50 protein-coding genes, 1 other RNA gene and 1 pseudogene are annotated in these 56907 nt (G+C 65.7%); 24 read left to right on the forward strand and 28 right to left on the reverse strand.

All coding sequences use genetic code 11. The annotated features are described in order from the left end of the window. Window positions 1–584: 584 nt before the first annotated feature. The gene (locus IEX78_RS18515; RefSeq protein ID WP_188830299.1) at window positions 585–4031 is read left to right on the forward strand and encodes a DEAD/DEAH box helicase; all 3447 of its coding nucleotides are present in this window, start codon (window positions 585–587) and stop codon (window positions 4029–4031) included. 3 nt (window positions 4032–4034) lie between these two features. Here the strand turns inward: IEX78_RS18515 and IEX78_RS18520 are convergent, their stop codons facing one another. Further along, window positions 4035–4490 carry a PTS sugar transporter subunit IIA gene (locus IEX78_RS18520; protein ID WP_188830300.1) on the reverse strand — a complete coding sequence of 152 codons (456 nt, stop codon included), beginning with the start codon at window positions 4488–4490 and terminating at the stop codon, window positions 4035–4037. Beyond that, window positions 4487–4717, reverse strand: a complete 231-nt coding sequence (locus IEX78_RS18525) for a PTS sugar transporter subunit IIB (protein ID WP_188830301.1) — start codon at window positions 4715–4717, stop codon at window positions 4487–4489. Before IEX78_RS18525 ends, IEX78_RS18520 begins: the two co-directional genes overlap by 4 nt. 224 nt (window positions 4718–4941) lie before the next feature. Here IEX78_RS18525 and IEX78_RS18530 point away from each other — a divergent pair, with 224 nt between their 5' ends. Genes IEX78_RS18530 through nagB form a run of 4 tightly spaced genes read left to right on the forward strand, consistent with a single transcriptional unit; the run spans window position 4942 to window position 9917 of the window. Next, the gene (locus IEX78_RS18530) at window positions 4942–6288 is read left to right on the forward strand and encodes a PTS transporter subunit EIIC (RefSeq protein ID WP_188830302.1); all 1347 of its coding nucleotides are present in this window, start codon (window positions 4942–4944) and stop codon (window positions 6286–6288) included. Between the two features lie 6 nt (window positions 6289–6294). Then, complete coding sequence (gene ptsP, locus IEX78_RS18535) at window positions 6295–7959, forward strand: phosphoenolpyruvate--protein phosphotransferase (protein ID WP_188830303.1); 1665 nt, start codon at window positions 6295–6297, stop codon at window positions 7957–7959. Next, on the forward strand, window positions 7960–9138 hold the full coding sequence (locus IEX78_RS18540) for an N-acetylglucosamine-6-phosphate deacetylase (protein WP_188830304.1): 1179 nt from the start codon (window positions 7960–7962) through the stop codon (window positions 9136–9138). It abuts the gene before it with no gap. Beyond that, window positions 9138–9917, forward strand: a complete 780-nt coding sequence (nagB, locus tag IEX78_RS18545; protein ID WP_188830305.1) for a glucosamine-6-phosphate deaminase — start codon at window positions 9138–9140, stop codon at window positions 9915–9917. Before IEX78_RS18540 ends, nagB begins: the two co-directional genes overlap by 1 nt. On the opposite strand, the gene IEX78_RS18550 is transcribed toward nagB, so the two are convergent. Further along, entirely contained in the window at window positions 9914–10561 is a 648-nt protein-coding gene (locus IEX78_RS18550) for an HD domain-containing protein (RefSeq protein WP_188830306.1), read from the reverse strand. The genes nagB and IEX78_RS18550 overlap by 4 nt on opposite strands. Before the next feature lie 260 nt (window positions 10562–10821). Here IEX78_RS18550 and IEX78_RS18555 point away from each other — a divergent pair, with 260 nt between their 5' ends. After that, window positions 10822–11682: an NAD(P)H-dependent flavin oxidoreductase gene (locus tag IEX78_RS18555; protein WP_229684164.1), complete on the forward strand. Its 861-nt coding sequence runs from the start codon at window positions 10822–10824 to the stop codon at window positions 11680–11682. Window positions 11683–11761: 79 nt separating this feature from the next. Here the strand turns inward: IEX78_RS18555 and glnA (IEX78_RS18560) are convergent, their stop codons facing one another. Further along, on the reverse strand, window positions 11762–13198 hold the full coding sequence (gene glnA / locus IEX78_RS18560) for a type I glutamate--ammonia ligase (protein ID WP_188830308.1): 1437 nt from the start codon (window positions 13196–13198) through the stop codon (window positions 11762–11764). A gap of 288 nt (window positions 13199–13486) precedes the next feature. On the opposite strand from glnA (IEX78_RS18560), the gene IEX78_RS18565 reads away from it, so the two are divergent. Further along, window positions 13487–13942, forward strand: coding sequence for an RDD family protein (locus IEX78_RS18565; protein WP_188830309.1), 456 nt, complete (start codon window positions 13487–13489; stop codon window positions 13940–13942). 69 nt (window positions 13943–14011) lie between these two features. On the opposite strand, the gene IEX78_RS18570 is transcribed toward IEX78_RS18565, so the two are convergent. Continuing rightward, the gene (locus IEX78_RS18570; protein ID WP_188830310.1) at window positions 14012–14755 is read right to left on the reverse strand and encodes a DUF4191 domain-containing protein; all 744 of its coding nucleotides are present in this window, start codon (window positions 14753–14755) and stop codon (window positions 14012–14014) included. A 118-nt stretch (window positions 14756–14873) separates the two neighbouring features. Here IEX78_RS18570 and IEX78_RS18575 point away from each other — a divergent pair, with 118 nt between their 5' ends. The 3 genes from IEX78_RS18575 to IEX78_RS18585 are packed head-to-tail and all read left to right on the forward strand — an operon-like array spanning window position 14874 to window position 17581. Next, window positions 14874–16271, forward strand: a complete 1398-nt coding sequence (locus tag IEX78_RS18575; protein WP_188830311.1) for a M20/M25/M40 family metallo-hydrolase — start codon at window positions 14874–14876, stop codon at window positions 16269–16271. Continuing rightward, the gene (locus IEX78_RS18580; protein WP_188830312.1) at window positions 16268–17104 is read left to right on the forward strand and encodes an alpha/beta hydrolase; all 837 of its coding nucleotides are present in this window, start codon (window positions 16268–16270) and stop codon (window positions 17102–17104) included. The genes IEX78_RS18575 and IEX78_RS18580 overlap by 4 nt, the downstream gene beginning before the upstream one ends. A 9-nt stretch (window positions 17105–17113) precedes the next feature. Further along, complete coding sequence (locus IEX78_RS18585; RefSeq protein ID WP_188830313.1) at window positions 17114–17581, forward strand: 6,7-dimethyl-8-ribityllumazine synthase; 468 nt, start codon at window positions 17114–17116, stop codon at window positions 17579–17581. Between the two features lie 3 nt (window positions 17582–17584). Here the strand turns inward: IEX78_RS18585 and IEX78_RS18590 are convergent, their stop codons facing one another. The 4 genes from IEX78_RS18590 to IEX78_RS18605 form a co-directional block, all read right to left on the reverse strand. Then, complete coding sequence (locus IEX78_RS18590) at window positions 17585–19027, reverse strand: neutral zinc metallopeptidase (protein ID WP_188830314.1); 1443 nt, start codon at window positions 19025–19027, stop codon at window positions 17585–17587. Window positions 19028–19114: 87 nt separating this feature from the next. Then, window positions 19115–20065, reverse strand: coding sequence for an endonuclease/exonuclease/phosphatase family protein (locus IEX78_RS18595; protein WP_188830315.1), 951 nt, complete (start codon window positions 20063–20065; stop codon window positions 19115–19117). A gap of 45 nt (window positions 20066–20110) precedes the next feature. Continuing rightward, window positions 20111–22621 carry a GmrSD restriction endonuclease domain-containing protein gene (locus tag IEX78_RS18600; protein ID WP_188830316.1) on the reverse strand — a complete coding sequence of 837 codons (2511 nt, stop codon included), beginning with the start codon at window positions 22619–22621 and terminating at the stop codon, window positions 20111–20113. Window positions 22622–22720: 99 nt separating this feature from the next. Further along, window positions 22721–23740: a hypothetical protein gene (locus IEX78_RS18605; protein ID WP_188830317.1), complete on the reverse strand. Its 1020-nt coding sequence runs from the start codon at window positions 23738–23740 to the stop codon at window positions 22721–22723. A 191-nt stretch (window positions 23741–23931) separates the two neighbouring features. Between IEX78_RS18605 and IEX78_RS18610 the strand changes: the two genes are divergently transcribed. Then, window positions 23932–24135 carry a cold-shock protein gene (locus tag IEX78_RS18610; protein ID WP_188830318.1) on the forward strand — a complete coding sequence of 68 codons (204 nt, stop codon included), beginning with the start codon at window positions 23932–23934 and terminating at the stop codon, window positions 24133–24135. 74 nt (window positions 24136–24209) lie between these two features. On the opposite strand, the gene IEX78_RS18615 is transcribed toward IEX78_RS18610, so the two are convergent. The 3 genes from IEX78_RS18615 to IEX78_RS18625 all read right to left on the reverse strand — a co-directional run bounded on the left by IEX78_RS18615 (window position 24210) and on the right by IEX78_RS18625 (window position 30336). Beyond that, window positions 24210–27224 carry a bifunctional [glutamine synthetase] adenylyltransferase/[glutamine synthetase]-adenylyl-L-tyrosine phosphorylase gene (locus IEX78_RS18615; protein ID WP_188830319.1) on the reverse strand — a complete coding sequence of 1005 codons (3015 nt, stop codon included), beginning with the start codon at window positions 27222–27224 and terminating at the stop codon, window positions 24210–24212. A gap of 132 nt (window positions 27225–27356) precedes the next feature. Further along, entirely contained in the window at window positions 27357–28697 is a 1341-nt protein-coding gene (glnA, locus tag IEX78_RS18620; RefSeq protein WP_188830320.1) for a type I glutamate--ammonia ligase, read from the reverse strand. 121 nt (window positions 28698–28818) lie between these two features. Then, window positions 28819–30336 carry an alpha/beta hydrolase gene (locus tag IEX78_RS18625; RefSeq protein ID WP_373291619.1) on the reverse strand — a complete coding sequence of 506 codons (1518 nt, stop codon included), beginning with the start codon at window positions 30334–30336 and terminating at the stop codon, window positions 28819–28821. A gap of 231 nt (window positions 30337–30567) precedes the next feature. Between IEX78_RS18625 and panB the strand changes: the two genes are divergently transcribed. From panB to IEX78_RS18645, 4 genes and pseudogenes are all read left to right on the forward strand, one after another. Then, entirely contained in the window at window positions 30568–31422 is an 855-nt protein-coding gene (gene panB, locus IEX78_RS18630; protein WP_188830321.1) for a 3-methyl-2-oxobutanoate hydroxymethyltransferase, read from the forward strand. Between the two features lie 34 nt (window positions 31423–31456). Further along, the gene (locus IEX78_RS24360) at window positions 31457–31876 is read left to right on the forward strand and encodes a hypothetical protein (RefSeq protein ID WP_229684100.1); all 420 of its coding nucleotides are present in this window, start codon (window positions 31457–31459) and stop codon (window positions 31874–31876) included. Beyond that, window positions 31876–32840, forward strand: a pseudogene (gene pip / locus IEX78_RS18640) (prolyl aminopeptidase). The gene IEX78_RS24360 and the pseudogene pip overlap by 1 nt, the downstream one beginning before the upstream one ends. Next, a complete protein-coding gene (locus IEX78_RS18645; protein WP_188830322.1) occupies window positions 32833–33684 on the forward strand; it encodes a CHAD domain-containing protein in 852 nt (283 codons plus the stop codon). The pseudogene pip and the gene IEX78_RS18645 overlap by 8 nt, the downstream one beginning before the upstream one ends. Window positions 33685–33880: 196 nt before the next feature. Here the strand turns inward: IEX78_RS18645 and IEX78_RS18650 are convergent, their stop codons facing one another. Both IEX78_RS18650 and IEX78_RS18655 read right to left on the reverse strand, forming a co-directional pair. Then, complete coding sequence (locus IEX78_RS18650) at window positions 33881–35302, reverse strand: RNB domain-containing ribonuclease (protein ID WP_188830323.1); 1422 nt, start codon at window positions 35300–35302, stop codon at window positions 33881–33883. Between the two features lie 19 nt (window positions 35303–35321). Continuing rightward, a complete protein-coding gene (locus tag IEX78_RS18655) occupies window positions 35322–35654 on the reverse strand; it encodes a hypothetical protein (protein WP_188830324.1) in 333 nt (110 codons plus the stop codon). Window positions 35655–36047: 393 nt separating this feature from the next. Between IEX78_RS18655 and IEX78_RS18660 the strand changes: the two genes are divergently transcribed. After that, window positions 36048–36410 (forward strand): hypothetical protein, encoded by a 363-nt coding sequence (locus tag IEX78_RS18660; RefSeq protein ID WP_188830325.1) that lies wholly within the window; start codon window positions 36048–36050, stop codon window positions 36408–36410. A gap of 57 nt (window positions 36411–36467) precedes the next feature. Here the strand turns inward: IEX78_RS18660 and rnpB are convergent. Continuing rightward, window positions 36468–36878: RNase P RNA component class A (gene rnpB, locus IEX78_RS18665), an RNA gene on the reverse strand. Between the two features lie 63 nt (window positions 36879–36941). Here rnpB and IEX78_RS18670 point away from each other — a divergent pair. Continuing rightward, window positions 36942–37829 carry an alpha/beta hydrolase gene (locus IEX78_RS18670; RefSeq protein ID WP_188830326.1) on the forward strand — a complete coding sequence of 296 codons (888 nt, stop codon included), beginning with the start codon at window positions 36942–36944 and terminating at the stop codon, window positions 37827–37829. Between the two features lie 71 nt (window positions 37830–37900). Here IEX78_RS18670 and IEX78_RS18675 read toward each other — a convergent pair whose 3' ends face one another. The 5 genes from IEX78_RS18675 to cobC all read right to left on the reverse strand — a co-directional run bounded on the left by IEX78_RS18675 (window position 37901) and on the right by cobC (window position 43145). After that, window positions 37901–38605 carry a S1 family peptidase gene (locus IEX78_RS18675; protein WP_229684101.1) on the reverse strand — a complete coding sequence of 235 codons (705 nt, stop codon included), beginning with the start codon at window positions 38603–38605 and terminating at the stop codon, window positions 37901–37903. 101 nt (window positions 38606–38706) lie between these two features. After that, on the reverse strand, window positions 38707–40104 hold the full coding sequence (locus IEX78_RS18680; RefSeq protein ID WP_188830327.1) for a histidine phosphatase family protein: 1398 nt from the start codon (window positions 40102–40104) through the stop codon (window positions 38707–38709). Between the two features lie 4 nt (window positions 40105–40108). Continuing rightward, entirely contained in the window at window positions 40109–40846 is a 738-nt protein-coding gene (locus tag IEX78_RS18685) for a zinc ribbon domain-containing protein (RefSeq protein ID WP_188830328.1), read from the reverse strand. Window positions 40847–40903: 57 nt separating this feature from the next. Continuing rightward, the gene (locus IEX78_RS18690; RefSeq protein WP_188830329.1) at window positions 40904–42040 is read right to left on the reverse strand and encodes a Nif3-like dinuclear metal center hexameric protein; all 1137 of its coding nucleotides are present in this window, start codon (window positions 42038–42040) and stop codon (window positions 40904–40906) included. Between the two features lie 25 nt (window positions 42041–42065). Then, the gene (cobC, locus tag IEX78_RS18695) at window positions 42066–43145 is read right to left on the reverse strand and encodes an Rv2231c family histidinol phosphate aminotransferase CobC (protein ID WP_188830737.1); all 1080 of its coding nucleotides are present in this window, start codon (window positions 43143–43145) and stop codon (window positions 42066–42068) included. Between the two features lie 80 nt (window positions 43146–43225). Between cobC and IEX78_RS18700 the strand changes: the two genes are divergently transcribed. Beyond that, on the forward strand, window positions 43226–43720 hold the full coding sequence (locus tag IEX78_RS18700) for a low molecular weight protein-tyrosine-phosphatase (RefSeq protein WP_308426564.1): 495 nt from the start codon (window positions 43226–43228) through the stop codon (window positions 43718–43720). Beyond that, on the forward strand, window positions 43720–44565 hold the full coding sequence (locus IEX78_RS18705) for an SURF1 family cytochrome oxidase biogenesis protein (protein ID WP_188830330.1): 846 nt from the start codon (window positions 43720–43722) through the stop codon (window positions 44563–44565). Before IEX78_RS18700 ends, IEX78_RS18705 begins: the two co-directional genes overlap by 1 nt. Window positions 44566–44739: 174 nt before the next feature. Here IEX78_RS18705 and IEX78_RS18710 read toward each other — a convergent pair whose 3' ends face one another. The 5 genes from IEX78_RS18710 to IEX78_RS18730 all read right to left on the reverse strand — a co-directional run bounded on the left by IEX78_RS18710 (window position 44740) and on the right by IEX78_RS18730 (window position 49685). Next, window positions 44740–45693: a cobalamin biosynthesis protein gene (locus IEX78_RS18710; RefSeq protein WP_188830331.1), complete on the reverse strand. Its 954-nt coding sequence runs from the start codon at window positions 45691–45693 to the stop codon at window positions 44740–44742. A 730-nt stretch (window positions 45694–46423) separates the two neighbouring features. Continuing rightward, window positions 46424–47491: an alanine dehydrogenase gene (gene ald / locus IEX78_RS18715; protein ID WP_188830332.1), complete on the reverse strand. Its 1068-nt coding sequence runs from the start codon at window positions 47489–47491 to the stop codon at window positions 46424–46426. 205 nt (window positions 47492–47696) lie between these two features. Continuing rightward, the gene (locus IEX78_RS18720) at window positions 47697–47867 is read right to left on the reverse strand and encodes a hypothetical protein (protein WP_188830333.1); all 171 of its coding nucleotides are present in this window, start codon (window positions 47865–47867) and stop codon (window positions 47697–47699) included. A 383-nt stretch (window positions 47868–48250) separates the two neighbouring features. Further along, complete coding sequence (locus IEX78_RS18725) at window positions 48251–48433, reverse strand: hypothetical protein (protein ID WP_188830334.1); 183 nt, start codon at window positions 48431–48433, stop codon at window positions 48251–48253. A 481-nt stretch (window positions 48434–48914) separates the two neighbouring features. Next, window positions 48915–49685, reverse strand: a complete 771-nt coding sequence (locus tag IEX78_RS18730; RefSeq protein ID WP_188830335.1) for an MBL fold metallo-hydrolase — start codon at window positions 49683–49685, stop codon at window positions 48915–48917. A 70-nt stretch (window positions 49686–49755) separates the two neighbouring features. On the opposite strand from IEX78_RS18730, the gene IEX78_RS18735 reads away from it, so the two are divergent. The 4 genes from IEX78_RS18735 to IEX78_RS18750 all read left to right on the forward strand — a co-directional run bounded on the left by IEX78_RS18735 (window position 49756) and on the right by IEX78_RS18750 (window position 52103). Continuing rightward, window positions 49756–50712, forward strand: a complete 957-nt coding sequence (locus IEX78_RS18735) for a GlxA family transcriptional regulator (RefSeq protein ID WP_188830336.1) — start codon at window positions 49756–49758, stop codon at window positions 50710–50712. A gap of 8 nt (window positions 50713–50720) precedes the next feature. Next, window positions 50721–51239 carry a gamma carbonic anhydrase family protein gene (locus tag IEX78_RS18740; protein WP_188830337.1) on the forward strand — a complete coding sequence of 173 codons (519 nt, stop codon included), beginning with the start codon at window positions 50721–50723 and terminating at the stop codon, window positions 51237–51239. A 77-nt stretch (window positions 51240–51316) separates the two neighbouring features. Next, window positions 51317–51490: a hypothetical protein gene (locus IEX78_RS18745; RefSeq protein WP_229684102.1), complete on the forward strand. Its 174-nt coding sequence runs from the start codon at window positions 51317–51319 to the stop codon at window positions 51488–51490. 16 nt (window positions 51491–51506) lie between these two features. After that, window positions 51507–52103 carry a TetR/AcrR family transcriptional regulator gene (locus IEX78_RS18750; RefSeq protein ID WP_188830338.1) on the forward strand — a complete coding sequence of 199 codons (597 nt, stop codon included), beginning with the start codon at window positions 51507–51509 and terminating at the stop codon, window positions 52101–52103. Here the strand turns inward: IEX78_RS18750 and IEX78_RS24365 are convergent. Further along, a complete protein-coding gene (locus tag IEX78_RS24365; protein WP_229684103.1) occupies window positions 52080–54104 on the reverse strand; it encodes an Eco57I restriction-modification methylase domain-containing protein in 2025 nt (674 codons plus the stop codon). The genes IEX78_RS18750 and IEX78_RS24365 overlap by 24 nt on opposite strands. A gap of 131 nt (window positions 54105–54235) precedes the next feature. Between IEX78_RS24365 and IEX78_RS18760 the strand changes: the two genes are divergently transcribed. Continuing rightward, complete coding sequence (locus tag IEX78_RS18760; RefSeq protein ID WP_188830339.1) at window positions 54236–54919, forward strand: nitroreductase; 684 nt, start codon at window positions 54236–54238, stop codon at window positions 54917–54919. Here IEX78_RS18760 and IEX78_RS18765 read toward each other — a convergent pair. Together IEX78_RS18765 and IEX78_RS18770 are read right to left on the reverse strand one after the other, a co-directional pair. Beyond that, window positions 54916–55359: a winged helix-turn-helix transcriptional regulator gene (locus IEX78_RS18765; RefSeq protein WP_188830340.1), complete on the reverse strand. Its 444-nt coding sequence runs from the start codon at window positions 55357–55359 to the stop codon at window positions 54916–54918. The genes IEX78_RS18760 and IEX78_RS18765 overlap by 4 nt on opposite strands. Before the next feature lie 68 nt (window positions 55360–55427). Beyond that, entirely contained in the window at window positions 55428–56873 is a 1446-nt protein-coding gene (locus IEX78_RS18770; protein WP_188830341.1) for an acyl-CoA carboxylase subunit beta, read from the reverse strand. Between the last annotated feature and the right edge of the window lie 34 nt (window positions 56874–56907).

Here is a 56907-nt window from a genome sequence, read left to right on the forward strand (position 1 = left end):
ACCAATAATAATATTGGCACTGACATTCATCGACACACTATTGAGTTCTCAAAGAACACACGCACAAACATCCACCCAAACGATCACTCGTGGGTTTCAGCAAGGCAACTGTTCTAACTTAGCTCAGGAAACTCGTTGGACGCAAGTCCGAAACGCAGTGACCCTGAACACATGATCAGTCAGGCGCTCTCCGTACTACCTCGTTATCCCTGCCGGTGAAGGCCTGGTCGGTGTCCGTGTCGCTCTGACTCGAATAAAGTTACGTGTTGGGTAACGCGTTGTCAACTCCCCAGGTCAGAGGGGGTAAATGACATCGATAGCCGCGTATCGGTGACCCAGAACGACCCAATCCGTGCCAAATGAGCCATCGAAGGCCGTCTGGCCATCCTCTACGCGGCGCATTGCAACTAAGGCTCCGTCCGCAGCATTGGCCCGATGCTCACTCGCCGACCTGAGTACGCCTATACGACGTGAGCACGCCTATACGAATAGTTGGCCTTTCCCAGAGATAGCGATAGGTCCCTATACAGAGTCGTCACGCGAGCTGCCCTCTCCCTCTTGAGGCTCGCCCATATAGGGGCCGCATGGCCGTGACGGCCGCCCAGCACGCCAACTCCTTCGGCCGACCAAGCGCCGATTCGGGTGTCGCCCAACGCACTCCGCGCACTCCGCACTGGTGGGCAGAAGATCAAGGGCCCGTGCCACCGGCATCACAATCGCGTACCGTTGGTCGCGTTGTCAGCATGATGGCCAACGGAATGGGGTGCATCGTGAGCGGGTCCGAGCATGCCGTACGGGTCGTGCGTTTCTGGCAGGCCGTCGAATTGTTCAGTCCAAGACTGGTTCCCGACGCCGATGGCGGATTGGTCATCGACCTCGTCGGTGACGAACCAGCGCCATGGGAAGACCTGTCATGTCTTCCCGCGCTGCTACCTGGGCGAGTGTGGCAGTTCGTTGTCTACGGCGGTCTCTTCGAAATCGGCCGTGCGCGTGAGGCATTGGTGCGCGCGTTCGGCGAGGACGAGCTTGAAGCCGATGCGCGGCGCGCGGGAACTACCGCTGCCTTCGCCATCACAGTTAATGACGAGGGTGCTGTCGTGGCTGGGTCAGCCACGCTCTCTGGACTCGTCTGGGCCATCAATCGTGTTCGGTCGGCGAGCGAAGACTCGTTGGATTTCGCCGGGTTCGGGCATGACGCGGCTGCGTTCACGGCAGCGTTCGACACGCTTACCCATGCCGACGCGCCCGTAGAAGAAACTGTTCGGCCGCCGCGTTGGCAGGATGTCGCGGGACGGGGCGTCGGCGCTTCTCTCCTAGCGGCCGGCGTCGAAGGCGGTATCTCGCCCGGACTCGCGGGAATGGCTGCCACCGCGTTTACCCGGCGCGTACTCACCGACGAGTCGGGCGGCGAATTGCTGCCTCGGCTCACCGGGCGCGATGTGCAAGAGTTCGCGGGCGACCTCTGTAGTGCGCTTGGCGTGCGGTCGGAGCTACGCGCGGCGGGGGTGCGTGTCGAATGTATGCAGGTCGTCGCTCGCGATGCCGGGAGCGCGGCGTGCGTAGACCGCCTCAACGGCGGGTTGGGCGACGATCTCGTTGGCGTCGCCACTGCGGTCGAACGGGGCGACATCGGCGACGGGCTACGTGACTATCTCGCGGCCACGGACGTTCTGCCGATCGCCGACCGCATCGACGTACGGGCGCGGCGCGACGTCATGGTGGAAGGACTACTACCCGGGCTCATGCCCGCAGGGCGCTGGCCGGCCGAGCCGCTCGTCGCTTCGCAGCAGTTCGGGGTGAATCGCGCGATGGCCGAATTGGCAACGGACTCCGGGTTTTTCGCGGTGCACGGCGCGCCAGGCACGGGGACTACGACGATGCTGCGTGACCTGCTTGCTGGCATCGTTGTCGAGCGGGCTGGGCGACTCGCGGCGTTTAGCGATCCGCGCGCGGCGTTCGTCGCGGTGACCGAACAGGTGCCTGTTGCCAAGAACTACCCCGTCGCCGCGCATCGACTAGCGCAGACGATTACCGGGTTTGAAGTGGTACTCGCGACCGGTAGCGACGACGCGGCCGAGGACGTCGTCACCGAACTACAGCACATCGACGCCGTCGGTACGCAGGTGCGCGTCGACCACTTCACGCGACTAGCCGCGTCGGTCGGCGGCGAGCCCGCATGGGGTTTGATCGCGGCCGCGCTCGGCGACGATCGGCGCAGCTTCGGCGAGCGGTTCTGGTTTGGCGACCGGTTCCGTGCCGAGCGCCGCAGTGGTCACACCGGCGGCATGCTCGATCTACTCAAGCAGGCGGAGGCCGAACCCGAGCTAGTACCCGACTGGGCCGCTGCGGTTCGCGACTTCGCCACGCGCCAGGCCGACGTGACTCGGCTCGCGCAGGAACGCCAAGACGTGGCCGATGCGGTGGCGAGCCTGCCGGAGATCACCGCACGGCTGGATGACTACACCGACGAAATCGCCAATGCCGATGCGGCACACTCACATTGGCGTGAACGTAATCATCTGGCCAACGAACATTTGCGCGCCGCACAGGCAGCGCACCATCGCGTCGGCAAGGCGCTCGCCGAACACACTGAGCAACGGCCCAAGTTCACCGCGTCGTTGACGAGCGGTTTCCAGGTTGGCATGCGCTGGAGCGCGCGCAGCAATGAGCTCCTACGACAGCGGCATGCCGCCGAGGCGGAGATGCGACGGCGCCAGACCGAGGTCGACCACACGCGGCAGGAATGGGCCGACGCCGCCGAGACCGGGCGTCGGTTGATCGCCGAGCATCGTGAGCTGCTCATCGAACGCGAGCGGCAGCTTGAAGTGATCGAGCGCGCGCGGGAAAGTTGGGCGGCGACGATCCCGTTCGGGGACGTTTCCGCGGAGGAAACGGCGTTCCAGCTGTGCAAACCGTGGGCCGACGAGGAGTATTCGACCGCGCGACGCGACCTTTTCCTGTCCGCGCTGCGCCTACACCGGGCGTTTGTGCTCAACACCGCGCCGTTCATTCGCGACAATCTGATCGTCGCTATCGCGCTCATGCGTGGCGACCTCGCACTCCCGAAGCCCGAAACGGTCGCTGCCGCGTGGCAAACGCTGTTCCTTACTGTGCCGCTGGTCGCGACCACTTTCACCGCGTTGCCGAGGTTGTTTGCCGGGCTCGGGCGCGAGTCGCTTGGCTGGCTTTTCGTCGACGATGCGGGACAAGCGGCACCGCAGTCGGTCGCGGGCGCGCTGTGGCGCAGTCGGCGTGCGGTGATCGTCGGCGACCATCGTCAGCTCGGGCCGGTCGGGGTGCTGCCCACCTCGGCGCAGCTCGCGCTCGTTCGGCAGTTCGGGCTGGGTGGTGAGTGGATGCCCGACCGCGCGTCCGTGCGACACATTGCCGATCGCAGTGCCCGGTTCGGCACGTGGTTGCGTCCGGCGGAAGGCACGGGTCCGATCTGGGTTGGTGTGCCGTTGCGGGTACATCGCCGCAGTGACCTGCCCATTTTCGAACTCACGCACGGGCTCGCCTACGACGACGACCTGCTGGTTTTCGGCACGCCGGAACGGCCGGAATTCCCGGATCGGGATCGCTGGATCGACGTGCGCTCGGCGCGCGCCGAGGGCAACTGGATCCCGGGCGAAGGCGAGGCGTTGGCCGCGCTGCTTACCGACCTCACCGAGGAAATGGGGATCGATGCGAGCCAGATCCGGGTAATGAGCCCGTTCCGCGACGTTGCCGCGGGCGCGCAAGCAGTGGCACACGAGGTGCTTGGCGCGCAGTTCGCCAACCACCAGGTTGGCACCGTGCACGCGATGCAAACGTCTGCGGCCGAGGTGGTTGTCCTGGTTCTTGGCACATCCCCGGCCGCAGGTGGCGCGCGCCGATGGGCGGCCGCGACGCCGAACGTGCTTAACGCCGCGATCTCGCGCGCCCGCCGCCGGGTGTACGTGATCGGCAACTACCGCTTGTGGAGCAGCCAGCGCTATTTCGAAGCACTGGCCGCCCACTGGACCGTGGAGTCCGAGCAGTTGGTCCGCTAGCCGTTACGGCGAGTCGTACAGCAACGTGCCCGGTTCTACCGTGGTGCCGATGGCGTCGGTGAAGACGGAGTCCTTGGGCGAGTCCATCACCACTACCGGGCACACCAGCGAGTAGCCGCTCTTGGCCAGCTCGGTCGGGTCGAAGGTGACGATGGGGGCGCCCGCTTCTACCGTGTCGCCCTCGGCGGCCAGCAGCTCGAAACCTTCGCCTTTCAGCTTCACGGTGTCGATGCCCAGGTGGACGAGCACGCCGGCGCCCCCACCGAACAGCACGAAGGCGTGCGGGTGCAGCTTCAAGATCTTGCCCGCGATCGGGGCGACCACCGTCAAGGGACCGCGCGTGCGATCGGGGTCGATCGCCACGCCCGAGCCAACGATTTGTTCTGCGAAAACCTGGTCGGGAACCTCGCTGAGCGCGATGACCTTGCCGGGCAGTGGGGCGAGGACGGGCACGCTCACAGAATGTCCTCGATGTCTTCGGCAAGGGTGTCGGCTTCTGGACCGACAACAACCTGAACGACCGAGCCCGACTTCAAAACCCCATGTGCGCCAGCAGCTTTGAGCGCTGACTCATCGACCTTGCTTGAGTCTTTGACCTCGGTGCGCAGACGCGTGATGCAGGCTTCGATTTCAACGATGTTGTCGGACCCACCGAGCCCCGCGACGATCGCTTCCGCTTTCGACATTTCTCTTCCCTTTCGCCGTGGCTACCCATCCAGTATGGGAGCCTCGAATGTGCGCCACGTCATATTTTGTGGTTGACATCGGAGGTCCACCTGGTCAAACTGGCAACTGGTTATGACCGGACAGTACCCGTGCTGAAACCGGTTCACAACAGTTCACCGTCGAATGCCCGCAACGCGGCAACGACTCGCCGAGAACGCCGGAAACCGGCACGAAGAAGGTCGACATGACTTCAACAACTGACAGCCCGAAGCAAGAATCGAAAGCGTTCGCCGCGCTACAACGCCTCGGGCGCAGCCTCATGCTGCCCATCGCGGTACTGCCTGCGGCGGGCATTCTTCTGCGAGTCGGTCAAGACGACTTGCTAGGCCGCTTCAGCGCGCTCCACAGCACCGCGAGCGTGATCTCGGCCGCCGGTCAAGCCGTCTTCACCTGGCTCCCCCTGATTTTCGCCGTCGGTATCGCGATCGGCTGGGCCAAGAAGTCGGACGGGTCGACGGCAATGGCCGCCGTCGTCGGCTACATGGTGATCAACGGCGTGTTCGAAGCCATGTCGCCGATCGTGCTCGAAGGCAAAACCGACCCCAAGGGCGCGCAAGCGCTGATCAACTACGGCGTGCTGGCAGGCATCGTGATGGGCCTGCTGTCAGCGATCCTGTGGGAGCGGTTCTATCGCACCAAGTTGCCCGATTTCCTCGGCTTCTTCAACGGTCGACGACTGGTCCCGATCTTGACCGCCATCACCGGCCTGATCGTCGGCGTGCTGATGGCCTTCGTCTACCCAGCGTTCAACTCGGCCCTGACCTGGGTGGGCGAGACCGTCGCGGATAACACCGTGGTCGGCGGCGGCATCTATGGTGCGGCCAACCGACTGCTGATCCCGACCGGCCTGCACCACATCCTCAACTCGACCGTCTGGTTCCTCGTCGGCGACTACACCGACGCGTCCGGACAGCTCGTGCGCGGCGACCTCAACCGCTTCTTTGCGGGCGACCCGAGCGCGGGTACCTTCATGACCGGCTTCTTCCCGATCATGATGTTCGCGCTGCCCGCCGCCGCGTTCGCGATCTACCGCAACGCGCGGCCGTCGCAGAAGAAGCTTGTTGGCGGCATCATGCTGTCGACCGGCCTGACCGCCTTCGTTACCGGTATCACAGAGCCCCTTGAGTTCTCGTTCATGTTCGTGGCATGGCCGCTGTACGTGGTGCACGCGATCTTGACCGGTACTTCGATGGCGTTGGTGAACGCGCTTGGCATTCACGACGGGTTCACGTTCTCGGCGGGTGCGATCGACTACGTGCTCAACTTCGGCAAAGCCACCGACGCCTGGTTGCTGATTCCGATCGGGCTTGGGTACGCGGTTATCTACTACCTGCTGTTCAGCTTCGTGATCAAGAAGTGGAATCTGCGCACGCCGGGCCGCGAAGCCGAGACTGACGTCGAGGCAGGCAAGCCCGATGTGGCCGCGGTGGAGGCCGAGACGGCGGAGAAGGCGATCGGCGACAGTGCCGTTGACGCGCCGCTGGTCGCCGAGGTCGATACCAAGCTCAACAAGAAGCTGGAAGGTGAGTAAGACCGCATGACTGAACAGGTGATCCGCGGACTCGGCGTTAGTCCTGGCGTGGTTGTTGGTCCCTGGCTGCGGTTCGGCAATGCCGCCACCACCTCGGCCGACGACCCGGTGTCCGGGCCTGTCGACCAAGAGCTCGCGCGAGCGAAAAGCGCGCTGGCCGAGGTGGCTGACGACATGACCGCCCGCGCCGCGAAGGTCGACGGCGTTGCCGCAGAGATCCTGAAAACGTCGTCGATGATGGCCCGTGACCCGGGCATCGTCGCGGCGGTGGAGAAGCATCTGCTCGCCGGGACGCCAACCGCGCACGCGGTGCATCTGGCGTTTGATGGCTTCGCCGACAAGCTGTCGGCATTGGGTGGCTACATGGCCGAGCGCGCGACCGACCTGCGCGATATCGGCGGTCGCACCGTCGCGGTGCTGCTTGGCGAACCGCTGCCAGGCATCCCCGCGCCGGGCTACCCGTTTGTCCTGGTGGCCCGCGACCTCGCGCCCGCCGACACCGCGATGCTCGGCGACAGCGACGTGATCGGCCTGCTGACCAGCGAAGGTGGCCCGACCAGTCACACCGCCATTCTCGCGAAAGCCCTTGGGCTGCCTGCCGTGGTGAGCTGCCCCGACCTTGACGCGCTCGTTGACGGCGAGCCCGTGCTGGTCGACGGGACCACTGGCGAGGTAGTGATCGCACCAACGCAGGCCAGGCAAGACGCCGCGCGCGAACAGGCAGCCGCCGACGCGGTTCGACTGCAAGCGGCGACCGGCCCCGGCCATACCGCAGACGGCACCCCCGTGCAGTTGTTGGTGAATATTGGCACCGTCGACGACGCGGTGGCGACCGGCCCGCTCGACAGCGAAGGCGTTGGCCTTTTTCGCACCGAATTTATGTACCTCGGCAAAACGACCGAGCCCACGCTGGAAGAGCAAACCGCTTCTTACACAACGGTTTTCGAGCAATTCGCCGGACGTAAAGTGGTGGTGCGCACGCTCGACGCTGGTTCGGACAAACCGCTTCCCTTCCTCGATCTGGGTACTGAGGAAAACCCCGCGCTTGGGGTGCGTGGGCTGCGGATCGGCACCGTTTTCCCCGAAACTCTCGCGACCCAACTGACCGCGCTGGCCCGGGCGGCCGATGCGACGGGTGCCGACCTGTGGGTGATGGCACCCATGGTCGCGACCGTCGACGAGGCCGCCAACTTCGCCGAACTCGCGCGCGGCGTTGGCCTGCGCAAAGTCGGGGCGATGATCGAGATCCCCGCAGCCGCGTTGCGCGCCGCCGATCTGCTGACACACCTTGACTTCGTGAGCATTGGCACCAACGACCTGAGCCAGTACACCCTGGCTGTTGATCGCATGGCAGGGAGTCTGGCTCCCCTGCTCGATCCGTGGCAGCCGCCCTTGCTCGACCTGATCGCGATGGTCGGTGCCGCAGGCGCGATGCACGGCAAGCCGGTTGGCGTATGCGGCGAAGCGGGGTCGGACCCTTCGCTCGCGCCCGTGCTGGTCGGGCTTGGCGTGACCAGCCTGTCGATGTCGGCACCCGCACTGCCCGCTGTCCGCGTCGCCCTCGCTGACGTGAGCATCGAGCAGTGCAGGGCCGCCGCTGACGCCGCGAGTGCAGCGGCCAATCCCACTGCCGCGCGCGCCGCTGCCGCACGCATCGTCGGGCGCGGGTGAATGACCGAAACCGAAGTTATGCGCGGCCGGGTGCTTAACGGCGACCCGGACGGCGACATCGCTGACGGCATCGTTGAGTTCGCCGACGGGCGCGTGACCTGGGTGGGCGCGGCCAGCGACTACCCGCGCGACGCACCCCAGCCGACCGACGACGTGATCATGCCTGGCCTCATCGACCTGCATTGTCACGGTGGCGGTGGCTTCGACTTCCCTACCGCTGACGCCGAAGGTGCGCGGACGGCCGCCGCACATCATCGGCGCAATGGAACGACCGGGCTGATGGGCAGTTTGGTTTCGGCGCAACCGGATGTCTTGGCTCGACAGGCGACGATGCTCGCCGACCTCGTCGAGGACAACACCCTGCTTGGCGTGCACCTCGAAGGCCCCTTCTTGAACTCGGCCCGCTGCGGCGCGCAAGACCCTGCCGCGATCACCGATGGCGACCCTGAGCTGTTCAACAACCTGTGCGAAACGGCGCGCGGCACGGTGCGCGCGATGACGGTAGCGCCCGAGACCGCCCGGTTCCCCGAGTTGCTCGCTGCTATGCGCACCGCTGACGTGCTGCCCAGTCTGGGGCACACAGACGCCAACGCCGCGATCACCATCGACGCGATCGGTGCCGCGACCAGCGACGGTGGTGCGGTGACCGCGACGCACCTTTTCAATGGAATGCCGCCCCTGCATCATCGCTCCCCCGGTCCGGTTGGTGCCTGCCTCGCCGCTGCCGGGCGAGGTGACATAGTTGTTGAGTTGATCGCTGACGGTGTGCATTTGGCGCCCGAGACCGTCGACCTGGTCTTCGCCACCGTTGGCCCCGAACAGATCGCGCTTGTCTCCGACGCGATGGCCGCCGCCGGAATGCGCGACGGCGATTACCAACTTGGCCCCCTCGCGGTGCGCGTGCGCGACGGCGTGGCGCGCCTAGCGACGGACGACGGCTCGCCAGGCGCGATTGCCGGCGGTACGTCGACCTTGCTTGAGGTGGTGCGCTGGACCGTCAACGAAGCGAAAGTGCCACTCGCCCAAGCAGTTTCATCCGCAACCGCGACACCCGCACGAGTACTTGGCCTGGCCGACGAACGCGGGCACATCGCCGTTGGTTCGCGCGCCGACCTGCTCGTGACTGACCACTCACTGCGACCGCGCCGCGTACTGAGCGCGGGAAAGGAAACACGCTGATGGAGATCGTGATTCGGCCCGACGAAACCGCCGTTGCCTCGACCGTCGCCGACATCGTCGGTGGTTACGTGGAACGCGGCAACGCGATCCTCGGGCTCGCGACCGGTTCGTCGCCGCTGCCCAGCTACCAGGAACTCGCGCGCCGTCATCGCGAAGACGGTCTCGACTTTTCGACAGCGAGCGCGTTTCTGCTCGACGAATATGTCGGACTGCCGAAAGACCATCCGCAGTCGTACTTTTCGGTGATTCGCTCGGAATTCGTTGATCATGTGAACCTCGATCCGGCTCGGGTGTTGAGCCCCAATGGCGAAGCGGGCGACATCGCTGGCGAAGGTCGCCGCTATGACGCCGCCATCGCCGCTGCGGGCGGGGTGGACGTGCAACTGCTTGGCATCGGCACTGACGGGCACATCGGGTTCAATGAACCCGGCTCGGCACTGACCTCACGGACCCGGGTGAAAACACTCACCGAACAGACCCGACGCGACAACGCGCGCTTCTTTGACGGCATCGACGACGTGCCCCACCACGTATTGACGCAGGGGCTTGGCACGATCGGCGAAGCAAACCACCTGGTGATGATCGCGACGGGCGCAGGCAAAGCCGACGCGATCGCCGCTGCGGCCGAAGGACCACTTTCGGCCTTTTGCCCGGCGTCGGTGATGCAGTGGCATCCGCACGTGACCGTCGTGATCGACGAGCCCGCCGCGAGCAAGTTGAAACTGGCTGACTACTACAAGTACGCGCTAGCAAATAAGCCCGAGTGGCAATCGTTTTAGTGACGTTCGAGCAGGATCTGCTCGGCCTCGACGGGGGTGCACCTAAACGCGGTGCGAACAGCTTCGATGGCGCGCGCACGGTCGCCGTCGAGGAACAGGTGGTCGATTTCAGCCCATTGCTCCGCGGTGGGTGGCGCGACGGAAAGATCGAGGACGCGCTCAAGACGCGCCCACATCTGTTGCACCACTGGATCTTCAGCGAGCAGCGGACCAAGGTGCGCTTTGAACGAGGCGTGCTCGGTGCGGTACATGCCCATCCACGCACTGTCGGGCGGACTGGCCTCGGCGTTGGCCGTGCGGTCGGCCAATTTTAGGATCACGGCGGGCGGGTACGCGACGATCTTGGTGTAGGCGTCGAGCACACGCGCTTTACGGTCGGGGCCAACGCCGGTGACGGCCCACACTAGGTCGACAACCTCACGGCCGAACCGGGATTCGACTTCCTCGTAGGTGACCGGGGTGTCTTCAATAACGTCGTGAAGCCACGCGGCGGCACCGTGCGCACCGGCGTACCCGAAATCGGCAAGCACCCCGCGCACTGCCTTGAGGTGATGTTGGTACGGGTATTGCCCGTAGCGCTGATCACCATGCGCCGCGATCGCGAATTCGCGTGCCCGCACTTCTGTTTCCGCGTTGACCTCCACCACCACACCCCCACTTGTCGAGTAGCTCCGCTGTGTTGTCGACCATAGCCCAGCACACCGACAAGTTTCAGAAATCGTCCCTACGCTGGGCATATTCGACACCATCAAGCACGCGACTACCGTTGTCGGCGGACCTAAGTCGAATGCGCGACGAAGAGAACAGGAGTCGACGGTTGGGTGCGAATGAGGCAGCTGATTCAGCGTTGGCGACCGCGTGGTCGCGCGAGCTCGGTCTTCACGTTCCCATCGTGAACGCGCCGATGGGCGGGGCCGCTGGCGGACGACTTGCCACCGCGGTCACCAATGCGGGCGGTTTCGGGATGATCGGCATGGGGAGCGCGGGATCGGTGCAAGCGCTAGAACGAGAGTTGACGGAACTCAAAACCGACCGATTCGGGATCGGCCTCGTCGACTGGGTGCGTCGCCGCGAAACTGGGCTGCTCGAAACCGCGATTAACGCGAAACCAGCGCTGATCTCGGTGAGTTTTGCCGACAACTTCGACTGGGTCGAATCGGTAAGGGACGCGGGCATTCTCACCGCGACGCAGGTCTACGACGTACCAAGCGCGCATCGCGCCCAAGACGCTGGCGTCGACGTGCTTGTCGCGCGCGGCAGCGAGGGCGGTGGTCATGGCGCTGACCGCGTCGCGCTCATGCCACTGCTCGACGCGGTCCTGGAAATCGCGACAGTGCCGGTACTCGCTGCGGGCGGGATCGGCTCGGGTCGCTCGCTCGCGGCAGTACTCGCGGCGGGAGCCAGTGGCGCGTGGGTTGGCACCGCGCTGGCTGCGGCAACCGAGTCGCTGCTGCCCGAATTCGCACGACTTGCCATGCTCGCCGCCGATTCCGCGAGCACCACATCAACCACCGCGTTCGATGCCGCGCTTGACCTGCCGTGGCCCGTCGAATATCCCGCTCGCGTGCTGCGCAACGACTTCACCGAACAACCGCTGCCGACCGAGGTACTCCGCGCTGCCATCGCCGCCGACGACCCGCGCTTTGCCCCGGTCGACGCAGGCCAAGGCGTTGGCCTGGTAACCCACATCGAATCCGCAGCCACCGTCATCGACCGGATGTGCACCAGCGCCGCCCACTTACTGACCCGAAACCGCCCCGACTAGGGCCCGAAATGCGAAACGCCCGCCCCCAGGAAGGGGACGGGCGCTTGACGCTACCGACGAGCGGCGAGTGTTTTACGACTTAGACGTCGTAGTACAGCTCGAACTCGTACGGGTGCGGACGCAGGTTCACCGGCGCGATTTCGTTCTCACGCTTGAGGTTGATCCAGGTCTCGATGAGGTCGGGGGTGAACACGTTGCCCTCGGTGAGGTAATCGTGGTCGGCCTCAAGGTTGTCGATAACCGTGGCCAGGCTGGTGGGGGCCTGCGGGATGTTCTTGGCCTCCTCGGGCGGCAGCTCGTAGAGGTCCTTGTCGACCGGAGCCAGCGGCTCGATCTTGTTCTTGATGCCGTCAAGGCCAGCCATCATCATGGCGGCGAAGGCCAGGTACGGGTTGCCCGAGGAGTCCGGCGCGCGGAACTCGATGCGCTTGGCCTTCGGGTTGTTGCCCGTGACCGGGATACGCACGGCAGCCGAACGGTTGCGCTGCGAGTACACCAGGTTGATGGGGGCCTCGTAGCCCGGCACCAGACGGTGGTACGAGTTGACGGTCGGGTTGGTGAACGCCAGCAGCGACGGCGCGTGGTGCAGGATGCCGCCGATGTAGTGACGCGCCAGGTCCGACAGACCGCCGTAGCCAGCCTCGTCGTGGAACAGCGGCTTGCCGTCCTTCCACAGCGACTGGTGCACGTGCATGCCCGAGCCGTTGTCACCGAACAGCGGCTTCGGCATGAAGGTGACCGACTTGCCGGCCTTCCACGCGGTGTTCTTCACGATGTACTTGAACAGCTGCAGGTCGTCCGCCGCGGAAAGCAGCGTGCCGAACTTGTAGTTGATCTCGGCCTGACCGGCGGTGCCGACCTCGTGGTGGCCACGCTCAAGCTCGAAGCCCGCGTTCTGCAGGTTGGTCGAGATCTCGTCGCGCAGGTCGACGTAGTGGTCGTACGGGGCGACGGGGAAGTAGCCACCCTTGTTGCGGACCTTGTAGCCGAGGTTGCGGCTGCCGTCCGGGTTGAACTCCTTGCCGGTGTTCCACGAGCCCGAGACCGACTCGATCTCGTAGAACGAGCCGTTCATGCCCGAGCCGTAACGGATGCCGTCGAAGATGTAGAACTCGGCCTCGGCACCGAAGTACGCGGTGTCGGCGATGCCGGTGCTGCGCAGGTACTCCTCGGCCTTACGCGCGATGTTGCGCGGGTCGCGCGAGTACGCCTCACGGGTGAACGGGTCGTGCACGAAGAAGTTCAGGTTCAGCGTCTTGGCCGCGCGGAAGGGGTCGATACGCGCGGTGCTGAAGTCGGGGAGCAGGAGCATGTCCGACTCGTCGATCGACTGGAAGCCACGCACCGAGGAGCCGTCGAACGCCAGGCCTTCTTCAGCCAGGTCGGCGGTGAACGCCTTGGCCGGGATCGAGAAGTGCTGCTGGACGCCGGGAAGGTCCGAGAAGCGGATATCGACGTATTCGATGTCCTCTTCCTTGATGTACTGGATGACCTCTTCGGCCGTGCTGAACGTCACTTGTTCTCCTTACGGATCGGTTCCCAGCCAGTCACGATACTGGCCCTTCTCGTACGACCTGCAGCAGCCGCTACGAGGGGTTCGTCGCGACCTGACGCTAAGGATTCGCTGTTTCCCAGCAGTCAAGGCTGTGTTTCGCCAGTGTTACGCGTGCGAGGAAGTAGGTGATGCCAACCACCTCAACGCGAGCTGCATCGCCCATCCTGCCATCCCCCCGTCGACCGCACTCACCTGAGCACCACTTATGCGGTTTCAGCCTGGTAACCGGCCGCCTCTATCCTGGGAGGCATGGCACGCATTACCGGCACTTGGCTAACGGGACCGCCGACCGATTCGGGCGACTCGGAAGCGCCGGGTTACCGAGGCGAGTTGTACGGACTCCCGCGCGAAGGGGTTGGGTCGCTCGCGTCCAGCGGTCGTCGCGTTGGCGCGCTGTTTCTCGACTGGTTCATCGGCGTCGGCGTCGCCGCGGTCATTGTTGGCGGCTTCGGTTCGTCGACGGTGCCGCTGCTGTGCTGGTTCGTGATCGGCGTTATCGCGGTCACGCTGTTCGGCTTCACGCCCGGCCAGTACTTCCTCAAGCTGCGCGTTGGGCGCATCGACGCGAACGCGCCGGTCGGTTTCGTCCGCGCGCTGGCCCGTCAGGTGCTCATCGTTTTCGTCGTCCCCGCACTGTTCACCGACGCTGACGGTCGCGGCATGCACGACCGCGCGACCGGAACCGCGCTCGTCATCGCGCGCTAACGCGACCAAACAACTCCGGCCCGTACTCGACGATGCGAGTACGGGCCGGAAACGTTTGAAGCGGCGGGCTCAGCGGCGACGGATCGCGCGCTGCATGCCGCGGACCTTGGCACCGGCGGGCATCGGGCCCTTCGGCATGGCAGGACCGTTGCGCGACGACAGCGCGTTGAGCTTGCCTTCGAGCTGGTCGATGCGCTTGGCGTCGATGTTGCGCGGGAGCTTGGTGAGGTGACGCTGAAGGTCCTTGAGCGCGACCTCGCCTTCCCCATTACCGATGACGACTTCGTAGATCGGGGTGTCGCCAACGAGACGCGACGTGCGCTTCTTCTCCTGCGCGACCAGCGAACGGACCCGCTGCGGCGACCCTTCGGCGACGAAGATCACGCCGGGCAGACCGATGACGCGGTGCACGGCGTCGAGCTGCGTTGTCGCGGCGACACCCTTCGACACGCGCCACTTGCCCTGCAGGTTGTCGAGCACCCACGCACCCGCGCCGGGCTGCCCTTCGGCCTGCTTGTAGACGTTCTTCTGCACGCGCCGACCGAAGATGATGAAGGCGAGCAGCACACCGAGCAGCAGCCCGAGCGGCAGGAAGAACCACTGCAACCCGAAGATCAAGCCGACGAGGAACAAGATCACCGTCGCGCCGACGAGCGCGCCAATCATCAACGGCAGCAGCGCCTTGTCCTGCTTGCGCTGCATGTTGAACGCTTGCCAGAGCTGCTGTCGCCGCTCGCGCGATGCCTGCTTGCGCCGCGCTTTGGCCTCAGCCTTGTCTTCCTTCGACGGCTTTCCGCCCTTGCCAACTGCCATAGCGCCAGCTTAGATGGCGCACCCGCGAGCGCGCGGACCGCATGACACTCCGAGCAGGAATTGGGCGATTCTCCCGCGTTTCCGGCGAAGCGTCGCCGTCGCGACCACAATGGCACAGATGCGTCCAACGAATCTTTCGCCCGTGACCGACGGCGTCGATGACGACGTCGCCGAACGTCTCGCGCGGGCGTTGCGCTGTGTGACGGTGTCGACCGAAGAGCCTGGCACCACCGCCGACGCGGCGTTTGTCGAACTCGCCGAGCATCTCACGACCGCGTTTCCGCTGGTCCACGCGAAATTGGCGTTGCTGCCGTTTGGGCACAGCAGGCTTTATCGCTGGGACGGCGTCGATGACGGGCAGGCGGCGGCGATCTTGCTCGCGCATCAAGACGTTGTCCCGGTCGATGATCTCGCAGGCTGGACACATCCCCCGTTTGCTGGCGTTGTCGACGACGAGTTCATCTGGGGACGCGGCGCGATCGATGACAAGAGCCGCGTGCTCGCGCTGCTGGAAGCCATCGAATGGGCGCTCGCCGAGGGGCTCACGCCACGTCGCACGATCTACCTCGCGTTCGGCCACGACGAGGAAGTATTCGGCGACGACGGCGCGGTGCGGATGGCGAACTACCTGCGCGACGAAGGCGTACACGCCGACCTGCTGCTCGACGAAGGCGGCGCGATCACCACCGGGCTCGTTGACGGCGTCGACCGCCCGGTCGCGACCATCATGCTCGGTGAGAAGGGCTACGCGACGGTTCGACTATCGACGACGGCGACTGGCGGCCACTCATCGATGCCCGGTCGAGAAACCGCCGTCGGCCGACTAGCCCGCGCGGTCGCTGCCGTGCAGGACCACCCGATGCCGGTTCGGATGACGCCCATCGTCGGCGAGATGCTCAGTCGCGTACGCGGCGCGCTCGCCCAGCCTCGCCGCACGCTGCTCGCTCTCACCGAACTACCGCGACTCGCCACGTTGACCGGCCCGCTACTCGCGCGTCTGCTGACAGCGAGCCCGTCGACGGAAGCGCTCGTCCGCACCACAACCGCGCCGACGGTTATTCGCGGCGGGGTGAAGGCCAACGTGCTGCCGCAACAGGCCGAGGCGCTCGTCAATTTCCGCATCCTGCCTGGTGATTCGATTGCCGACGTGCTTGCCCACTGCCACAAGGTGATCGACGATGACCAGATCGCGATCGACCTGGTAGGCGCGTCGTCAGAACCGTCGACGGTCAGCCAACCGGGCCCGACCTACGACCTCATCGCCGACCTCGCGACCAGCATTGTCGCCGACGCGGTCGCGACGACGGGCCTCGTCCCCGGTGCCACCGACGCACGCCACTACGAAGGTCTCGCCGACACTCGCTGCAATTTCGCGCCGATCGTGCTCGACGGCACCGACCTCAACCGCATCCACGGCACCGATGAACGAATTTCTCGCCTCAACTACGCTCGATTAATCGAGTTCAATCGTCGTTTGCTCGCCGCCCTGGCGACCACACAGACAGGAATGCGATGACCACCGAAACCGGACATTTCCCAGGCAAAGGCGGTCGAATCGCGTGGCGCGCATGGCAACCCGAAGGGCCTGCGTGCGGCGTGATCGCCCTGTCGCATGGGGTCGCTGAGCATTCGGGTCGCTACGAACATGTCGGTACCGCGCTCGCCGCGCGTGGCTTCGCCGTGTACGCGCTCGACCACCTCGGGCATGGTTTCTCCGGTGGCGCTGTCGCCAATATTGGTTCGATGGATTCGGCTGCCGACAACCTCGCGAAGATGCTCGACATCGCATCGGCCGCGCATCCTGACGTGCCTCGGTTCGTGCTTGGCCATTCGATGGGCAGCCTCGTCGTGCTGCATTTGGCAACGCGCGCGCCGCTGGCCGCCGACGGTGTCGTTGTTTCAGCACCGCCGCTCGACATCGCGGTGGGCAACGCGATTCAACGCGCGGCCGGACCACTGCTGTCGCGCATCACGCCGAATCTTGGGGTGATCGAACTCGATTCGGTGCTCATCTCGCGCGATCCCGATGTGGTCGCCGCCTACGAAACCGATCCTCTCGTACATCGCGGCCGACTGCCCGCCCGCACGGCGATGGAAGTTCTGCTGCATGCGGGACTGGTGAAACAGCGGCTCGCGAAACTGTCTGGGCCGGTCCTCGTGCTGCATGGTGGCCAAGATGGGCTCGCCGCACCGTCGAGTTCTGACGTGATCGAACGCGACGCGCGCTCGGCGGAACTGACCGTGCTTCGCTACCCGGACCTGTTCCACGAGGTGTTCAACGAACCCGAGCGTGAGCAGGTGATCAGCGACGTTGCCGACTGGCTGACCGCGCATGTTACCCACGGGTAGACTCCGGTCATGGGAACCACCGCTACCGGTGCCGTCGCGTTCATTCGCGCGAGCTGGCACAGCTCTATCGTCACCAAGGCCTACGAAGGCTTTCAGGCTGAGTACGCCACGCTAGGTTTCGACGCCGGCCGCATTGACGTCTTCGACGTGCCCGGCGCGTTCGAGATTCCGTTGCACGCCCAGCGGCTGGCCCGCACCGGCCGCTACGACGCGATCGTCGGTGCCGCGCTTGTCGTTGACGGCGGCATTTATCGCCACGATTTCGTCGCGTCCGCGGTGATCGACGGGCTCATGCGTGTGCAGCTCGACACCGACACCCCGGTGTTCTCGGTCGTGCTCACCCCACATCACTTCCACGAGCACAGCGAGCACGTCGATTACTACACCAACCACTTCGTGACGAAGGGAGCCGAGGCTGCTCGCGCTGTCGCGAACACCCTCAGCTCCCTGCGGTCGTTGTCGTCGGTCTCGCGTTAGTCCCTACGGGAACTGACGCAGGCAGGCGGCTTCGCCGTCGAGCACGCCCGAGCGGAACGCTTCCAACCGCTGGTAGCCGCTGCCGACCACCTTGCCGTTCACGTCGGTGGCGGCAAGGCCATCGGCAAGCAGACCGGAGACGGCTTCGTCGAGGTCGCCCGCCGACAGTCGTGGGTCGCTGCTTGGCTCGCTCAACTTGGTTGTGAGCGCGCCCGACAGGCACGCCGTGCGCAGTCCAGCTGATTCCGCGCCGGTCAGCGACAGTTTCCGGTCGGCCTGCACGGCAAGCGCGTAGCGCGAGACGAAAACGACGGCCGCGTTGTAGTCGCCGCTCACGACAGCCGACAGCGGCGCTTCCTTGCTTGTCGCCGCGCCGCGCTTCGCGAGCGCGGGCACGTCCGTGCCGATGGTGTTGCTAGCTGGGCAGTACGAAACCGGCTCTGTGGTTGTTGTCGAAGCGCAGCGCTTCGTTGTCCCCGTGTAGTCGAACTTCGGCGCGTTCTTCACCGGCATCGACTTGCTGAGCTGCTGGGCGAGCGTGGTGAGGTTCGCCTGGTCGATGGGGAGCTGCGCGCTCTGCTCGCCCTCTTCGAAGGTGGTCGGCAGGCTACCGCGTCGCTTGGCGATCTCGGATTTGTTGATGCTCTTGCACGCCTTCGCGCCCTCGGTGTAGCCCATCTGCACGGCGGTCACGCGCTCGAAGGCCGAACCGTGAATCGCGTTGGGGTCGTTGGGGTCACGGTCGCGCACGGCGATGGTCGCGCCAAGCACGCCGTTGAGGCCGTCGGTGGTGTTGAGCGTGAAGTGCTTCGAATTGCCTTCGGCGACGTGATGCAAGAACACACCGGCGAGGCAGTCGGCCTGCTGTTCTTTTACAAGCGGGTCCATGAGCAGCCCATGCAGCAGGTCGGCTTGAGTTTGGATCGCGTGCCCGTATTCGTGGGCGAGCACCATCACCACCGACATCTCGCCGTACTTGTCAACGAGCAGCGGCAACAGCACGCCACGGTCCCAGCCGATGGTGTTGTCGAGCGAGCAGTACGCGGCGTTGACCATCTGGTACGTGCTCGATTTGCAGAACGTGCCAGCTTCGGATTCGGGCGACTTCGCCGACCACGAGATGAGCTTCGACGCGGGCTTGAAGGTGCCGCGGAAGGTCTTGGAGTACTCGCCCTGCCAATAGGTTTCGATATCGGCGATGGCGTTGAGCGCGAGTTTGTCGATCTTGCCGTTATCGCCGTCGACGGCCTTCTTGTCGGTGTCGGGCACGCCAGGACGCGAGCCGCTCGGTCCCGTTGTCGACGCGGCACCCGCGATCTCCCACGGGTTATCGAGCACCGGCACCGCTTTGTCGCTGGTCGCCGAGCTGGTTGTGCACCCGCTCACGAGCAGGCCAAAACCAAGCGCGGCGGCCGCGAGCGCGACGCCAAACCGTTTTCTTGCCATGATCGGAAAATCCTCCCCGGAGATGACGCGGACGCGGTCGGCCCGCTGTCGAGCGCTCACATGGTAAGCGCAACGGCCACAACGTCGTTAACGATCCAGCCGCACGGTGGCGAGCAGCGCGCGATGATCGGAACCGGGAATGGTAAGCGCCCGCACCGATTGCGCGACGCCACCGGCGACGAGCACATGATCAATGCCGATGACGGGACCCCAGCGCCGATCGGCCGGGAACGTGAGCAGCACGCCGTCACCAGTTTGGTCGGCGGCTGAGGCGAACGCGCCGTCGAGCAGGGCGCGATAGGCCGCGTGATCGTGGGTCGCGTTGAAGTCGGCGCCGACGATCGCGGGCGCTTTTGTTTCGGCGAGAATCTCGTCGACGCGGCGCATTTCGTGCGACCACGCGTCGAAGTTGAGGTTCGGCGGGATCGGGTGGAACGCGAAGACCGACATCGCGCCGCGCTCGGGATGGTCCATCGTCGCGGAGATATTGCTCATGATGAAGCCGTCGTATTTCTTCGGATCGCGCAGCGGGTAGCGGCTGTAAATGCCGGTGCCGCCACCACCGGATTCGGTGGCTTCGAAGTAGTGGTACGGCAGGAGTTCGTCGAGCCCAGACGTCTTGAGTCGCGCGATCGCGTCGAAGGTCAGTTCCTCAGCGGTGAGGATGTCGACCTTGTTGTCGCGAACTACCGAAACAACCGCGTTCGTATCCGCTTTGCCAAAGAGCAGGTTCGATTGCAGTACAACAAGTTCCGGGCCAGCGACGTCGCGACGTTCCGGCAGGTACGACGGAACAATCGTCGCCAACGCGGCAAGCGCGACAATCCCGCCCGCGATCGCGCTACGCCACCCGCGTGCCGCCGCGAAGAACACCAACGCGACCACCGCGCCCAACATCAACCACGACGCACCCGAGGCAAGCAGCACGAAACTCATGCGCTGCCAGCGCCCCAGATGCAGCACGAGCCCGACAACCGCAGCGATAAGCGCGAGCCAACCCAGCGTGAGCAACCCACGTTGCACCCATGTACGCATCATGCGGGGGAGCCTAAGTGGGCTGCCTTGGCATCGGCTTACCGCCGACTAGAGCGGCAACCCTTCCTCGATCCAGTGGTAAGCCTGGATCTTGCGTGAGCTTGGGTCGTTGACCACCTGGGTGATGAGTTCGTTGACCTGATCAGTGGCCAGCGGGTAGCCGTAGTGCTCGGCCGCACCCGCCGACGCCCACAGCGACGCGAACAGTTCGGGGCCGCCGAGGCAGTAGGTGAGCGCGGTCGACACCTCGTCGACCGCGTCGATCACGCCGTGGACCAGCGCGATCACGATGTCCTCGTCGCCAGGGTCGACGCCCGGTGCGAGCGCACCCGACCGGGCCGCCCGTTCCGCGAGCCATTCGCGTGGTACGAGCGGGCGTTCGCCGATGGCATCGCCGAGGTAGTAGCGCCACTCCCCCGGGTTGCCCTGGTCAAACGCGTGGATGTAGAAGGTGCGCGTGAGCGCCCACAGCGCGATGTAGCGCAGCGAAACCTGCTCGGCGCTGAGGTTGGCGTCGGGACCGTTGGCGCGGTCCTGTTCCAACTGCGCCCAGGCGAAGCGGAACCAAATCTGTTCGGAATTGCCGACCCAGGTGGCGGGCAGGCGTTCGGCAAGCAATGCGACGTCGGCACCTGCTTGTTCATGCACGACTTCGCCACCGACTTCGGTGCGCACCTTGTCGACGTACCCGCGCAGCGCGTCGACGGAGGTGAAGACCGCGTAGCCGAGTTGGGCGAGGCGGTTGAGGTCGGCCGATGCGGGTTCGAGCACCAAAACGACGGGCATACCGACGCCCGGTTGCAGGCCGTCGGGCCAAAACGCTTCGGCGACAGCGAGTTCGCGCCCGGTTGCCGGATCGGCGACTTCGGCGTCGAGCAGCGGGAAACCGAAACCGTCAGAGGTGAGGTCGTCGACGAGCGCGTTCACGTTCGCGACCGCGTCGTCGAGTACCATTTCCGCCGCGCCCATCGACGACAGCACCGTGCGCCCGAGCATGCCCTTGCGCAGGCGTTCAAGGAAGTCGTCGGCCGCGATCGACAGCAACATCCGGCGCTTGGCGAGGAATTCGCGGTAGTTCTCGATCCGCCACAGTGACGGGTCGGTGGGAATCCATTGCGACGCGAGGACGCCCGGGTTGCGACGTTCCACTTCGGCGAAATACTCGGCGGGGTCACGGTCGATGAGTTCCACTTCGGAACCGTGGCCGAGGAAACAGAAATTCGCGATGGCGTTGATTTCGTTGCGGTCATAACCCGCTTCACGCAACGCGCCCTTGGGGAACAGGAAATGCACCTGCGCCGCGCTGCGTTCGCCCGCGCCTTCGATGCCCAATTCGCGCCCGGTCCACAAATCGCGGGAACCATCAACGCGCGCAAGCAAATACAACAGCGGGTAGAAGCGTGAACCACGCGTTGCCCCGGAGAAGTCGTCGGCGCAGATGGCAAGGGTGCCGCCGCGCGAGCGTTCGAGCAGTGCGATCAGCGCGTCGATACCGCCGCGTTCGAGAGTTTCGTAATCCTGCTGCAGGAACGTCTCGGTTGACCCGCTGAAGCGACCCCACAGCGACGAGTGCACGTACCAGTACAGGATGCGGTCGCGATGTAGGTCGTTGTCGAAGCGACCACTGTTGACATGCAGTAGGCGCGCGACAACGGGAATCGCGTAGCGGCCCATGAGAACTCGATCGTGATCAAGCCCAAGGCGGCTGGTGAGCACGTCGAGGAAAGTGTCAACGTAGGTGGCCGTAGCTCCGAGCGCCTGTTCGAATTCGGCAGGCTGTAGGTCGCCAAGCGCATCGAAATGCGCGCGCCCCGTGCCGACCGCGATCACATTGCGCAGCAACCAGTCGAGCGTGAAGGTGAAACCTTCTTTGTCCCAGCGGATCAGGTGGTCGCGCAGATTCGCGCGCGCTTGCGGCCACTGCGCGCACAAAGTAGCAAGGGCGAGATCGCCTTTGGAGAGTTTGGTGCCGCCGGAGTTGACGCGGTTGAAGATATCGACAACCTCATCGACGGTTCGATCCGAACCGGTGATGGTCTCGACGTTCAGCTCGCGATTGGTGATTTCCGAGAGCCGGTTGAGCCGACCCAAATAAACCGTCAAGGTGTCTTGCGGAACATCGGTGAATCGCGACAGATAATGCATGGGACCAAGCGCGAACAACTCGGTGATGTCGATCCACGCTGGCGCGAGATCGCGACCGGGAACTTGGAACTCGAAAAGTTCGCGCTCGACATCGAAATGCAGCCCGGTGAAAGCGATTACATCGCCTTCGAAGAACGCGGGTGCCGAGCCGCGCAGAATGCCGTAGAGCGTAGTGATGCGCTGCTGACCATCAAGCAACAGTTGCCGCAGCCCAGACCCGGTGACGCCGCCGCGCACCGCGATTTCCTCGGACCCGGTCTCCCACACCAGCAATCCGCCGACGGGGTAGCCGAGATACAGCGATCGCATGAGCCCACGGACCTGGTCGCGGTTCCACACATAGCCCCGCTGAAACTCGGGCAACAAGACCGCACCAGAGTCGATTTGGTCGAGCAAGGTGGACAGACGAGTCACGGCAGCCTTTCGATCGTGCGCCGGGCGGCGAAGAGCACCTTCGGTTCTTGCGGATCGTACCGACTGATACCGACAGACACGCGCTGGACTGGCGGTGCGTCAACGCAAGTCGCCCACCGCGTTTCGAAAAGCGTCGGACGCGTAGAACGGTGCGAGCCGACGCCGCAAGAGGGTATCGAGATAGCCACGCTCATCAAGTTTGTCGAGAACAGGCGGACCGAAACGCAATGCCTCCTCAATGAGATCGCTTCTGCCGATTCCCAATTCGGTAAGGAGTTCGGCTAACGGCGTATCCCCGTACTTGTCGAACACCGCGTCGATGCCGTCATCAAGCAGCGCGCGGAAATAGTCGGTATCGCGGAAAGTTTGCCAGAATTCGAACGCGAGGACGACGAAATCCTCGACATCGCTACTAGATACCAGTTCACGGAACGTGCCGACGCTTTCGCCGGAGTGCTTGCGCCAAGTCTGCCGGGCCGCGTCGAGCAGGGCGCTGTCGACCTCTGCTGAGTTGCCGCGCAACACAAATCGCGCGCCGGAGCGGGTGAGGTGACCGACGCCGGATTCGATCATTGGCATCGCCGGCTCAGCGAGTCGCGCTAGTGCGCCGCGCAACGACTGACCCAGTCCACCTTTGGCCGTGCGTGGCTCATCGACCGCGGACGCCACCGCGTGCTGCACGATTTCTACGCACGCTTCGATCGTTGCCGGACTGTCGAGCACTGAACGCACGACGCGATGAGCGACTTCCATCTCGGCGATCCCGCGCAACAGCTCATCGAAGCGCTTGCTGTCAATGATCTCTTCGACGGCGGTCGCGTCGTTGGCTTCGTGGTTGTAGATCCGCGCGGCGATCTCGCCGACAAGTTCGGGGATCGCGCCTTCGACGGGAATCTGGACAGCGTATTTGCGGGCGACGGCCTTGATGAGGTCGGGCGATACCGCGTCGGCGAGGGTGAGTTCGGCGGCTTCGGCGAGCGCGCCATCGACTTCGTCGGTGATGACTTCAAGGAGCGAAATCGGGTCGGTGAGCTGCTGCTTCTCATACGCGACGTGCGCGTCTAACACTCGCGCGGCCAGATCGAAGTGTTCGCCGCTACCGAGATTGTGCTCGCCCATGGGGCCAAGCGTCGCACAGAAACGGATGCGGTAACACATGCATGCGACAGGCAAGGTGTAACCGACGCGACACGCGCAAATGACGGGGCGGGGGCGCAAATGCGGAGCAAACGTGGCATACTTGGTGGCTGAGAATGAGTAGGCCACAGTCGGTCTACGCAGCTCATCTACGGAAAAGACTAGTAAAACACATGACTCAAGGCACAGTGAAGTGGTTCAACGGCGAGAAGGGCTTCGGCTTCATCGCCCAAGACGGAGGCGGCCCCGACGTCTTCGTGCACTACTCGGCCATCAGCGGCTCGGGCTTCAAGTCCCTCGATGAGGGTCAGCGCGTGGAGTTCGAGGTCGGCCAGGGCCAGAAGGGCCCTCAGGCACAGGACGTTCGTCCTATCTGATCTCGCGTAACTGCAAAAAGTAAAGGCCGCGCATGCCGAGTGCGCGGCCTTTGCTGTATCTACCCCACCTGCGGCTAGTCGCCGCCAAATACCCGCTCGACCACGGCTTTCGCCCGTCGCGTCACGCGCATGTAGTGGTCGAGGAACTCGCTGCCGTCCAGCGTCGGCCAGCCCGCGACGCGCGCGACCGCCGATAGCTGCGGTCCAGGTCCGGGCAGTTGGTCGCTTGGTTTACCCCGCACGAGCACGAGCGCGTTGCGCGCCGCCGTCGCCGTTAGCCACGATTCGCGCAGCAGCGATACATCGTCGGCGTCGAGAATGCCTTCGGCTTCGATCACATCCAACGCCTCCAACGTCGACGTGTTGTGTAAACCGGGGTACTCGTGCGCGTGCCGCAGTTGCAGCAGTTGCACGGTCCATTCGATGTCGGCGAGACCGCCGCGCCCCAGCTTGGTGTGGGTTGCTGGGTTTGCGCCTCGCGGCAGGCGTTCAGCGTCGACGCGCGCCTTGATCCGGCGAATCTCGCGTACCGCTTCGGGCGAGATGCCGCCGGTCGGATAGCGAACCGGATCGATGACGTGCAGGAAACGCAGACCCAACTCTTGATCGCCCGCGACCTGGTGCGCGCGCAGCAGCGCTTGTACTTCCCACGGTTGGGCCCACTGCGCGTAATACGCCTGGTAGGCGGCGAGCGTGCGAACCAGTGGGCCGTTTCGCCCCTCTGGGCGCAGGCCGACGTCGACTTGGAGCGGCGGATCGGTGCTCGGCGCGCCAAGTAGGCGTTGCACCTGCTCGGCGATGCTGTTGGCCCACTTCACCGCGGTTGTCTCGTCTTCGCCGGGACGCGGGTCGCAGACGAAAAGCACGTCGGCGTCGGAACCGTAGCCCAGTTCCATGCCGCCGAGTCGGCCCATGCCGATGACGGCGATGTCGGCGGGAGCGGGTGCGCCGCGTTCGGCTTCCGATGCCCGAATGACCGCCGACAGTGCCGCTTCCAGCACCGCGACCCACACCGACGACAGCGCCGCGCATACCTGCGGGACGCTCAGCATGCCAAGCAGGTCGGCCGAGGCGACGCGCGCCAACTCATGACGGCGCAACGAGCGTGCCGCCGCGACCGCGCGACGCGCGTCGTCGTAGCGGGCGGCTGCCGTCTGAATGCCGCGCGCGACATCGGTTGGCTGCGGGCCGAGCAGTTGCGGGCCGGTCGGCCCGTCGGCGTACATGCGGATAGTCTCGGGTGCGTTGATCAGCAGGTCAGGAAGGTATTCCGACGAGCCGAGCACGATCATCAGGCGTTGGGCGATGGCCCCTTCGTCCCGCAACTCGCGCAGGAACCAGATCTGATCGTCGAGGCCCTCGGAAACGCGACGGTAAGCGAGCAGGCCAGCGTCTGGGTTGGGGGTGTCGCCGAGCCACTCGAGCAGGGTCGGCAGCAAAAGCGCCTGAATGCGACCCTTGCGGGAAACGCCGCCGGTGAGCGCTTTGAGGTGACCGAGCGCGTTCGCCGGTGCCGCGTAGCCAAGCGCGGCGAGCTGACGGACGGCCGCATCGGGACTCAGTCGCAACGCGTCGGAATCCATGCGCGCGACCGCGTCGAGCAGCGGTCGATAGAACAGTTTCGCGTGCAAGCGACGGACCCGAACGGCGTTGCGGCGAATCTCCGCGTCGAGCACGCCGACCGCGTCGTGACGACCGTCAGGGCGGACATGCGCGGCCCGAGCGAGCCAACGCATGCCTTCCTCGTCGTCGGACGCGGGCAGCGTGTGGGTGCGCTTGAGGCGCTGCAACTGCAAGCGATGTTCGAGCAGGCGAAGGAATTCATACGAAGCGGTGAGGTTCGCGGCGTCGTCGCGCCCCACGTACCCGCCTGCCGCGAGCGCCGACAGCGCGTCGACGGTGTTGGTGACGTGCAGCGAATCGTCGACGCGGCCATGCACCAATTGCAGGAGTTGGACGGCGAATTCGACGTCGCGCAGACTGCCAGCGCCCAATTTCAGTTCGCGTTCCCGCAAGTCGGCGGGCACCAATTCTTCGACCCGTCGTCGCATGGCTTGGACGTCGGTAACGAAATCGGGGCGCTCCGATGCCGCCCACACCATCGGCATCACCGCGTCGCGGTACTGCTTGCCGAGTTCCATGTCGCCGGTCATCGGCCGGTTTTTCAGCAGTGCCTGGAACTCCCAGGTGCGCGCCCACCGCTTGTAATAGGCGAGGTGCGAATCGAGTGTGCGGACAAGCGCGCCCGCTTTTCCTTCGGGACGCAGGGCGGCGTCGACGTCGAAAAAGGCCGAACTAGCGACGCTCATCATTTCCGAAGCCAGGCGCGTGGCTGTCGCATCGGCGGGTTCGGCGACGAAAACCACGTCGACGTCGCTGACGTAATTGAGTTCGCGCGCACCGCATTTGCCCATCGCGATCACCGCGAGTCGCACCGGAACCTCGCCGTTTTTGCACACACGCGCGACCGAAACCGACAGCGCGGCGGTGAGGGCGGCGTCGGCCAGATCCGACAGGTGTCGACCGACTACCTCATACGGCGGGACTGGTTCGTTCTCGACGGTCGGCGCGAGGTCGACGGCGGCGAGCAGCATCAACTGGTCGCGGTAGCGCTTACGCAGGAGCGAAACCGCTTCTGGCCCAGCGATTCCCGCGCGAAACAGCATGGGCCCGGCATTGGGTCCGGTTTCCGGAACGGCGTCAACCGCGTCGAGCAGATCGGCGATCAGCGCGTCGCGCGAAGGAAGTTCGTTGGCGCGCAACAACTTCCACGTTTCCGGGTTCGCGACGAGGTGGTCGCCAAACGCGGTCGACGAACCAAGCAGCGCGAAAAGCCTGCCGCGCAAGGTGGTGTCGGCGCGGATGGCCGAATCTAGTTCGGGCCATTGGTCGTCCAATGACTCGCGTAGGCGGACGAGCGTAGTCAGGGCGAGGTCAGCGTCGGGGGCGCGGGAGAGCGCCCACAACACTGGGACTCCATCGACGTTGTCCCAACCGAGCTGATGCAGGGATTGTGCGGCAGTGGGCTCGAGTAACCCGAGCCGCCCGACGCCGGGAACGGCGGAGCGGGCAGTCTGTGGCCGGACCATGCAACAAAACTTACAGTGTTTTTGGCGGCTGGCGCCGCGGGTTTGCGGCCCCGAAGCCTCGATCTTCCCTCCCTGCGGGTGCTCCTTCGTCACACCCTCCGGTCAGTCCAGATCGAGGCGGCCGCAAACCGGTCACAGGCTGAGGTATTCCTTGAGCTCCCATGGCGTGACCTGCGACCGGTAATCGGCCCATTCTCGCCGCTTATTGCGTAGGAAGAAGTCGAACACGTGCTCGCCCAACGTCTCGGCGACCAGTTCCGATCGTTCCATCGCCTGCAACGCCTCGTCGAGGGTGCCGGGCAGTTCGCGGAAGCCCATCGCGCGACGCTCCGCCGACGTCAACGACCACACGTCGTCTTCGGCCTCGGGCGGCAGCGTGTAACCCTTCTCAATCCCGCGCAGGCCTGCGGCGAGCAGGACGGCGAAGGTGAGGTAGGGGTTGCACGCCGAATCTGGGCTGCGGATCTCGACACGACGCGACGACAGCTTGTTCGGCGTGTACATCGGCAGACGAACGAGCGCCGACCGGTTGGACCGACCCCACGACGCCGCCGTCGGGGCTTCGCCACCGTGGATGAGGCGCTTGTAGGAGTTGACCCACTGGTTGGTGATGGCGCTGATCTCGGGAGCGTGCTCAAGGATGCCCGCGATGAACGACCGTGCCGTCGCCGACAGGTTGATCGGGTCGTCGGGATCGGCGAACGCGTTGTTCTCGCCTTCGAACAGGCTCATGTGCGTGTGCATCGCCGAGCCGGGGTACTGCGCGAACGGCTTGGGCATGAAGGTGGCGCGCACACCTTCGTCGATCGCGACCTCTTTGATGAGGTAGCGGAAGGTCATCACGTTGTCGGCCATCGACAGGGCGTCGGCGTAGCGCAGGTCGATTTCCTGCTGACCGGGCGCGCCTTCGTGGTGGGAGAACTCGACGGAGATGCCCATCGACTCAAGGGCGTCGATGGCGTGGCGACGGAAATTGGGGGCCGAGTCGTGGACGGCCTGGTCGAAGAAGCCGCCGTTGTCGGCAGGTGTCGGCTCGTAGCCGTCTTTGAGCTTGTTCTCCAACAGGAAGAACTCGATTTCGGGGTGCACGTAGCAGCTAAAGCCAACATCGGCGGCCTTGTTGAGCTGACGACGCAGCACGTGGCGCGGGTCGGCCCACGACGGCGAACCGTCGGGCATGGTGATGTCGCAGAACATGCGGGCCGAATGCTGGTGGCCCTTCGACGTCGACCACGGCAGCACCTGGAAGGTGGACGGATCGGGGCGCGCGACCATGTCGGCTTCCGATACGCGCGCGAAGCCCTCGATGGCCGAGCCGTCGAAGCCAATGCCTTCTTCGAAGGCACCTTCGAGCTCGGCGGGAGCGATCGCGACGGACTTCAGGTAGCCCAACACGTCGGTGAACCAGAGACGCACGAAGCGGATGTCCCGCTCTTCGAGCGTCCGCAGCACGAATTCCTTCTGGCGATCCATACCGGCGAGCGTAAGCACCCGGCGTTAAATCCGTGTTACATACGCGCGCGGGTTTGCGATCAAGTCACAACGTTCGCACACCTCACCGGCACTGACCGGGCGCGGTGAGAACTTTATTGTCTCAGCAGGTGAGACCAGCAGGCGGCAAAGTGAGACGAATGAGGTAGTCGATCACCGCGTCGTCAAGGCACGCGACCCCGGCGACCAGCGCGGCCGTGTGCTGGTCGCCGCGATAGGTGATCAGGCGCGCGCCCAGCTGTTCGGCAAGATCAACGCCCGCTTGATACGGCGTCGCGGGGTCGCCGGTTGTCGAGACGACGACGAGCGTGGGCAACCCCTCAATCGCGAGTCGGTGCGGCGTTGAAGTGTTGGACACCGGCCACATCGCGCACAGCTCAAGCGGTGCGTTGCCGGTGCCTTTGCCGTCGTCAAGGAACGGGGCCGCCTTGCGGTACTCGGCGTCTTGACGACCGACGACGGCCGGGTCGGTAATGCGCGGGTCGTCGACGCAGCGGATGGCGTTGAAGGCATCGTGAATGTTGTTGTAGGTGCCGTCGGGGTTGCGGCCGTCGTAGTTGTCGGCGAGCTCAAGCAGCGTGTCCCCGCGACCGGCGCGCAGTTCAGTAAGGCCCCTATTCAGCATCGGCCACATCGTCGGCGAATACAGCGCCTGTTGAACGCCGGTGACCGCGTCGCTATAGGAAAGGCCGCGCGGGTCGGTTGTCGCCGCGGGTTTCGCCTCAAGCGGCGCGACGAGCGCGCGGAAGTTCGCGACCGCGTTATTTGGATCGGAACCGAGCGGACAGCTTGGCTGCTTCGCGCAGTCGGCCGCGAAGGCGTTGAACGTGCCTTGGAAGCCCGCGGCCTGGCGCAGCGATTCCTGGACGGGGTCTTGCGCGGCGTCGACGGCACCGTCGAGCACCATCGCGCGCACGTTCTGTGGGAACTTCTCGGCGTAGGCCGAGCCGAGTCGAGTGCCGTAGGAGTAGCCGAGGTAGTTCAGTTTTGGGTCGCCGACGGCCGCGCGGATCACGTCCATGTCCTGCACAACTTCGCGCGTTCCGACGTGGGCGAGGAAATCGGTGCCGGTGCGCTCGACGCAGCGCCGCGCGTACTGCCGGTTGTCATCTTCGGCCGTGGCGATACCTGCCGGGGAGTTGTCGGGGACCGGTTCGGCACGTTCGGCGTCGGCTTCTTGCGCCGTCAAGCAGGTGATCGCGGGAATCGACGAACCAACGCCGCGCGGGTCGAAACCGATGCGGTCGAAGCTGGCGGCCAACTCGGTGTTGGTTGCCAGCGCGGCCATCGACAGTCCCGACATGCCTGGGCCGCCGGGGTTGAGCAGCAGCGAGCCGACCTTATTGCCAGTCGCGCGCAACCGCGACAGCGCGATTTGCGCGGTCGGGCCATCGGGGTTGGCGTAGTCGACGGGCACTTTGATCCGGGCGCACTGGGCACGCGGCGGCATCCGCTCGCCGGACGCGGTGAAGTCGGCACACGAACCCCAGTTCACTTTTTGCTCGTAGAACTGGCCCAATCCCGCTGGGGGCGTTGGCATTGGACCGGTGGGTCCATCGGTCGAGGTGGAGCAACCGCAGATCGCGAGCAGCGCGACCGTCATCGCGATCGCTGTCCCCATGAGCCTGCCTCGCGCCACGAGATTTCCGCCTCTCCACGCTCGCCGAGCGCACGTCAGTTGTGATGCGCCCCACCGGTCTGGGCTCTGCGGCAACGGTAGCCGAATCGCGAATGTGACTCAGCCCACCGCTAAGCCCCGGTGCGGACCGCGAGCCCAAAGTGGCACACTTGAGGGGTCAGAAAAGCCCGGGGACCCGTATGGGCCTCGAGGAACCAGACGAAAGGGACGATGATGTCCGTATCCGATGAGCAGACCGCTGCCTACGGAACCGCTAGCCCTACCGCACGCCCGCGCCGCAAGACCCGCGTCCCGCACCTTCAGCAGATGAAGGTCGACGGGGAACGTTGGTCGATGCTCACCGCCTACGACTACTCGACCGGGCGTCTCTTCGACGAAGCGGGCATTCCGGTGCTGCTCGTCGGCGATTCCGCCGCCAACGTGGTCTACGGCTACGACACCACCGTGCCGATCACCCCCGACGAACTCATCCCGCTCGTGCGCGGCGTTGTGCGCGGGGCACCGTCGGCGCTGGTTGTCGCTGACCTGCCGTTCGGCACGTACGAGTCGTCGCCGCAGCAGGCGCTCGCGACCGCGACGAGGTTCATGAAGGAAGGCAACGCGCACGCGGTCAAGCTCGAAGGCGGCGAGCGCGTCGCTGAGCAGATCGCGCTCATCACTTCGGCCGGCATTCCGGTGATGGCCCACATCGGGTTCACCCCGCAGAGCGTCAACACCCTCGGCGGTTTCCGCGTGCAGGGTCGTGGCGACGGTGCCGAGCAGCTCATCGCCGACGCGATCGCCGTGCAGGAAGCTGGCGCGTTCTCGGTGGTCATGGAGATGGTGCCCGCCGAGTTGGCCGGGCAGGTCACGCGCAAGCTCACCATCCCGACGGTGGGCATCGGCGCGGGCGTCGACTGCGACGCTCAGGTGCTCGTGTGGCAGGACATGGCCGGTTACACCAGCGGAAAGACCGCCAAGTTCGTGAAGCGCTTCGGCAATGTTGGCGACGAATTGCGTTCCGCCGCCGCCGCTTACGCCGACGAGGTGCGCCGTGGCACGTTCCCCGAGGCCGCGCACAGTTTCTAAACACCTGTCAGTGGGTGGTGGCAGACTCGGAGGCATGTCACCTCGTTGTTGGTACGGGCGCACCACTCTCGCGGCCGCGGCCGTTGTTGTTGGTTTGACCGGGTGTAGCGCGCAAACCGTCGATCCGGGGTCGGCGGCTCCGTCGTCGGCACCGTCGGTTTCGGTGTCGCCGACTGCTCCCGCGCTGGTCATTAGCGATGCCGCCGCGACTGGTTTGTGCGACATGTTCCGTCCCGAACTGTCGAACTTCCGCGTGCAAGGCCCTTCGCTTGGTCGCCTTTCCTACAACCTGATGGTGCAGGACTGGGCGTTTCGCAATGGCGGCATCAACGGCCAGGTGCTCGCCGATAAGGCCGTCATCGATCGGGTCACGACCAAGTCGTGCGCCGACGTGCGAAGTGAAATGCTCACCTCGCTCGACTTGCCAACGCTCGCAGCGGGATTGGCGTTCTGATGCGCGAGTTCTACCCGCCGATCGAACCGTTCGACTCGGGCCTGCTCGATGTCGGCGACGGACAATCGGTGTACTGGGAGGTCAGCGGCAACCCCGATGGCAAGCCGGTCGTTTCGTGCACGGCGGACCTGGCGGAGGCACCAGTCCGCAGCAGCGTCGCTTTTTTGATCCCGCCGTGTACCGCATCGTGTTGTTTGATCAGCGCGGATGCGGAAAGTCGGTGCCGCACATCGCCGATGGTGGCGACCTTTCGGTGAACACCACCGGGCATCTCATCGCCGACATCGAGAAGCTGCGCGAGCATTTGGGGATCGCGGCGTGGCAGGTTTTTGGTGGATCGTGGGGGTCGACGCTGGGGTTGGCGTACGCCCAAGCGCACCCGGAGCGGGTTACCGAATTGGTATTGCGCGGGATTTTCTTGTTGCGCCGCAAGGAGATTGACTGGTTCTACAACGGCGCGGCGGGCAACGTATACCCGGCCGAATGGGCGAAGTTCCTCGCGCCCGTTCCCGTCGAACATCGAGACGGCGACCTGGTCGAGGCGTATCACCAACTGTTGTCGTCGGCCGACCCCGCCGTCGCCACCGAGGCCGCGATCGCATGGTCGACGTGGGAGGGCGCGACGGTGTCGCTTATCCCCCACGCCGAACGGATCGCCGAAACCGCTGAGGAACGGTTCGCGCTCGCGTTCGCGCGCATCGAGAACCACTACTTCCGCAATGGCGGTTTCCTCGATGAAGGGCAGTTGTTGCGCGACCTGCACCGCGTCGCGCACCTGCCCTGCGTGATTGTGCAGGGTCGTCACGACATCGTGTGCCCGACGGTCAGCGCGTGGGATTTGCATTCCGCGTGGCCGGGTTCGGTGCTGCATATCGTGGAAGACGCCGGTCACTCGGCGTTCGAGCCCGGCATCACGCATCATTTGATTGAGGCAACCGATGCGTTCGGGGGTAAAGATGGGTAGAGCCGGAATAGCCGTCGCCGCGGTGGTGCGTGAGGAAATCACGCGCTTGCTTGCCACCGAGCCTGACGTGCGGGCCGATCGCGCCGACGCGGTGCATCAGATGCGCATCGCCGCGCGCCGGTTGCGCAGCGTAGTGCGTTCGTACCGAACGATTTTCGACGAGAACAAAGCGGCCGAGCTAGGTGACGAACTGCGCTGGCTCGGCAGGGTGCTCGGGGTCGCCCGCGACGCGGAAGTGCGCGCCGACCGCTTCGAACGGCTGTTGAGCGGGTTCCCCGACGCGCCCGCTGAAGTACGCGCACAGCTCGTTGACGGCGCCCGCGCGAGATATGCCGACGCGCATGCCGACATTCTGGCGATGTTGCGCGGCAAGCGTTTTCGCGATTTAACGCGCACGTTGGAGACGTGGCAGACCGAGGTGCCGCTGTCGCGTGCGCGGGCGTGGGCGCACACGGCGGCCACGTTTGATTCGGCGGTCCGACACGATCGGCGCCGGTTGCGCGCGTTGGTTTTGCGCGAGCGTGAGGTCGACGCGGGCGCGCGCGTTGAGCTGCTGCACGACATTCGTAAGGCGGCGAAGCGGTTGCGGTACTGCTGCGAGGCGGCGGCGACGGTGTCGCTGCCGATCGCCGAAGACCTTGGGGCACGGGCGAAGCGGTTGCAGACCGTGCTTGGTGATCACCGCGACGCGGTGGAATCGCGCGAGGCGATTTTGGCTTTCGCCGCCGACGCGGATGGTCCCCCGGTCACGGTGTACGAGCAGCTCGCCGACACCGAGGAGGCGGCAGCGAACTTGGCGTTGAGCAGGTACCCGGCGGCAGCGGCGTTTTTGACGACGCGCTAAACCGCACGCTCGCTGGCGCGCGCCCTCGGTAACAGCGAACACACGTCTTGCGGGGCGGGTATCGGACGCACCTCTTGTCAGGCGGGTATCGGACGTCCTAGCAGCGAACGTACGTCGTGCGGGGCCGGTGTCAGACGTCCGGGCAACCGGCAGCCCAGCGCCGAAGGTTGACGGCTCGGCCACGCCATCGCGCTTCCTACTCCCGCACGTAGTCGAAGGTCAGCGTTCGAGTTTTCGGGTCTGACGTGGTCAACCGGGCGGTGACGCGTTCGCCTTCCGGCGGGTTGCCCGTGCAGCCCGTGAGGATAGGCGGGTCGGCGATGAAGATCTCCGCCGGACGGTTCGCTGTCGCCTCACGCAACACGATCGCCGGAAAGTCTTGTCCGACACGGTCTTCCAGGACCGTTGTTTCCGTGAGGTCGACGCACGCTCGGTCGACCTTGTTCGCGACACTGTCGGTGCGCGCCAAAGCCGTTGCTACCTCAGGCAATCCGTCGATGACCCACTGCGGGACCTCAGTCCCCGCGCATCGCGCCAAACAGATTTCGGTGGTGAACCGGTCGCCAAGCCGGCGCGGCGGCGCGGTGACGTGGGCGTATGGCGCGCCAACTCCGCTGTGCGTCAACAACTCTGGTCGTCGATCTGCCGGTTCTAGGTCGGCAAGCAGCGTGTAGCGCGCACCCCGCAGCAGCGATGTCGCTTCCGACATCAGCACAAGCCCGGCGGGACTGTTGGGGTCGAGCCCGGCGAGGAGTTGACCGGCGGGCATGTCCGCTGGCCAGTCAACGCCCAGCGCGGCAGCGGTGCGCCGCATCGACTCGATCGCACTGGGCTGCGGCGGCGGCATGGTGCGCAAAAGACCAACCTGCCCGTCAAGCGTGATCGACGCCGCGCACATGCCCGTCAGCAGCGATACCTGTTCATTCCAGTCGTCGGCCGCCGTTCGCGGTTCGATCGCCAACTTCCACCCATCGCCATCAGCGACCACCTCTTGATTCGGTAGGCGCAACGAAATCGCCCCGCGCGCAAGCCCATCGGCGATGCGCAACGCGCCAAATTCGGGAAGTGCCGCGATCGACGGGTGCAGGGTGCCAGCGTCGGCATCGGCTTGGACTTGCGCGTAATCGAACCGTGCGCGCGAACGCACGAGGGCGCGAACCACGGAAAAGTGTTGCGGCTGAGCGGCATTGTCGAGCTCGATCGTCCACAGCGCGGCGGGGCGCGTGCGTTCGGGCAGCAAACTCGCGGTGTCTTCGGAAAGCACCGGCGGGTGCAGCGGGATCGATCCGTCGGGAAGGTAATAAGTCTGACCGCGCTTGCGCGCCTCGGTGTCGAGCGCGCTGTCGGCGACGATGACCGCGCCTAAGTCGGCGATCGCGTAATGCAACGTGAATCCCGTTGGCGTGCGGGATATCTGCAGTGCCTGGTCGAGATCCATCGCACCGGGCGGGTCGATGGTGGCCAGCTCAAGATCGGTGCGGTCGACCCGGGTGCCCGCGAACGCGTCGACCGCGTCGCGGGCCTCGGCCACCGCCTCGGCGGGATAAGTGCCGGGCAGGGCGAATTCGGACCGGATGGCGCTGAAATCAAACGGCGCCGAAACCTGCTGCGATTCCATGCACGCAGGCTAGCGAAACTTACTGCAAGGCAAGCATGGTGCCGTTGAGCTTGTCGATCGGGCCGTACACGGTGAAGGTGACGCGACCGTTGGGCACCGCCGACGACACGGTTGCCGCCGCGTCGAGCGCCTGCCCGAACGACGCCGCCGACGGGTGGGGCAGGCCAGCGACAGTGAGGCCGAAGCGGGTCTGGTGAACCCAGGCGGTGTCGCCGGGGCTCAAGTCAACCTGCACACCACCATTGAGCGGGGTGACGGCGAAGGCACTGGCCGAGCCTGCCCCGATGGTTGATGCGATGGCGGCGGCGCCCGCGATCAAAGCGCCAACGAAAAGGGAACGAACTACCCGCATGTAAATGTGCCTGCTTTCGCGATCGATATGGGTGTGGGCAACACTGTATGACCTCGATCACGTTCGCGACGAATTCCGCTGCAAATTCTTAGAACCCCGCACGAGGGTGCGTGGGGTTGCCCCGATTGTTACTGTGGCGAACGTAGTGCACTGGCCCGCTCGGCAAACGCTGGGCATAGTGGCCGCCACGTCGATAAATGGGAGTTCCGAACGTATGTCGTCGCTGCTTTTCGATTACCTGCTGCCGATCCTTGGGCCCGACCAGGCCACGTACTGGGCGCAGCTTCTCGTCATCAACCCCGCTTGAGTTAAACCATTTCACTTCACCAAATGTCGGCCGCCGTTAACCTTACGGCGGGCGACATTTTCCCTAGCGGGCTAACATCCCGCTCCGTGAGTAGAACTACCGCCGCCATCGCGGCCAGCGCCGCCGCGCTTTCTTTGCTTTTGGCTGGCTGCAACGATTCTTCGGCTGCCGCCCCCGCTTCCACTTCCGCCGCTCCCAGCGTGCAGGTGGACCCAACTAAGGCCGGAATGTTCGTGGTGAACTTCCGTGGCGCCTTCCCGAAGCTCGCCGAGGGCCGTGACGACAAAGCCATCGCTGGCATATTCGTGAGCACGTGCGGCGATATTAAGGCGGGCAAGTCGGATGCCGACGTGACCGAGGCCATCATCAAGAACGCGAAGAACGGTGCGGCTGCCCCGTCGAAGGACGAGGCGGCGACGATTCATCAGCTCTCGAAGTTGATGTGCTGAGCTAAGCCCAAGCGAGGCGGTGGTTTCTTAGCGAAACCACCGCCTCGTTGCTTTTGGCGGACAAGCCGGCCGGTAAGCCGGATTTTGTTCCCGACGCGAACGCCGGGCGACGACCATCCATCTGGACACACCGTTGCCGGGTGCCTCAAGCAGTCAACCCGCAGGCTTAGGCGAGCAGCCTTCAAACACCTGCGCAGCCGCACTGTTGCCAATGCGACCTTCGACCTTGCTCCGGGCGGGGTTTACCTAGCCGCCGTAGTCGCCCACGGCGCTGGTGCGCTCTTACCGCACCGTTTCACCCTTACCGCGCACGAGGCGCGGCGGTTTATTTTCTGTGGCACTGTCCCGCGAGTTACCTCGGGTTGCCGTTAGCAACCGCCCTGCTCTGTGGAGTCCGGACTTTCCTCGACGCGAGGCTGCGGCACTATGCGTGCCGGTTCCTCACACCGCGGTCGTCTGGCCGACTCATCCGCGTCGATAAGGATACTCTGACCCACCGACATCGCCGCCCGGCCAGTACCGTAATGCGCCATGGAACGTGTCGACGTCAGTTTTTCCTCCGGCGATCAGCTTTGCGCCGCGTGGCTGTACCTGCCCGACGGCGCACCGCGATCGCGTCCCCTTGTGATCATGGGACACGGCCTGGGGGCTACGCGCGAAATGGGGCTCGACCGGTACGCGCGCCGGTTCGTCGCGGCGGGCTTGGCGGTGCTCGCCTTCGATTACCGCCACTTCGGCGACAGTGAGGGCACGCCTCGGCAGGTCACGCATATCGCGCGGCAGCGGGCTGATTGGAAGGCCGCGATCAGTTACGCGCGCAGCATTCGCGGGATCGACGCTACGCGAATCGCCTTGTGGGGCACGTCGTTTGGTGGCGGCCACGTGCTGTCGGTCGCGCCAAGCGATGACTACGTCGCCGCTGTTGTCGCGCAGGTGCCGTTTACGAGCGGGTGGGCGTCGTCGCTGGTGAAGGGGCCGGTGAGCCTGACCAAGGTCGCGACGATCGCCATGACCGACGCGCTGCTCGGGCCGTTGCGACGCAAGCCGGTGCGGATCAAACTGGCGGGCCGCAAGCGCGCGGCGGCGTTGATGAGCGCGCCCGACGTGCCAGAAGGTTACGGCCGCCTCGCCGAAGAAAGCGCGAGCTACCGGCCGAAAGTTGGTGCGCGCGTCGCGTTGTCGACCCTGTTCGACGCACCTGGTCGCCGGGCCAAGAGTTTGAAAATGCCGGTGTTCTACGCGATCGCGGCCAACGATTCGATCACCCCGCCCGCCGCGACGCGCAAGGCCGCTGAACGGACCAAGCACGCGGTGGTCAAGGAATATCCGATCGGGCACTTCGACGTGTATTTCGATGATCACTTCGAACTCGCGGTGCGCGACCAGACGGAGTTTCTGGTTTCGGTGCTACGTCCGTGAAAAGCTGCGTCCGTGAAAAGCGAAGGGCCGCACCGTCATTCGACGTGCGGCCCTCGCTCGGCTAGCTCAGGTTAGATCGGGGTGAAGCCCGCCCCAACGCCACCAGCGCGGTTGAGCACGTCCAGGATCACGCCGATCGGCTGGAAGTAGGCGGGCGAGTGGATCGGGTTCAGTCCGCCGTCGCAGGGCAGGTTGAACTCGACAAGGCCGTAGCCGGTGAGTCGACCCTGGTTCATGCCAACGAGCTGGTCGCCGACCACAACTGGGCCACCGGAGTCGCCGGGCTGCGAGCAGTACTGGTTGATCGACGTGCCTTCCAGCTCGCCCCACACCAGACCGCAGTTGCGGCCGGTGGTGCGACCGTCGGCGCACACCGTCGAGCCGGGAGCGGGCGGGGCACCGATGCCCGCGACGGTGGTGCCGCCGATCGTGCGCACCGGAATCACCTTGCTCACGTCGAGTTCGAGGACGGCGAAGTCGAAGTATTCGGCGTCGTCGGAGAAGGCGACGGTGCCGATCACGCCAGCGCGACGGTCACGTTCGGCCTTGAGCTGCGCACCCGTCGACGCGCAGTGCCCCGCGGTGATGCCGACGAGTCGGCCAGCGCGGTCGTGCCCGATCGCGGTCAGCGAGCAGGTCGAGTTGTTGTCGAACACAATGCCCGACGCCGCACCGAGCACCACTGTGGGATCCGCTGACGCGCCGCCCGCGCCGAGGGTGGCCGTCAGTACTCCCGTGATGGCCGCCGCGAGCGCCGCCATCCGTAGAAACCTCATCAAGTCCCTTTCTCCTCGGCCGCGAAAAATTCCCGCACAACCGTTGCGCGCGAACGCGAGCCGCGCCGCACCGTACCGCGCGGAGAAAGGTTTTGCGACCGCTATAGGTAAGAGGTGTCGTTGATGAGACGCACCGACGAACCCCCGTCGGGATAGAACTCGGCGATCGAGGTTGACGCGAGATCAAGGTGCAGGCGATACAGCAGCGAAGGTCCGACGCCGAGCGCTAGTTGCAGCATGGTTTTGATGGGCGTCACGTGACTGACAACGACGACGTTTTGGCCCGGGTATTCCGCGAGCAGCTCGCGACGCACCCCTTCGACACGCGCGCGCACCTGGTCGAAACTTTCGCCGTCGGGTGCGGGGACGGCCGGGTTGCCGAGCCATTCGGTGTGCAGCATGGGGTCACGTTTCGCGGCTTCGGCGAAGGTGAGCCCTTCCCACTGCCCGAAGTCGGTTTCGGTGAGCCCGTCGAGCACGCGCAGCGGCACGTTCAGCGCCGATGCGGCGGCTTGCGCCGTTGTGTGCGCCCGGTCGAGGGGCGACGTGACGACTGCGGCGATGTCGCCTTTGGACTTGAGGTGGCGCGCGGCAGCATCAGCCTGCTGCCGCCCGAGTTCGGTGAGCGGCGGATTCCCGCGCCCGGAGTAGCGGCGGTCGACAGAGAGCGCGGTTTGCCCGTGGCGAAGCAGGTAAAGCCGCGTTGGCTGCCCCATCGCCCCGGTCCAGCCGGGCGACTTTTCCGATTTCGATTTCCCCGGCGAGGACGAGTCGCCGGGCGCAGCTAGCCGGTCGGACACGGCGATCTTCGGGGACGCTGTGCCCGACGCTGCTAGGTCCAGGGCTGGCGTGCCGGACGGTGCTGGCCGGTCGGCGAAGTCGACGGCTGGCGTGCCCGACGCTGCGGGCGGATCAGCAAGGTCAGCGGATGGCGTGCCCGACGCTGCCGACCGATCAGCGACGTCGACGGCCGACGTCCCCGGGGCTGCGGCGCTAGTCGACTGTGCGTCGTGGCCCGCAGTCGCGTCGGTGGCTCGCGCCTCGCCTGAACGTTGACCTGTCTCGACGGTCATGCGAACGGTTTCGCCCAGGTTTCCGTCGTCCATCGCGACGTTCGCCAAGCGGTCGGCGTGGGAATTTTCCGCGCGCGGGATCCAGGTGAAGCTCACTCGGTCGAAGCCCGCGACGAGCGAACGTGCTTGTTGCGCAAGGGGAATCATCGCCGGGTGCTTGACCTGCCAGCGACCTTCCATCTGCTCGACGACGAGCTTGGAGTCCATCCGCACCGCGACCGTGCGCGCGCCCAACTCAGCGGCGGCGGCGAGCCCAGCGATGAGTCCGCGATATTCCGCGACGTTGTTGGTAGCGACCCCGATGAACTCGGCGCGTTCAGCGAGCACCTTGGCGCGGTCGGCGGAAAAGACGACAGCGCCAAAACCAGCGGGGCCCGGGTTGCCGCGCGAACCGCCGTCAGCTTCCACGATCACCGCACTGGTCATCGCGTCAGAGCCCAGATTCCTTGGTGCGCACCATGATTGCCGCGCATTCGGGGCAGCGGACGATCGCGTTAGGCGCGGCCTTGGCGATGCGCTGCATTTCGCCACGGTCGATTTCGATGCGGCACGCGCCGCAGCGGCGGGCCTGCAACAGAGCGGCGCCAACGCCGTGCGCGCTGCGCTGCTTGTCGTAGACGGCGAGCAGTTCGTCGGGGAACAGACCGACAAGTCCGCTGCGCTGGGTGTCGCATCGCTGCTGGGCGACGTCGAGGTCGGCGAGTGCCTCGTCGCGCAGACGTTGCGCGTCGGCGAGGTCTTCGTCGGCCTTGCTCAGGCGCGCGCCCGCGTGGTCGTGATCGGCGACGGTAGCTTCGCGCTGCTCCATGATCGCGAGCAATTCGTCTTCGAGCACGCCGCGACGGCGTTCGAGGCTGCCAAGTTCGTGCTGAATCTCGGAAAGCTGCTTGGCGGCGACGGTGCCCGAGGTGAGCATGCCGCGATCGCGGTCCTCGCGCTTGCGGACGGCGTCGACCTCGGTTTCGAGCTTGCGGATATCGCGGTCGAGGTCGTCGATCGAGATTTCCACGGCGACCGCCGCGTCCTTGTAGGCGTTGCGCTCGGTGGTGAGCCGCGCGACTTCCTGCTGTTCAGGAAGGGCGGTGCGACGGTGTGCGATGCGGGTCAGCTCGGCATCTACGCCCGCGAGCTCTAGAAGCTTCTTCTGGACCGACGGTTCGACATTCAACGCGCACGAACTCCTACGACTGTGGACATGGGAAAAGGTAACTGTAGCTTGACCCGCTTATGCCGAGAGCGTCCACGGGTCGGTGCGCAGTGCGCTCACGCGCGTCGCGACGGTCGGCAGGCCCGTGTTAACGACCCGCGCCGCCTGCGCGCACCACGGAAACTCGGTTGCCCAGTGGGCCGCGTCGATGAGTGCGGGGCCGTTGCGACGTAGGTGTTCGTCGACGGGATGGTGGCGCAGGTCGGCGGTGAGGTAGGCGTCGACGCCGCTGCGGATGGCTTGATCGAGGTAGGAATCACCGGACCCGCCGCAGACCGCGACGGTTTTGATGAGCTTGTCCGGGTCGCCTGCCGCGCGCACGCCCCAGACCGTGCGAGGCAGGCCGACGCCGACGCGCGCGGTGAAGTCGCGCAGGGTTTCGGGTTCAGGGAGTTCGCCGATGCGGCCGATGCCGAGCGTCGACGGGAGCGGGGCGCGTTCGGTGACGAAGTAGGCCGGTTCCTCGTAGGGATGCGCGGCCCTTAGGGCGGCGAGGACGGCGGGTCGGCTGGTTGGTGGCGCGACCACCTCGACCGCGTCTTCAGCGACCTGCTCCACTTCGCCGATGGCACCGATCGCCGGATTCGCGCCGGGAAGCGGGCGGAATTGGCCGGTGCCAGCGGTGTACCAGGCGGCTTCGCGGTAGTCGCCGATCGCGCCAGCGCCCGCGGCGAAGAGGGCGGACAGGACGGCGGCCGTGTGCGTTTGTGGGACTTGAATCACCCATTTATCAACGGAGGCAGCCGGTTTCGGGTCGAGCGGGCTGGTGACGGTGAGGCCGACGGCTTCGGCGAGCGCGTCGCTCACGCCCGGGTCGGCGGAGTCGGCGTTGGTGTGCGCGGTGAACAGGGCGCAGTTGTTTTGGATAAGTCGGTGTAGGAGAGCACCTTTGGGCGTTGTTGTCGCGATGGTGTCGACGCCGCGCAGCAGGAGTGGGTGGTGAACGACCAAAGCCTGTGCGCCCCAGGCGATTGCCTCATCGACAACGGCGGCGGTGGCGTCGACGGCGAAGGCCACCTTGTCGACCTCATTGGCGGGGTCGCCGCAGACGAGCCCAACCGAATCCCACTTCTCCGCGAGTTTGGGCGGGTAGGCGGCATCGAGAACCGCGATGAGGTCGGCCAAAGTGGACACAGCGGGCTCCTTGGGGATCATTGCGCGTGAGTTGATTGGGCGGGCGTCACCACAGGGCCACCTTCAAGGCGTCGATGAGGTGGTCGACGGCTTCGGGGGCGCGCACCGCGACGCGCAGGTGGTCGGGGGTTAGGCCTGGGAAGGTGTCCGCTCGACGCACCGCAATTCCGTTGTCGGCGAGGCGCTTTCGCACTAAATCGCCGTTCGGTACGCGGAGCAGGAGGAACGGGCCGGTGGCGGGGGTGTGGACGTCGACGCCGAGGTTCGTGAGCCGGTCGACCATCGCGGTCCGCTCAATGGCGATCCGCTGGGCCTGCTGTCGCGCTTCGGCGACCGCTTCGGGTGAAGCGGTCGCGATGATGGCCTCAAGTTGCAGCGTGCCGAGCGGCCAATGGGGGCGACCGTGCGCGAGTCGAGCGAGCACGTCGGGATGCCCGAGCACATACCCGCACCGCAGCCCGGCGAGCGCCCAGGTTTTGGTGAGCGAGCGGAAGACGAGGAGGTCGGGGGCGCTGAGATGCGCGAGGGATTCGGGTTCGGCGCTCCCGCCTTGCGGGTCGGGTCGAGCGTGACCGTCACCCGTCGCCGCCATGTCGAACTGCTGCGGATCGAAGGTCGCGTCAGCGAATGCCTCGTCAACGACCACCAAGCGGCCCGGGCGGCGCAGTGCTTCGATCGCGGCGGTCGGGTGTAAAACCGAGGTTGGGTTCGTTGGGTTGCCCAAGACAACCATGTCGGCCGACGCGGGCACCTCTGCCGAGTCCAGCGTGTAGGGCGGTTCGAGGACGACGCGCGTCACTTCCACGCCGCCCTCACGCAACGCCAATTCCGGTTCGGTGAAACTCGGGTGCAGGACCGCAGCCAATCTCGGCGCGAGGCGCGGAAGCATCGCGAAGCCCTCGGCCGCGCCTGCCAGCAACAAGACCTCGTCGGGGTCGCGGCCGTGGCGGGCGGCGACGGCTTCGCGGGCGGCGCGGTCGTCGGCGGCGCTCGGGTAGCGACCAAGGTCGGCGAGCCGGGCGACGAGTCGCGCGCGCAACCACTCCGGCGGCGCGCTGCCCCGCACATTCACCGCGAAATCGAGGAGTCCGGGGCGCGCGTCGACGTCGCCGTGATGGCGCAACATCGCGGCGTCGACCGTGCGCGGGGAGTCCTGGAACACAACTCGACACCCTACGTGGCGGCCGGTTCGCGCTGCGGGAGACAATGGCGATCGTGGGACCACTCGAAGTGTGCTTCGTTTGCACGGGCAACATCTGTCGCTCGCCGATGGCCGCGAACATGTTCCAGACGCACCTGTACCGGGCGGGCCTGGCCGACCGCGTGCGCGTCACGAGCGCGGGCACCGGCTCGTGGCACGTCGGCGACCCCGCCGACGAACACGCGGCGGCGACCCTGCGCCGAGCTGGCGTGTTCACCGACCACACCGCGGCGACGTTCGGCCCCGAGCACGCCGACGCCGACCTGGTCGTCGCCCTCGACACCTCCCACGACCGTGAACTCGCCCGACGCGGCGTCCCGAGCGACCGACGTCGCCTCCTGCGCAGCTTCGACCCAACCGCCGACGGCCTCGACGTCCCCGATCCCTACTACGGCGACCAGCACGATTACGACCTCGTCTACGCCCAAATCGACGCGGCCATTCCCGGCTTGCTCGACTGGGTTGTCGCCGAGCTCGCCGCGCGCGATTCCACGGTCTGATGCGCAAACTGCTTTTTCTCCTGCGACCGAGCTGGGTGATCCTGGCCGCGGTTGTTGTCGCCTTCGCGTACCTGTGTTTCACCGTGCTCGCGCCGTGGCAGCTTGGTAAGAATTCGAGCACCGAGCACCGCAATCAGCTCATCGCGGATTCGGTTCGCGCCGAACCGGTTTCGGTTACGTCGCTACTCGACACCACCACGCACGACCCGACGGAATGGCGACGGGTTTCCGCGTCAGGCAGTTACGTTCCGGACTCGACGGTGTTGGTGCGGTTGCGCAACCTCGACGGTGACCCCGCCTACGCGGTGTTGTCGGCGTTCCGCCTGGACGACGGTCGCACGGTGCTGCTTGACCGTGGGCTTGTCGCCGCGGTCAACGGCACCCGCCCACCGGTTGTCGCGCCCGCACCTGCAGGTCAGCAGCGTATTGAGGGCCGGGTGCGCGCTTCGGAAGGGGTGGTTCCCGACAAGCTGCCGACCACGCAGGACGGTTACCGGCAGGTCTACACCGTCGACCTCGCGCAGGAAGCGGAAGTCCTCGCGACCCCACTCACCGCGCTGCCGACGGGTACGGACAAGGGTGGTTACCTGCAACTTGCCGAGGGTCAGCCGGGCGCGTTTTCGCCGACGCCACTCCCCCAGCTCGACGCTGGGCCGTACCTGTCGTACGGGTTGCAGTGGGTGGCGTTTGGCGTGATGGCCCCACTTGGCTTGGGCTACTTCGTTTTTGCTGAGGTGCGGGCGCGTCGGCGTGAGCGCGCGGAGACCGAGAATGTCGCTACCGCCGAGCCCGCGCCGCAGACCAATGAGGCGCGCTTGGCCGACCGCTACGGCGGGAATCGGTAGTCACGCGCCCCGACCGACTTTGGCTATCTCGGCCATGTGGCATAAACGTGCGCGTTCGCGCCTTTACGGCCTGAAATCGGGGGTTTGCGCGCGAATGTGCACGAAAATGCCACTCGGATGGCAACCGAGGGGTTGCGACATCGCGAGGGTCGCCTAGACGGCGCTGATGGCGCGCTAACCCCGTCGGCGGCGTGCGTCGCGCCAGAAAGGCGCACCGCTCGCCAGCTGTGCGGCAACCGCGACACCAAGCGCGGCAACTTGCACCGCTTCCGACATGCGTACCGCGCGCCGCAGGTCAGCCACCTGTGGGGGTGGTCCATCGCCGAGTACCGGGCGCAGTTCAACGCCATGCCGATACTGCGTGCGACCGCCGAGTTGCACGCCGAGCGCCCCTGCCATCGACGCCTCGACAACGCCCGCGTTCGGGCTCGGGTGATTGCCGGCGTCGCGTCGCCATGCGGTTAACGACTCGGCGAAGGTGCCCCCGACCAGCGGCGCGAGGGTGGCGGTGAGGAAACCGGTCAGTCGCGCGGGGGCCAGGTTCGCGACGTCATCCACCCGCGCGGCAGCCCACCCGAAGTTCTCGTAGCGGTCGTTGCGGTAGCCGATCATGGCGTCGAGGGTGTTGATCGCGCGGTAGCCGAGCAGGCCAGGAACGCCCGCGAGCGCACCCCACACCAGGGGCGCGACGGTGGCGTCGGAGGTGTTCTCGGCGATCGATTCGAGGGCGGCGCGGGCGAGTCCGTCGGCGCCGAGCACTGACGGGTCGCGCCCGCACAGCGAGGGCAGGAGTTCGCGCGCACCCGCCAGGTCGCCGCTTTCGAGCCGGTCAGCCATCGCGTGCCCGGTCTTGGCGAGGCTGCGTCCGCCGAGGACGGTCCAGGTGGCGAGGGCGGTGCTCACCAGTCCGCCACGCGCCGCAAGGGCTCCGAGCGCGACAACGGACCCGACCGCGATGGCTTCGTGCACGACCCCGGCAGTCCGCGAATCCGCATAAGTGCGCTTCTCCAAAGCGATTGCGGCAGAACCAAATCCAGCGACGGGATGCCAACGACGGGGGTCACCCACCACCCGATCAAGCCCAAACCCGATCACAAGCCCAAGCGCCGCCGACGTCCCTTTTCGCACGGGCGAAGAGTAGCGCGCACGGCTGAGCCGACCGTCCGCGAAGGGGCAGCGGGAACGCGCGCGTGAGCTTCGAGCCGGATTGCTGCAGCGTCGAGCGACGAGCCGTGCATGCGACGCGATGCCGATCTGAACTAGTGCGGTCCACGTGATTCAAGGCGCCGCGCGCTCGCGGGATGCGTGACCCCGCGTTCAAACAGGGGACCCGGCCTACTCCCCCGCAACCTCGGCGGCGACGATCCGACCGCCCGCGAAGGGGCAGCGGGAACGCGCGCGTGAGCTTCGAGCCGGATTGCTGCAGCGTCGAGCGACGAGCCGTGCATGCGACGCGATGCCGATCTGAACTAGCGCGGTCCACGTGATTCAAGGCACCGCGCGCTCGCGGGATGCGTGACCCCGCGTTCAAACAGGGGACCCGGCCTACTCCACCGCAACCTCGGCGGCGACGATCCGACCGCCCATCGCGACCAACCCCGCGCCCAAACTCGCAGGATGCGTTGCCCCGCGTTCAAACAGGGGTCCCGACCTGCTCCCCCGCAACCTCGGCGGCGACGATCCGACCGCCCGCGAAGGTCGGCGGGGACGCGCGCGTGAGCTTCGAGCCCGACTACTGACCGTGTCGAGCGACGAGCCGTGCATGCGACGCGATGCCGATCTGAACTAGTGCGGTCCACGTAATTCAAGGCACCGCGCGCTCGCGGGATGCGTGACCCGCGTTCGAGCAGGGCCCGACCTACTCCCCCGCAACCAGCCGACCACCCATCGCAACGAGACCCGCGCCCAACCCCGGGTCGTCCGCGCATGCCGCGTCCGCGCCAACCTCGGCGAGTTCGATGACGTACGGCAATGTCGCGTTCGTTAAGGCCACCGTCGAGGTGTGCGGGACCGCGCCCGGCATGTTCGCGACGCAATAGAACAGTGAATTGGCAACGGGGAACGTGGGATTCGCGTGGGTGGTTGGCCGTGACGAAGCGAAGCAGCCGCCCTGGTCGATGGCGATGTCGACCAGCACCGACCCCGGTCGCATAGCGCCGACCAGTTCGTCAGACACCAGGCGCGGGGCTCGCGCGCCAGGAACGAGGACCGCGCCGATCACGAGATCGGCTGCGGTAACGGACCTTTCGATCTCCGCCGACGTTGACGCCAACGTGGTGACGCGGTGGTCGAACAGGGCGTCGAGCTGTCGCAGGCGTCCGAGGTTCGTGTCGAGCACACTCACCCGCGCGCCCATCCCCACCGCGACGGCGGCCGCGTTCGTGCCCGCCGTCCCGCCGCCAAGCACAACAACGTCGGCCGGGCGCGTCCCCGGCACCCCACCGAGCAGCACGCCCGCCCCGCCAAGCGGTGCCATCAGGTGATACGCGCCCACCTGCACGCTGAGCTTGCCCGCGACCTCACTCATCGGCGCGAGCAGCGGCAACCCGCCGTCGGGCCCGCGCACCGCTTCATAGGCGATCGCGGTGATGCCGGAGTTCAAGATCGCGTCGGTGCACGATTGCGACGCCGCCAAATGCAGAAACGTAAACAGCGCCTGCCCGGCGCGCATCAGCGAATACTCTTCGGGCATAGGCTCTTTCACCTTGAGAATGAGCTCGGCCGCCCACACCTCCTTGGCGTTGTCGGCGATGCGCGCGCCCGCCGCCCGATAGGCGCCATCGTCGAACCCGGACCCACGCCCGGCGCCGGCTTGGACAACAACCGCATGCCCGCGCCCAACGAGTTCGGCCGCGCCTGCGGGCGTCAACGCCACCCGTGACTCCTGCGGTTTAACCTCCGTCGGCACGCCCACCGTTCGCGTCATCACCCCAGCTTAGGACGGTTGCCCGCCACTAAATGGGAAACCAGACCGTGGTGCCGGGCAGCGACTCCTACGACGTCGAAGATAGCCGTGCCCCCGGACCAAACGAGGCGACAACACAGCACACGGCGTCACATTCCGAACACCGCGGCTCCCGCATTTGTGGGGTCGCCAATGCGACTGACCCACCGTGTGGCCGCCTACCCTGCTAGCGCGACCGCTGCCGGGCCGCCCACCAACCAACCGGGCTCACTGCCACCGGCGCAGCCGCCACCTCGTCCGGTAGGCCGACAACCCAGCCAATAGCCGACGTCATCACCGCGACCAGCCACTGATCGATGGCGCAGCTGCCCGCGCGACAAGTTGCCGCCCCGGTCACGACCTGTCCGTGGACGGGACCGGCCTGCTAACCTCCGCAGCGGTCGGCACAACCATCCGCGCGCCGGAGCCGCCGCAGGCGCAACATTCGTTGCCCGCGCGACAAGTTGCCGCCCCGGTCACGACCTGTCCGTGGACGGGACCGGCCTGCTAACCTCCGCAGCGGTCGGCACAACCATCCGCGCGCCGGAGCCGCCGCAGGCGCAACATTCGTTGCCCGCACGACAAGTTTTCGCAGTTACGACCTGCGCGCGAACGCGACCGCCCTAACTAACCGCCGACACAACCATCCCCGCGTCGCGGGCCGTCGCAGGCGCAACACTCGTTGTCCGCACGACAAGTTTCCGCCGCACATGAGCCGGCCCGTAGACGCGATTGCCCTAACTAGCTGCCGTAGTCGTCGGCGCAACCGTTTCCGCCGCCGTAGTCGTAGGCGTGACAGTCGTTGTCGGAGCAACAGTTTCCGTAGTGGGCGCAACCGTCGTCGTAGGCGCGACGGTTGTCGTCGGTGCGACCGTTGTCGGCGTAACCGTCGTTGTCGGGGCCGGAGGCTCTTCCGTCGGGCACTCCGACCCGCATCCACACTGGCCGAATCCGCACTGATCCGTCCCGCAGAATTTCACCCCTTCCGGACAACCCGGGCCGGTCTCACTCGGCGCTTCACCCGGGTCGACGACGGGCGCGGCCTGGTCACCCGTGCCTCCGCTGGGCAACCCCGGATCGCCCGACCCCCCGCCAGGTAGCGCACTACCGCCGGCACCAGGCGCCTCCGCCCCAGGCGCGGGCACCGCCGACGTCGTACTAGCAGCCGCGGCCTTGCTCGTAGTCGTTACTCGCGCAGACGACGTCGGCGCGATCGTCCCCGAATCCCCACTCGACGAACACCCGACGGCGACAACGAAAATCGGCAACATCACCGCGAGCAACACCCGCGACGACGACCGCATCCAACAATTCAGCAACTGCCATGCTTCCCAGACTCGCAACCGCATTTCTCTCCTCTATAAAACCGAAATAGACGCACCAAAACCGGTGCGCGCCAACGAAACTAAACCGCGAAAATCTCGCCACGTACCGGAATTCGCAACTGTTCACTCCGCCCCGCAAATCCGAAGGTCAGTGCCAAATACTCAAGGGTCTCGGTGAAATGCGCCCACCCGTCGGCATGCACGGGCACGATCAGCGCGTCGCCAAGCACCTCGGTGGCCTGCACGGCGGTGCGCGCGTTGAGCGTCACGTCGGCGTCGCCGAATCGACCAGCGTTCGCCGCGCCAATGTGTAAGACCGCGACGTCGATCCGCCCGATCCGCTCCACAATCGACGCGACAACGTCGATCGACGCGTTGTCGCCCGACACATAAACCACCGGCTCCCCAGCCGCCCGCAACACGAACCCCGTGACCACGCCGGCGACCGGTTCGCACCCAACCGGCCCGTGGAGCGCGGGCACGGCTGTCACGTCAACGTCGCCAACCCGCACGGTTTCCCACGGATCCAGCCCGCGCACCCCGCTGATGCGGGCGGCGGCGTCGGGCGTCGACAGCACCGTCTCAACGCGACCGAGCAACGCGCGACCGGCGTTGTCGAGGTTGTCCGCGTGCTGGTCATGCGACAGCAAAACCACGTCGATAGCCCCGATGTCATCGACCGAAACCGCGGGCCCGGTGAGCTTGTGCAGCACGATCGGTCCGGGGTAGTCGCCGGGTTCATCGAAGGTGGGGTCGGTCAACCACGTCAGGCCGCCGTAGCCGAACCGCAGCGTTGGTCCACCGGTGTGCAGTGCGTCGATAAGCGTTGGGCGCGTGATGGTCTCGGTCATGACGCAAGCTTCGCGTGCCGCACCGCGACAAACCAGTGGCCCCCAGGCCGACTATCGCTAATATCGGGCCATGCGCAAGGTGGCGGTCATCGCGTTCGACGGCATCAGCCCGTTTCATCTTTCGGTGCCAAGCCTCGTGCTCGGCAGGGTCGGCACCGGCGTCGATGGTCAGCCGCCATACGAGGTCACCGTCTGCACCGAAGGTCCCGGAACCCTTTCCACCGCAGCTGGATTCGACATCACCGTCAACCACGGCCTCGACCTCATCACGACCGCCGACCTGGTGATTTTCCCGGCGTGGGAGCGCGGCCGCGTCCCTTCGCAAGCTCTCACCGACGCCGTCAAAGCCGCCCACGCCCGGGGCGCGCGCGTTGTCGGCCTGTGCTTCGGCGCGTGGGCCATCGCCGCGATCGGCCTCACCGACGGCCGCGAAATCACCACACACTGGGCCGCCGCCGACGACCTCGCCACGACCTACCCCGCCATCACCGTCCGCGCCGACCGCCTGTGGACCGACCTCGGCGACGTCATCACCTCAGCTGGCGTCGCCGCCGCCCTCGACTGCCTGCTCCACATCGTCCGCACCGACCTCGGCGCACGCACGGCGACCGAACTCGCGCGCGCCCTGGTCACCGCGCCGCATCGCAGCGGTTCGCAAGCGCAATTCATTCCGATCGCCGTGCCCGACCGCATCGCCGACGACCCGATCGAACACGCGATGTCATGGGCGCGCACCCACCTCGAAACCACCATCGACCTCGACGGTTGGGCGCGCCAAACCCACCTTTCGCGCCGCACCTTCACCCGCCGCTTCCGCGAGCGAACCGGAACGAGCCCGCAACAGTGGCTGCTGCAACAGCGCACTGACCACGCTCGACTATTACTTGAGTCGACCGACTTGGCCGTTGACCGCATCGCCGAACGCACCGGTTTCGGTAGCGCGGTGAGCTTGCGTCACCACTTCCATCGCATGCTCGGCCTCTCCCCAGCGGCCCACCGCAGTCAGTTTCGGGAGGTGGCGTCATAATCGCGGGCATGATCATCTCTGTGAACGGGCACACTCCCACCATCGATGAGACGGCGTGGCTCGCGCCGAACGCGACCGTGATTGGCCAGGTCACGCTCGGTCCCGAGGTGGGAATTTGGTACAACGCGGTGGTTCGCGGCGACGTTGAAGGCATCACGCTCGGCGCGCGCACCAACATTCAGGACGGCTGCGCGCTGCATGCCGACCCCGGTTTCCCGCTGACGGTCGGGTCGGGCGTTTCGGTCGGTCACAACGCGATCCTGCACGGCTGCACCGTCGGCGATGACGTGCTCGTCGGCATGGGCGCCACCGTCCTCAATGGCGCGGTGATCGGGTCCGGCTCGCTGATCGCCGCGAACGCCCTGATCCCGCAGGGCGCGGTGATTCCGCCGAACTCGCTGGTCGCTGGCGTGCCGGGCAAGGTGCGACGGGAATTGTCCGAAGACGAACTCAACGGCATCAAGCTCAACGCCGCGGGCTACGTGCACAACATTTCGGTGCATCGGGGCGCGACCCAGGTCGACTGATTCGCCCTTGTGAACCGCCACACTGATCAAGCGTCCAGTAGGCCTGCCTGGTAGTTTTGGGGGCAGGAGGTATCGCGGTGACCTACACGAAGGCGCGTTTTCGGCTCAGTGTCGCCGACATCGCGGCGCAACCGGGCGGCATCGACGCCCTGGTGCAGCGCATCGTCGAATTGCGTTCGCGCGGAATGGATTTCGCGGCTAAGGCGATCGAAGCCGAAATGGCGGAGCTGGATGTGACGCCGCGCGGCTGACGCGGATAATCGAGCCATGTCCACCGTCGAAACCTTTCTGGCGCGAATCCAGGCAACGCCGTCGACCGAGCGCGATCAAGTGCTCGACTCGGCGCTGTCGGCGTTCCTGGATTTCGGTATCAAACGCACCAGCATGGGCGAGATCGCGCGACGGGCCGCCATCAGCCCAGCAACGCTGTATCGGCGATACGAATCCAAGAACGACCTGGTCACCGCCGTCGCGATCCGCGAGGCACACCACCTGGTTACCGCCGTTGACGAACGCGTGCGCGCGGTGTCGGACCCGGCTGAGCAGCTAGTTGAGATGTTCGTCGCGTTCGTGAGCGCGAGCGCACGCAACCCGCTGCTGTCGCGTTTGCTTGCGACGGAACCGGAAATCGTCCTCCCGCGCCTCACCACCGAGGCCGCGCCGATGCTCGCGGTCGGCCGTGAATACATCGCGGCGAAGCTGCGCGAGCACGAGTTGGTAAGCGACCCGGACGTGGTGGCGGAAGTCTTTGCCCGCCTTGCTCTTTCGCTAGCGCTAACCCCAGACGGACTGATCCCGCTGGACGACGCGGAAGCGGGCCGCACCTTCGCCCGCACATTGCTACCGCTTGTCGGGTTCCCCTGACACGCCGAACGCGTCTGCGACCAACTCGTCAACGCGCGAATCGTGGTGGTGCGCACCACTTTCCACCAGTGCCTGCACCCGTCGGGCGATGGCTCGCGCGACCGGCGTCGTCGGGTCGGGCAGCGGCAGTCGGCTCACGTACTGGGTGATCCACCGCCTGCGTCCGGCGTAGAGGCGGTTGCCGCACACCGCATCGTAGAACGACGAGCCAAGCGTCGAATTCGCAACGCCCATCAGCAAATACGCGAGTTCGGTTGAACCGGCGAGGTCGCCCAGCGAGATCCAATAGCAGTCCCCATTCACCACCGCGCCGGACGTGTCGAGCGCGAAGCGCGGCCGCTCGCTGATGTCGGGGAACACCACCTTGGGCGCTGCCCACAAATGCGGACGCTGCGGCACCCAAATCTCGTACCACTCGCGCCCGCTAGCGAGCACATACTGTCTGCCAGCAAGTTGCTCGTGATGCGACTGTAAATACCGTGCCGCACAAGGGAATCGCGCGAGGTCGACGGGCGTGCGACGCGGCGCTGACGTGTCGTAGGGATACAGCACGCGCGCCCCATGATTACCTGTGACCTGCCACGGCTCAACGTCGTGATGAGTGATCAAGTCGCGCAACAACTCTGGCTCCGGCGACGAGTCGACTTCGTCCCAGTGCTGCGAGATAAACACCGAGTCAGCGGTCGTTTTGATCCCGACCCTGATGCGCGCGAGGTCACCAAACGTCCGCCAGGTACGGTCACTGATCTTGCCGAGCCACGCGTCGACCGAGGGCTGCGACATCCGCCAGACCGTCTCCGGCTGCGCCATCCGACTCCCCTGCGCGCGAAGCGCACGAGCGGCGGCAACCAGTTTCGCCCCGTCTTCGCACACCTCATCGGCCGCAATCGACACCGCGACCGCCGACCGGGCTACACGCGCCGGGCGCGCGTCGACACCATCAAATGCCACCTGCGCGGGCAAATCCGCCACACCTTGCACCCCCGGTGACGACACAGACTCAGCTGAACCAGCCACGGCAGCCACGCGGGGCACTGGCGAAACCGCAGCACCAGGGCCCATCTGAAACAACCCGGGCGCGACTGCACCGGTACCTATGCCGCCAACGACGGCCGCGCTCCCCAGACCACCAGCAGGACCCCGCCCCAACAACGACCTTCGCCCACCAACAACCGGCGTAGTAGCCAACACCCCAACCTCAACCGCGAATGTGCGATTCCCCGCGCGGACCGTACTCGACTCCGCTGCGGTCATCGCGTCGAATAGCGTTGCACTAGAAGGTGTTCGAGCATTCGCATCTTCATAGACCGACACGTACCGACACGGCTCCGACCCCCGCGCACGCGTCGCGATCGTGATGGCGGGCAACACCGCAGCGTCGAACAGCTTCGTATCCCCCAGGTCGTACAACTCAACCGGTGTCAACTCTTCGGTGAGCACCTGTCGCACATTCGCCCCACCGCGCGTGGTGAGAAACCGGTTCGCGCACAACAACCCAAGCACCCCGTCGGCCGCCAGCAACCGGGGCACGGTCGCGACGAACGGGTGCGTCAGGTCGATGCGCCCGCGCAGCCCGTAGCGCTCACGCAACGCGGTCGCGGTCGGGGCACCCAGTTGTTGGGTTCGCACATACGGCGGGTTGGAGATGACAAGGTCGAACGATTCGTCGGCAAGATCATCGACCGCTGATAGGAAATCCCCAGTGTGACAAGCCAATTCGATTCCCGAACTCAGCGCGGCACGCACCGCGTCCGCATCGAGGTCGTACCCAACCAGCTCAACGTCGCGCCCAGCGGCCCGCAACTCCCGGTACACCGCGAACAACAACGCCCCATCCCCACAGGCCGGATCAAGCACCCGCAACGTGGAGCGCGGTGGTGCGAAAAGCAACGCCCGCCGCGCGAGGAACTCCGCGAGCGGCGTTGGCGTGTAATGCCTGCCATGCCGTTTGCGAGCAGCGGTGTCGGAGTGATTGACGGTGTCGCTACCTAGCGGAACCATCGCACGATTGTCCGCCGCGACAACGCCCAAACCGGACGACACCCCCGCGCCGACCCGAACCGTTACTTCTGGTGGCGGTCCGCCAATACTGCTAATGTGGTCTCAAAATGAGACTAGGTTAGGGAGCCGCCATGGCACCGCTCGATGATTTCGCCACCCTGCGCCGCCTCGCCGACGAACGCTGGACGTGTCGGCAATTCCTGCCCGACCAGGTCGACGACGCAACCATCGAGCAACTACTCAGCCTCGGCCAACGCACCCCGTCGTGGTGCAACACCCAGCCGTGGCAGGTGGTCGTCACCTCGGGCGCTGGCACCGACCGGTTCCGCAAAGAACTGCTCACCCACATCCAATCTGCTTCGCAGGCACCAGATTTCGACTTCCCCGCGAAGTACGAAGGCATCTACCGCGACCGTCGACGCGAGTGCGGCTTCCAGCTCTACGACAGCGTCGGCATCGTCAAGGGCGACCACGAGAAGACCCTGCGGCAAATGATCCGCAACTTCGAACTTTTCGACGCCCCGCACGTCGCGATCGTGACCTCGGAGGCCGACCTCGGCGTCTACGGTGCCGTCGACACCGGCCTCTGGCTACAAAGCTTCCTCCTCGGCGCGCAAGCGCTCGGCCTCGGCGCGGCCCCACAGGCGGCACTCGCGTCCTACTCCCCCTTCATCCACGAGTACTTCGCCATCCCCGACAACCGCAAGGTGGTCTTCGGCGTCTCCTTCGGCTACCCCGACCCGGAAAGCCCGATCAACACCTTCCGCACCTCGCGCGCCCCACTCGACGACCAGGTCACCTGGTACCGCGACTAACCACCTAACCCGGGCCCAGGCGACACCGCGATATCGCGCGCGGTGACGTCCTTCCCGCACACATCGCAGGTCAGGTGTACATGCGCCTCACCGCCACAGTCGCGATGCTCGTACCGCACCGGCGGACCGTCGGGTGCCATGTACGCGTCGCCCCAATCGCGAATCGCCATCAGAATCGGGTAGATGGCGTGCCCTTTTTCGGTGAGCCGGTACTCCTCGTACCCGCCTGCCGGGTGCTTGCTGAGAATCTCATGCTCAACGAGTCGATCGAGCCGCTCCGCTAGCCGACTGCGCGAAATCCCAAGGGCGTCATGGAATCCCATGAACCGTCGCACCCCGGCAAACGAGTACTTGAGGATGAGCAGCGTCCAGCGATCACCAAAGATCGCGAGCGGCCGCGTGATCGAACACGGAACGTCCCCAATCTCGTCATAACGCATGTGGCCATTATGCGCGCAACACGAAAAGGCCCCGCTGAGTTCCAGCGGGGCCTCTCCACAAACAATCCTTACAGCGGGATGTTCTTGTGGTGGCTCTTGCGAGCCGGTGCCGACGCCAACGCGGCGGCGATGATGCTGCGCGTCTTCGCCGGGTCGATCACCTCGTCGACAACACCAATCGCGACAGCGCGCTCAACGCCACCGGCGATCTTCTCGTGCTCAAGGGTGAGCTGCTCGTGCAGTGCTTCGCGCTCAGCTTCGGGCGCTGCGGCCAGCTTCTTCTTGTGCAGAATGCCAACCGCGGCCTTCGCGCCCATGACCGCGACCTCGGAACCGGGCCACGCGTACACGGCCGTCGCACCGAGCGAGCGGGCGTTCATCGCGATGTACGCGCCACCGTAAATCTTGCGGGTGACCAGCGTGACGCGCGGAACGCGAGCTTCGGCGAAGGCGTGCAGCAGCTTCGCGCCACGTCGCACGACGCCTTCCAGTTCCTGACCAACGCCAGGCAGGTAGCCGGGCACGTCGGTGACGACGATCAGCGGGATGCCGAACGCGTCGCACAGGCGAACGAACCGCGACGCCTTCTCCGCGCTTTCGGAGTTGAGGCAACCGCCGAGGCGAAGCGGGTTGTTGGCGAGCACGCCGACGGTGCGACCACCGAGGCGACCAAGGCCAACGACCATGCTGCGCGCGTAGCCGCCCTGGAGCTCTTCGAACGTGGATTCGGTTGCGCCATCAGGAGATTCGACGTTGTCGAGCAGCTCGTGGATGATCGGCTTCACGTCGTAAGCACGCTTGGCCGACTCGGGGAGCATCGCCTTGAGGTCGATGTCGCCGTGCTCAGCGGCAGCCTGGTCGAATTCGCCCTGCTCGGCGAACATCGAAACGAGGCGACGGGCGCGGTGCAGCGCGTCGGGCTCGTCGTCGGCGGCGATGTGGCACACGCCCGACTTCTTGTAATGCGTTGTTGGCCCACCGAGGGTTTCCATGTCGACGTTCTCGCCGGTCACGCTGCGAACAACGTCGGGACCGGTCACGAAAACGCGACCCTCAGGCGCCATGATGACGATGTCGGTGAGCGCGGGACCGTAGGCGGCACCACCGGCGGCGAAACCGAGGACAACCGAGATCTGGGGAACCAGGCCCGAAGCGCGAACCATCGCCTCGAAAACCAGGCCAACGGCGTGCAGCGCCTCAACACCTTCGGCGAGACGCGCGCCACCGGAATGCCACAGGCCGACTACCGGAATGCCGGAATCGATGGCGGTGTCGATCGCGTCGACAATGTGCTTGCAGCCCTCGACGCCCATCGCGCCGCCCATGACAGTGGCGTCAGAGCAGTAGGCGACAGTGCGAACACCGTCGACCTCGCCGATGGCGGCGAGAACACCGGACTTATCCCGCGGGTGTAGCGGCAGGACAGTGCCGGGATCGAAGAATCGTTGGAGCCGACCGAGCGGGTCACGCGGATCGGTCGTCGTGTCTTGAAACGCGGGAGCAATGATGGTCATCGCGTTTACTCCTACCTTCGCAGAATGTGTGGCC

This window comes from Nocardia camponoti (assembly GCF_014646135.1).
Classification (GTDB): Bacteria; Actinomycetota; Actinomycetes; order Mycobacteriales; family Mycobacteriaceae; genus Nocardia; species Nocardia camponoti.

Coding starts and splice junctions, on each gene's coding strand:
- IEX78_RS18515 (WP_188830299.1), top strand. CDS start 585: ATGGCCGTGACGGCCGCCCAGCACGCCAACTCCTTCGGCCGACCAAGC.
- IEX78_RS18525 (WP_188830301.1), bottom strand. CDS start 4,717: ATGTCGAAAGCGGAAGCGATCGTCGCGGGGCTCGGTGGGTCCGACAAC.
- IEX78_RS18530 (WP_188830302.1), top strand. CDS start 4,942: ATGACTTCAACAACTGACAGCCCGAAGCAAGAATCGAAAGCGTTCGCC.
- ptsP (WP_188830303.1), top strand. CDS start 6,295: ATGACTGAACAGGTGATCCGCGGACTCGGCGTTAGTCCTGGCGTGGTT.
- IEX78_RS18540 (WP_188830304.1), top strand. CDS start 7,960: ATGACCGAAACCGAAGTTATGCGCGGCCGGGTGCTTAACGGCGACCCG.
- nagB (WP_188830305.1), top strand. CDS start 9,138: ATGGAGATCGTGATTCGGCCCGACGAAACCGCCGTTGCCTCGACCGTC.
- IEX78_RS18555 (WP_229684164.1), top strand. CDS start 10,822: ATGGGCGGGGCCGCTGGCGGACGACTTGCCACCGCGGTCACCAATGCG.
- IEX78_RS18565 (WP_188830309.1), top strand. CDS start 13,487: ATGGCACGCATTACCGGCACTTGGCTAACGGGACCGCCGACCGATTCG.
- IEX78_RS18570 (WP_188830310.1), bottom strand. CDS start 14,755: ATGGCAGTTGGCAAGGGCGGAAAGCCGTCGAAGGAAGACAAGGCTGAG.
- IEX78_RS18575 (WP_188830311.1), top strand. CDS start 14,874: ATGCGTCCAACGAATCTTTCGCCCGTGACCGACGGCGTCGATGACGAC.
- IEX78_RS18580 (WP_188830312.1), top strand. CDS start 16,268: ATGACCACCGAAACCGGACATTTCCCAGGCAAAGGCGGTCGAATCGCG.
- IEX78_RS18585 (WP_188830313.1), top strand. CDS start 17,114: ATGGGAACCACCGCTACCGGTGCCGTCGCGTTCATTCGCGCGAGCTGG.
- IEX78_RS18590 (WP_188830314.1), bottom strand. CDS start 19,027: ATGGCAAGAAAACGGTTTGGCGTCGCGCTCGCGGCCGCCGCGCTTGGT.
- IEX78_RS18595 (WP_188830315.1), bottom strand. CDS start 20,065: ATGATGCGTACATGGGTGCAACGTGGGTTGCTCACGCTGGGTTGGCTC.
- IEX78_RS18605 (WP_188830317.1), bottom strand. CDS start 23,740: ATGGGCGAGCACAATCTCGGTAGCGGCGAACACTTCGATCTGGCCGCG.
- IEX78_RS18610 (WP_188830318.1), top strand. CDS start 23,932: ATGACTCAAGGCACAGTGAAGTGGTTCAACGGCGAGAAGGGCTTCGGC.
- IEX78_RS18615 (WP_188830319.1), bottom strand. CDS start 27,224: ATGGTCCGGCCACAGACTGCCCGCTCCGCCGTTCCCGGCGTCGGGCGG.
- glnA (WP_188830320.1), bottom strand. CDS start 28,697: ATGGATCGCCAGAAGGAATTCGTGCTGCGGACGCTCGAAGAGCGGGAC.
- IEX78_RS18625 (WP_373291619.1), bottom strand. CDS start 30,336: ATGGGGACAGCGATCGCGATGACGGTCGCGCTGCTCGCGATCTGCGGT.
- panB (WP_188830321.1), top strand. CDS start 30,568: ATGTCCGTATCCGATGAGCAGACCGCTGCCTACGGAACCGCTAGCCCT.
- IEX78_RS24360 (WP_229684100.1), top strand. CDS start 31,457: ATGTCACCTCGTTGTTGGTACGGGCGCACCACTCTCGCGGCCGCGGCC.
- IEX78_RS18645 (WP_188830322.1), top strand. CDS start 32,833: ATGGGTAGAGCCGGAATAGCCGTCGCCGCGGTGGTGCGTGAGGAAATC.
- IEX78_RS18650 (WP_188830323.1), bottom strand. CDS start 35,302: ATGGAATCGCAGCAGGTTTCGGCGCCGTTTGATTTCAGCGCCATCCGG.
- IEX78_RS18655 (WP_188830324.1), bottom strand. CDS start 35,654: ATGCGGGTAGTTCGTTCCCTTTTCGTTGGCGCTTTGATCGCGGGCGCC.
- IEX78_RS18670 (WP_188830326.1), top strand. CDS start 36,942: ATGGAACGTGTCGACGTCAGTTTTTCCTCCGGCGATCAGCTTTGCGCC.
- IEX78_RS18675 (WP_229684101.1), bottom strand. CDS start 38,605: ATGAGGTTTCTACGGATGGCGGCGCTCGCGGCGGCCATCACGGGAGTA.
- IEX78_RS18680 (WP_188830327.1), bottom strand. CDS start 40,104: ATGACCAGTGCGGTGATCGTGGAAGCTGACGGCGGTTCGCGCGGCAAC.
- IEX78_RS18690 (WP_188830329.1), bottom strand. CDS start 42,040: ATGATCCCCAAGGAGCCCGCTGTGTCCACTTTGGCCGACCTCATCGCG.
- cobC (WP_188830737.1), bottom strand. CDS start 43,145: ATGTTGCGCCATCACGGCGACGTCGACGCGCGCCCCGGACTCCTCGAT.
- IEX78_RS18700 (WP_308426564.1), top strand. CDS start 43,226: ATGGCGATCGTGGGACCACTCGAAGTGTGCTTCGTTTGCACGGGCAAC.
- IEX78_RS18705 (WP_188830330.1), top strand. CDS start 43,720: ATGCGCAAACTGCTTTTTCTCCTGCGACCGAGCTGGGTGATCCTGGCC.
- ald (WP_188830332.1), bottom strand. CDS start 47,491: ATGACGCGAACGGTGGGCGTGCCGACGGAGGTTAAACCGCAGGAGTCA.
- IEX78_RS18730 (WP_188830335.1), bottom strand. CDS start 49,685: ATGACCGAGACCATCACGCGCCCAACGCTTATCGACGCACTGCACACC.
- IEX78_RS18735 (WP_188830336.1), top strand. CDS start 49,756: ATGCGCAAGGTGGCGGTCATCGCGTTCGACGGCATCAGCCCGTTTCAT.
- IEX78_RS18740 (WP_188830337.1), top strand. CDS start 50,721: ATGATCATCTCTGTGAACGGGCACACTCCCACCATCGATGAGACGGCG.
- IEX78_RS18750 (WP_188830338.1), top strand. CDS start 51,507: ATGTCCACCGTCGAAACCTTTCTGGCGCGAATCCAGGCAACGCCGTCG.
- IEX78_RS24365 (WP_229684103.1), bottom strand. CDS start 54,104: ATGGTTCCGCTAGGTAGCGACACCGTCAATCACTCCGACACCGCTGCT.
- IEX78_RS18760 (WP_188830339.1), top strand. CDS start 54,236: ATGGCACCGCTCGATGATTTCGCCACCCTGCGCCGCCTCGCCGACGAA.
- IEX78_RS18765 (WP_188830340.1), bottom strand. CDS start 55,359: ATGCGTTATGACGAGATTGGGGACGTTCCGTGTTCGATCACGCGGCCG.
- IEX78_RS18770 (WP_188830341.1), bottom strand. CDS start 56,873: ATGACCATCATTGCTCCCGCGTTTCAAGACACGACGACCGATCCGCGT.